The organism is Lactobacillus sp. wkB8, from assembly GCF_000761135.1.
GTDB lineage: Bacteria > Bacillota > Bacilli > Lactobacillales > Lactobacillaceae > Lactobacillus > Lactobacillus helsingborgensis.
On sequence record NZ_CP009531.1, the window covers coordinates 775,858 to 833,528 of the forward strand.

Annotated in this window: 15 protein-coding genes (2 of these 15 only partly in view); 13 read left to right on the plus strand and 2 right to left on the minus strand. The window is 36.9% G+C overall.

Features of this window, described 5'->3' with window-relative positions; translation table 11 throughout:
* From LACWKB8_RS03860 to LACWKB8_RS03895, 8 genes are all read left to right on the plus strand, one after another.
* Window positions 1-328, plus strand: partial view of a F0F1 ATP synthase subunit gamma gene (locus LACWKB8_RS03860; protein WP_038522236.1) — the final stretch only. The gene continues 635 nt to the left of window position 1, outside the view; 328 of the gene's 963 nt are visible here — the last part of the coding sequence; its start codon lies off the left edge, out of view; the stop codon is at window positions 326-328.
* A 22-nt stretch (window positions 329-350) separates the two neighbouring features.
* On the plus strand, window positions 351-1,790 hold the full coding sequence (gene atpD, locus LACWKB8_RS03865) for a F0F1 ATP synthase subunit beta (protein ID WP_038522239.1): 1,440 nt from the start codon (window positions 351-353) through the stop codon (window positions 1,788-1,790).
* 11 nt (window positions 1,791-1,801) lie between these two features.
* The gene (locus LACWKB8_RS03870) at window positions 1,802-2,239 is read left to right on the plus strand and encodes a F0F1 ATP synthase subunit epsilon (protein ID WP_038522241.1); all 438 of its coding nucleotides are present in this window, start codon (window positions 1,802-1,804) and stop codon (window positions 2,237-2,239) included.
* A gap of 73 nt (window positions 2,240-2,312) precedes the next feature.
* Window positions 2,313-2,543 (plus strand): DUF1146 family protein, encoded by a 231-nt coding sequence (locus LACWKB8_RS03875; protein WP_038522245.1) that lies wholly within the window; start codon window positions 2,313-2,315, stop codon window positions 2,541-2,543.
* An 81-nt stretch (window positions 2,544-2,624) separates the two neighbouring features.
* Window positions 2,625-3,614 (plus strand): rod shape-determining protein, encoded by a 990-nt coding sequence (locus tag LACWKB8_RS03880; RefSeq protein WP_038522248.1) that lies wholly within the window; start codon window positions 2,625-2,627, stop codon window positions 3,612-3,614.
* Between the two features lie 16 nt (window positions 3,615-3,630).
* Window positions 3,631-3,924, plus strand: coding sequence for a membrane protein insertion efficiency factor YidD (gene yidD / locus LACWKB8_RS03885; protein WP_038522250.1), 294 nt, complete (start codon window positions 3,631-3,633; stop codon window positions 3,922-3,924).
* A gap of 8 nt (window positions 3,925-3,932) precedes the next feature.
* Complete coding sequence (locus LACWKB8_RS03890) at window positions 3,933-4,160, plus strand: DUF2969 domain-containing protein (protein ID WP_038522253.1); 228 nt, start codon at window positions 3,933-3,935, stop codon at window positions 4,158-4,160.
* A 16-nt stretch (window positions 4,161-4,176) separates the two neighbouring features.
* On the plus strand, window positions 4,177-5,370 hold the full coding sequence (locus LACWKB8_RS03895) for an FtsW/RodA/SpoVE family cell cycle protein (RefSeq protein ID WP_038522256.1): 1,194 nt from the start codon (window positions 4,177-4,179) through the stop codon (window positions 5,368-5,370).
* 50 nt (window positions 5,371-5,420) lie between these two features.
* Here LACWKB8_RS03895 and LACWKB8_RS03900 read toward each other — a convergent pair whose 3' ends face one another.
* Complete coding sequence (locus LACWKB8_RS03900) at window positions 5,421-5,876, minus strand: universal stress protein (RefSeq protein WP_038522258.1); 456 nt, start codon at window positions 5,874-5,876, stop codon at window positions 5,421-5,423.
* A 44-nt stretch (window positions 5,877-5,920) separates the two neighbouring features.
* Window positions 5,921-6,202 carry a hypothetical protein gene (locus LACWKB8_RS03905; RefSeq protein ID WP_038524976.1) on the minus strand — a complete coding sequence of 94 codons (282 nt, stop codon included), beginning with the start codon at window positions 6,200-6,202 and terminating at the stop codon, window positions 5,921-5,923.
* A 958-nt stretch (window positions 6,203-7,160) separates the two neighbouring features.
* On the opposite strand from LACWKB8_RS03905, the gene LACWKB8_RS03910 reads away from it, so the two are divergent.
* From LACWKB8_RS03910 to LACWKB8_RS03930, 5 genes are all read left to right on the plus strand, one after another.
* Window positions 7,161-17,585 (plus strand): SLAP domain-containing protein, encoded by a 10,425-nt coding sequence (locus LACWKB8_RS03910; protein WP_038522261.1) that lies wholly within the window; start codon window positions 7,161-7,163, stop codon window positions 17,583-17,585.
* Between the two features lie 499 nt (window positions 17,586-18,084).
* Window positions 18,085-28,233 carry an SLAP domain-containing protein gene (locus LACWKB8_RS03915; RefSeq protein WP_038522264.1) on the plus strand — a complete coding sequence of 3,383 codons (10,149 nt, stop codon included), beginning with the start codon at window positions 18,085-18,087 and terminating at the stop codon, window positions 28,231-28,233.
* A gap of 493 nt (window positions 28,234-28,726) precedes the next feature.
* A complete protein-coding gene (locus LACWKB8_RS03920; RefSeq protein ID WP_038522267.1) occupies window positions 28,727-38,887 on the plus strand; it encodes an SLAP domain-containing protein in 10,161 nt (3,386 codons plus the stop codon).
* A gap of 551 nt (window positions 38,888-39,438) precedes the next feature.
* The gene (locus LACWKB8_RS03925; RefSeq protein WP_038522270.1) at window positions 39,439-49,611 is read left to right on the plus strand and encodes an SLAP domain-containing protein; all 10,173 of its coding nucleotides are present in this window, start codon (window positions 39,439-39,441) and stop codon (window positions 49,609-49,611) included.
* 933 nt (window positions 49,612-50,544) lie between these two features.
* Window positions 50,545-57,671, plus strand: partial view of an SLAP domain-containing protein gene (locus LACWKB8_RS03930; RefSeq protein ID WP_038522273.1) — the 5' portion only. Its footprint extends 6,847 nt past the window's final position; 7,127 of the gene's 13,974 nt are visible here — the first part of the coding sequence; it begins with the start codon at window positions 50,545-50,547; its stop codon lies off the right edge, out of view.

A 57,671-nucleotide genomic window follows, 5' to 3' on the forward strand; every position in this document is an offset into this window, starting at 1 on the left:
TCGGGTTGAAAAAATGTTGCCAATTGTCGATATTGATATTGGCGTCAAAGAAGCTGAAGCACATAAAGATTTAGAATACGATATCGAGCCAAACGTTAATGCTGTCTTAACCACATTAATTCCTCAATATGCCCGTTCAACTATTTACGGCGCAATTCTGGATGCCAAGACTGCTGAACACGCCAGTTCAATGACTGCGATGCAGAGTGCTACAGATAATGTTGACGATTTGGTTTCGAGTTTAACTACTAAATTAAACCGTGCAAGACAAGCAGAAATCACTACTGAAATTACTGAAATTGTCAGTGGTGCTAATGCTTTGAAATAATTAAGAAAAGGAGGTAGATGTTTTGAGTGAAGGTGAAGTTGTTCAAGTAATCGGCCCTGTTGTCGATGTTAAATTTCCGCTTGACAAAAATCTGCCTGATATCGACAATGCTTTGCGTGTTATCAAATCGGATGATGAATCTATTGTCCTTGAAGTTACGCTGGAGCTTGGCGACGGCGTTTTAAGAACAATAGCCATGGAATCTACCAATGGTCTTAAGCGCGGCATGAAGGTTGAAGATACCGGTGGTCCGATTTCTGTACCTGTAGGTAATGATACTTTGGGGCGTGTCTTTAATGTTTTAGGTGAACCAATTGATAACGGTCCTAAATTTGAAAAAGATCATGCGCGTGAAAGTATTCATAAAAATGCTCCAAAGTACGATGAACTGACTACTAGTCAGGAAATTTTGGAAACAGGTATTAAGGTTATTGACCTGCTTGAACCGTATGTTCGTGGTGGTAAAGTTGGATTATTCGGTGGTGCCGGTGTTGGTAAAACTACGATTATTCAAGAATTAATTCATAATATTGCCCAAGAACATGGTGGTATTTCAGTCTTTACCGGTGTTGGAGAAAGAACACGTGAAGGTAATGATCTTTACTTTGAAATGAAAGCATCTGGTGTTTTAAGTAAAACCGCCATGGTTTTCGGTCAAATGAATGAACCGCCTGGTGCCAGAATGCGTGTAGCTTTAACTGGCTTAACATTAGCTGAATACTTCAGAGATGTTGAAGGTCAAGACGTTTTACTCTTTATTGACAACATTTTCCGGTTTACTCAAGCTGGTTCCGAGGTGTCAGCCTTGCTGGGACGTATGCCTAGTGCCGTTGGTTATCAGCCAACATTGGCGACTGAAATGGGGCAATTACAAGAGCGTATCACTTCTACTAAGAAGGGCTCCATTACTTCAATTCAGGCGGTTTATGTGCCAGCCGATGACTATACTGACCCAGCTCCAGCTACTACTTTTGCTCACTTGGATGCTACGACCAACTTGGAACGTAGCCTAGTTGAACAAGGTATTTATCCAGCTGTTGATCCGTTGCAATCCACTTCTAGTGCTTTAGACCCTGAAATTGTTGGTCAAGAACACTATGAAGTTGCTACTCGGGTACAACATATTTTGCAACGTTATCATGAATTGCAAGATATCATTTCCGTTTTGGGAATGGATGAGTTGTCTGATGAGGAAAAGGTTATTGTTAGCCGTGCTCGTAAAATTCAATTCTTCTTATCACAAAACTTCTTTGTGGCAGAACAGTTTACTGGGGTTCCCGGTTCTTATGTTCCCATCAAAGAAACCATCAAAGGTTTTAAGATGATTTTGGAGGGACACTTAGATGATCTTCCAGAAGATGCTTTCCGTAGTGTCGGCCCAATTGAAGATGTCTTGAAGAAGGCTAAGCAAATGGGTGTAACTCCTAGCGATCCAGAAGCTAAAGCATTATTAGAAAAGTAAGGTGATGTCAAATGGCAGATCCAGAAAAGCTTTTTATGGTAAATATTGTAACTCCTGATGGTCTGATTTTTTCCCACCATTCCAGCATTGTCGAAATGCGAGCAATAGATGGTCAACGCTCGGTCATGTATAATCACTTGCCGATTTTGACCCCACTTGCAATTGGTGAGATTAAAGTTAAGAGAAGCCGTGAAATGAACAACGTGGTTAACCACATTGCAGTCAGTGGCGGTTACTTTGAATTTTCCAATAATGTAGCTACAATCATTGCTGATAGCGCAGAACGTGCCGGTAATATTGATGTGTCTCGAGCTAAGGCTGCTCGGGAACGTGCTCAAAATGCCTTGAAGAAGGCTCAAGCAGAGCATGACCAGAAGTCTCTTGAAAGGGCACAGGTTGCATTAAGAAGGGCAGTAAACAGAATAAGTGTTTACAACTCAGACAAATAGAATTAAAGTTTTAAGCGGATGCACTACTTTGTGTGTCCGCTTTTATTGTGACTTAAGAAAAGTGAGAAAAAATATGTTTCAACTTGGCGTTCATGCCTTAATTAGTATAATAATTTATTTAATTACGATTGGCTTGTCGTTTCAAATCATGAAAAGCGTACGTATTGAAAACATAATTCGTAAGAATAAAGTATTTGAAGCCCAGCTGTTTCTAATTTTTGCGGCTATTGCCTTAGGTTTTCTAGTGGGTAATTTCTTCATTACCTTAATTGACACTTCTATTCAACTGAGCAATTTCTTTTAAGACTTGGTAAAGCGGGTAAAGTCGCCCACAAACTTAAAATCTTTATGGTAAAATATACATTGAATATGATGGAGGATTATCGTGGCACGAGATATAGGAATAGATTTAGGAACAGCTAATGTGCTTATTAACGTTTCCGGTAAGGGAATCGTTTTAAATGAGCCTTCAGTTGTTGCTGTTAATACAAGTACAAATAAAGTGGTAGCTGTTGGAACAGAAGCTTATAAGATGGTAGGGCGGACCCCTGGTAACATCAGAGTAATTCGTCCTTTAAAAAATGGCGTGATAGCAGATTTTGATATCACAGAGGCAATGCTGTCCTACTTTATTGAAAAATTAAACGTTAAAGGCTTCATGTCCAAGCCAAATATTTTAATTTGTGCTCCTACAGGAGTAACATCAATTGAACAGAAAGCAATTATTCAGGCTGCTGAAAAGTCTGGTGGAGGCAAAGTCTACCTTGATTTTGAGCCTAAAGTTGCTGCTGTTGGTGCGGGCCTTGATATTTTCAAACCTCAAGGTAACATCGTAATTGATATTGGTGGTGGTACTACCGATATTGCTGTTTTATCAATGGGTGAGATAGTTACGAGTCAATCACTGCGCTATGCCGGTGATCATATGAACCAGGCAGTTGTTTCTTACATTAAGAACAAACATAATTTACTGATAGGTTCTCGCACAGCTGAACAAATTAAAATTGAAATTGGTAGTGCTTTTGAACCAGATAAAAACGAAACTATTACAGTACGTGGTCGTGATGTAGTTGATGGTTTGCCTAAACAAGCAACGGTGTCTGCTCCTGAAATTCAAGAGGCACTTCATGATGGCTTAATGACTATTATTGCAGCTACCAAAGAAGTTTTAGAAAAAACTCCGCCTGAGCTTTCTGCTGATATTATCGACAGAGGAATTATGCTGACCGGTGGTGGAGCATTGCTTAAGAATATTGATAAGCTAATTTCTTATTACCTCAAGGTGCCTGTGTTAACGGCTGATCATCCACTTGAAGCCGTAGCGCTGGGAACTGGAATTTTGCTCAAGAATATCGAAAAACATCAGCGCCACTAGTTTTTGGAGGCACGGTTTGCGAAAAATTTTAATTTATTTAGTTAAAATCTACCAAAAATTTATTTCTCCGGCTTTGCCAAAATCGTGCCGTTATTATCCGACTTGCTCGACCTATATGGTCGACGCTTTAACTAAATTTGGTCCTATTTTGGGACTAATTATGGGTATTGCTCGGATTTTACGGTGCAATCCTTTTGTGCACGGCGGTGTTGATCCGGTACCAAATAAATTTACTATATTTCGTAATCCTCATCCAGAAAGATATGAAGATGAAATTATTGCAAAGAAATTTCATCCAAATATGAAGTAGGAGAATTTATGTCAAAAAAACCTGAAAATATTAATGTTGAAATTAACGAAGTCAAAGGCAAGGAAAACCCAACATGGGAAGTAGTTATTCCCCAGAAAAAATCTATTGGTGTAATTGAAAAATTAAGCGGACGATACCGTGCAACGACTGGTAAAACCAATAGTGTCTTGTATGCTAAAAGTTTAGAAAGCATTATTAATGACTTGCTCTCATACTTTGCTTTACATGAAAAATAATAGGTTGTGATAGTTAATGGTCAAAGTACAAAATAAAACCAATCTTTTTGATCGCATCGCGTGGAATATTGTGGTCCCTGTGCTGCTTTTAGCAGCAGTGGGCCTATATTCCATTTATTTTGCGGCAATTGATGACCCCAGTCACATGGGCAGTCCAGTAAGGGCTGTGGCAATGCAGGCTCTCTGGTATATTATTTCATTTGCCATAGTGATTTTTGTCATTCAATTTGATGCTGAACAGCTCTACCGGATTGCACCTTATGTATACGGATTAGGAATAGTACTTTTGATTGCGGTTTTGTTCTTTTACAATCGTAGTATAGCTGCAGATGCCGGCGCCAAAAGCTGGTTTAAGCTAGGACCAATTTCTTTTCAGCCGTCAGAGGTCATGAAACCGGCGTTTATCTTGATGCTGGCGCGGGTTGTCCGTGAACATAATGACAAGTTTACTCATACCATTAAAAACGATTGGATTTTAATTGGGAAAATGCTTGCTTGGTTGCTACCAATTGCCGTACTTTTAAAATTACAAAATGATTTCGGCACGATGCTTGTCTTTTTCGCTATAGTTGGTGGGGTAATTATTGTTTCAGGAATATCTTGGAAGATAATAACACCAATGTTTATCATAGTTGCAATTATGGGTGCGATAGTGATTTTTATGGTCACTACACCAGGCGGTCAAGTTATTCTAAGTCATTCTTTTCAACCGTACCAATTTGCTCGTATCATGTCGTGGCTGAATCCATCTACTGATACTTCAAAAGCAGCCTATCAATTGTGGCAGAGTATGCAAGCGATTGGATCTGGACAGATTTTTGGTAATGGCTTTGGAAATCTAAGTGTTTACGTACCAGTTCGTGGCTCAGATATGGTTTATTCAGTAATTGGTGAGTCATTTGGTTTTGTCGGTAGTGTAGCAGTTATTTTGCTTTATTTATACTTGATAGTCCAAATGGTCCGGATAACATTTGATACTAAGAACGCATTTTATTCTTATGTGTCGACCGGCGTAATTATGATGATCCTTTTCCATGTTTTTGAAAATATCGGCATGAGTATTGACCTTTTGCCATTGACCGGTATCCCATTACCGTTTATTTCCCAGGGTGGATCAGCCTTAATTGGTAATATGATTGGTATTGGAATGATTTTGTCCATGAAGTTCCATAATAAAGACTACATGTTTAGCCGTGCAGGAGACTTTTAAAAATTTTAATAACATACAAAAAGAGCATTTCAGAGATGAAATGCTCTTTTTTACTTGGTTAAATTTTCATTTGAACGGCAAACCAAAACGTCACAATCTGCTGTTCTGGTTACATATTCAGTTACACTGCCGATCAATATTCGTTCAACGGCATTAAGTCCCGTTGCTCCTAACACAATTAAATCAATTTGGTGCTTTTGCGGAAACTGATGGGCAATAATTGCTTTGGGAGAGCCAAATTCAATTGAGTAATGAACTTCCTTAACCCCAGCTTCTGTAGCTTTATTGTAGTAGTTCTGCAGTTTTTCTTTAGCATCATTAGACACTTGTTCTACCATCTCGGAATCAAAACTAGACACGTTTTGAAAAGATCTAGTATCAATGACATGTAAAATTTCCAAAGCAGCTTCGTTTCGCTTAGCAGCAGCGATAGCTTTTTTGAAAGCTAAATCGGCTTCTTTTGAGCCATCAACTGCAACTTGAATACGGTGATATTGTTTCATCATTAAAAACACCTCTCTTACAACTATTTTACCAAATTTTAGTCCAATTAATCATCCTTTTGATTAAGTAAAAGGCTAAAAATTAAAATAGTAACTGTACTAAGTGCCAAGGTAATGAGGTTAAGATATTCGTTAGACTGGAAAGCCAGAAATATTCCTATCAAACTTTCGATAACCAATAGGATAGCAGTTCCAGTCATAATTGAACTGAAATTAGCAATATTCTTGCTGTTATATATTAGAAAGTGAGTCTTGCGATTATGCCAAAGATAATAGGCAGTTAAAAGCAACACAGCTAAATAAATTATGATAGCAACTTTGATAATCATAAAAACTCCAATAAAAAAAACGGTCAACAGACCGTTTCCTAAAATTCTCAAGAAATCCGAGTCGTCGAAACATAGCAAAACAATGCTTGTTGAACCCGCAGTGTTCAAAAAATGAGAAGTAGCGCAACGAATATGGATCCTATCGCAAAAGATAGTCTTCCGATTCGAAAGTTATTTACTATCTCGCATGTCTTATGTTTGACCGGTCAACCTTATACAATTAAGCTAGTCGATCAACTCAGATCAATTATTATACTACTAAGCATCACATCATTTGTCAAGACAGAGATTTCAAATATCTATGTTCCTTATGAGAAAAAATAATTTTTTCTATAAAACTATCGGTAATAATTTATTACTTTATAGTTTGTACTTATTTTTTAATAGTAAAATGGATTTTCAAAAAATCGGTATGAAGCCCGTTTTTTATTATAAATTTTTTTAAGAAAAACAATAAAAAATGTTATCAAAATCTTTATGAGTATAACAGTATAGATTTATTTTAATTTCTTTTGTTTGTTATGAAATCTGCTTAATTTTTATTCTTTAGAAACCCCTACTAATATCACTAAATAATTTTTAAAATAAAGCATTATTTAATATTTTATGTAATTAGAATACAAATAGTTTTAAAAATTATTATATTATTTTTAGCTGAAAATTATTCCGGATAAATATTTAAAAGTCAATTTTAATGCTCTTTATTATGTTATTTTTAGCAGAAAAATTAAGAGCTTAATAAAATATTTAGCAAATATATCATTTTTTCTTTTCTAAAATTTATCAACTTAAATTGTGTAGTTATTTATAAATACAACATTAGTTATAGATATTATATTGACATTAATATTTGACTATTCTAGAATAGTATTCGAACATACTAAACATACATACTTTTTTAGGAAGGATAAATATGCTAGGAAAAAATAATTATAATGAGAGACTAAGGAAGATGGAGATGCAGGATAAGCAGGACCATTTCTCAATTCGTAAATTGAGTATTGGTGCTGCTTCTGTTTTGCTAGGTTTTACTTTCTTTGGTTTGAATAGCCAAAGCGTAAAAGCTGATACTATAGATCCATCGCAAAATGTTACAGAGGAGTCGAACAGGGATAACTCTAATACTGAAATTAAGGAAACAAGTACTAAGAATACAACAAAGTCAGACGCTGCTGCGTCTAAAAAGAAGAACGAAACGGACTTGTCAACTTTTTCAGGATTAAGTTCATTCTTAAAAGACTCAAAGAGTGATGAGGTAAAAGATACTACAGCCAAGGACAAGGCTGATACTACTGCTAAAGATAAAACTGATAAGGATAAGCAGGAAACTACTACAGCTGATTCAACTGGCAATAGTGCAACTTCTCCTGCAACCGGCTCAGATGAAGGTAATCAAGATATCACTACTGATAAGACTCCAACTGACATAACTGGTTCAGATGATCACAACTCCGACACTGGTAAGTTGCCAACTGATGTAACTGGTGACACTACTAATTCAGGTAAAGATACTGATACTACACAAGATTCAAAAGCTAATGAAGCTAAGAAATTAGCTAATGATTTAGCTAATGATGATAAAACTGGTGACACCCCAACTGTCATCAATGGGGTAGCACATGTTTATAATTGGAATCAGCTTGTTTATGCTCTTGATAATAAAGAGTGTTTTGATAAAGATACACAAAACCCTGATGATACTAAACGTATTTCTGAAATAGATATCATGAATAATATCACAGCGGATAATAAAGGTGGTCAAAATGGGTTAGACGTATATGGTAGAACTTTATTGATAAAATCTTATGATGCCGATGGTAGTACGAATAAATACAAAATAGACTTTAACGGTTACCACCCTAGAATTAGAGGAAATAGTTCTGAAGTTACTAACTTAACGTATAGTAACCTTGAACTTTGGTGTGCCGATTATTGGGGCATTATTATGACTGACCGTAATAATAGTTCAAGTAAGCCTCATGACAATAGTGGAGAAAAAATAGGTGTCTCCAATCTAACATTTAATAATATTGACTTCCATGGTTCTCAAATGGTTCACTCTGCTTCGGACACTCATATTACATTTACAGGGACAAATACCGCTGAAACAATCTATACACCTTATAAAGATGGGGGAGCAAGCAGTGCCAATCACCAACAACTATTTGAATTTGGTGGTAGTAATAATAGTATCGACTTTAAAGAAGGAACCTTCACTGGTGCCACATTTGGTGGTAACGTTATCGAAATGAGGGGCAGTAACTGCAACGTTACAGTCGAAAAAGGAGTGACAGTCACCTTAAATCCAAGGCTTAATTCTGACGGGAAAACGTTAGGAAATAATCCAGCAGAAAATACTTCTGCAGTCCACGCAATCTATATTTCAGGTACTGGAAAAGTTGATGTTAAAGGTGAATTAAATATTAACGTCGGAATTAATTCTGGAGATAACGCATACCAAGGCAAACTTGATGCAAATAGGGCTACAGCCATCAGATTAAATGACAATGCATCTCAGTTTACTGTTGAAAGTGGTGGCTCGGTTAAAGTTACAACAAACGGTGATATTTCAGACTATAACAGTGGTAACAACCTAATTTATGATGGTGGTAATTTTACTGTTAAGCCTGATGGAAAATTAAGTATTATCGGTAAACATATGGGTGATTATAAGGGTACTTTGGTTCAAATTGCTGGAATAGCTAATGTCCAAAACGGTACATTCGAAATCAGACTTGAAGAAGACCCGAACCATCCTTATGATAAAAGCGATCCAACCAGTGATCAAAATAAGGATGCTCAAATCTTTGGTGCAGGAACTAACCCAATTGTGTTAGTAGACGTTACTGGTAGTGATAGTAAATTAATTGTGAACAACCCACAGTCACTTGTACTTGATTCACATTTAAACACAGCAACAGGCACAAGTATTATTGGTGATAGTAGTGCTGTCACGATTACCAATGTCCGCCAGAAATTAAACTTTTTAGGTAATAGTTTAACTTTGCCACCATTCCATACTTTACAAGTTAGCAAAGATAAAACTACTAAAAATATTGTAGTTGATAAACTGGTACTACTTAATGGACAAGGTGGTAAGAATGGCGAATATATGTTCACACCTGAGTTGTGGGAGAAAGTTAGTCAATTACCTTACTTTAAAATTCCAGAATTAAAGAACATTAAGACTTTATTAGATGGATTGGCTGAAGAGGGCAACCCAATAAACTATGATACAATTTTCTCAAAAATTATTGATGCTGCTTTCTCCAATCCAACTAACATTGGGTATAATGACATTGCCTTTGGTCCGGCTAATAGTTCTGGATTTTTAGATATCAAGCCTGAAAATGTCACTGCCACAGCAAATGTTGATGCTTCAGGTAAAAAAGATGGTTCTTGGACAATTTCTGGAACTGTTGATGGTTATAGTAGTGAAAAAGACGGACCTGACTCGGATCTTAAGAACCCATTTAGACAGTATTTGAAGTTGCCTCTTGGCACTAAAGCATATATCATGGCAGAGATAGATTATGGAAAAGGTACTCCTTTAAGCTTAAATAATGAGATTCCAGATCCGCCATATGAATATACGAATAAGGATGCTAAAGATTTGCCAACTGAGTTTGCTGGTGAAGTTACCAAATCTGAAAATGGTAATTATATATTTAAGGTAAATGTACCTGCTGAAGTTGTGGGCAATATTAGTTCCAATACTAAAATTAAACTAACACCTACTGCTAACTTTATTGACTACAATCCACTGGATAAAGACAGTAAAGAACGTCCAGTAATTGTAAGCATCTTAAAAATAGCACAGGATACTGCTGCTAAAAATATCAAATCAAAAATTGACGCAGCTAATGATTTAGATAGTCAATTCCCTAAGTCAGATCCTAAGTCTAAAGAACAAGTTGCTCTTGAAACTGCAATAAATAATGCAGCAGAAGTTGCAAAAACTGCATTGGATTCTGGTTACGAGTCTGGTAAATCTGTATATGGTGCGGGAAAAGTAGATGAAGTATCTCAGCGTGAAGACGCTGCATTAAAAGCTTTAGATGATGCTATGGAAACAGCCCAGAAAGTGGTTGAACAAATTCAAGCCGCTGAAAAGGCTAAAGACGATGCACAAAAAGCTATCACTACTGCAGCTAATAACGCGATTTCGCGTGTAAAGCAGCAATCAGCCTTAACTGATGCGGAAAAAGCACAATACATTGACACCATTAATAGCGCTGAAAAGACCGCTCTGGAAAACCCTTCGACTAACAAGAATTCAATTTATAATCCTGCGAATACGCCAAGTGACATTAAAAACATCCAAAATTCATTTAATGACCTAGTTAATAAAGAAGCAGCAAAAGCCGAAGTTGAAGGCTATACTGAAAACGGCAAGAAAACTTTAGGTGTTTCTTCAGATGAAATTGATAAAGCTTTGTCTGATCAACTTACCGCTATTGAGGGTGCCACTGATATAGATGCGACTGAACAGAATGCTAAGAAAGCTATATTAGATAAACTAAAGACTGCAGCTAAAGCTAAAGTTCAAAAAGACGCTACTGCTGCTGAAACCGGTCTTGGAGTTAAATCAGACACAAACATTGATCAAGCAGTTAGTGATGCTGCAAAAGCTATTGATGATCATACTGATTTTAATGATATCGAAAATGATGTGGCCACAGGTCAGACCAACGTCCTAACCGCATATAAGAAAGCTGCTAAGAATCAGCTTGCTGAAGTTGCTAAGTCCGATAAAAAGGCACTTGGTGTAGAATCTGACTCTAATATTGACCAAGCTGTTGATAACGCCAATACTTTAATTGGTCAGGCTAGCTCGGTTGAATTAGTTACTGAAGATTTAAATAGTGCTAAGTCCAATGTTGCTGACAAGTTCAAGGACTCTGCTAAGAAGCAAGTTCAAGATTATGCCGATGAAGCTAAGAGCAATCTCGGTGTTGACACAGATGCTGGTATTAATGCTGCTGCTAAGACGGCTGAAGATGATATAGATGGTCACACTGCAGCAGATGATATTAAACAAGATATTACTAAAGGTAAGAATGCTATTTTAACTGCCTACAAAGACTCGGCAAAGAAGCAACTTGATCAAGCTGAAAAGGATATTGAAAGCAAACTTGAAAACGTCAAGGGCTTGACTGCTAATGATATTGAAAACGCTAAGAAAGTAGCTAAAGATCTGCTAACTAATAGCGAGAAGACTGGTTACAAGGACAAAGTTGATGCTGCTGAAACTTTTGAAGATGTCAATACTGCCACTAAGGATGGTATTGCTGCTCTAAACAAATTATTGACGGACAAGTCCTCTCTTGGTAACAAGAACGATGCAATTGATGCTATTAATCAAGCAAGAGACAAAGCTATTAATGATATTAATGATAAAACTAAATATCCTAACTTATCTGATGAAGATAGAAATTCATTAATTAACACTATTAAAGATGATGCCACTGAAGGTGTTGACAATGTCAACAAAGATACTGATCCTGATAAAATCCGAACTGATAAACAGGCGGCAATAGACAAAATTAATAGTGTCACGGCCACTGCTTCAAGCAAAGATTTGGCAGATCTTAAGAATGAGCAAAAAACACAAACTGCAGCTTTACAAGATGCAGCTGCAAAAGCTAAGGAAACTATTGACCAGATTGATAACAAGTATCTCAGCCCAAGTGACAAGCAGTACTACAAAGATTTGATTGATAAGCATGCTGCTTCCGCAACTAACGCCATCAACTCAGCAAGTAACAAAGATGATATTGATACTGCTGAAAAAGACGGTGAAAGCAACATAAATAGTGATCTTGTTTCAGCCCAAGTTGCTGCCGCTAAATCACAAGCAATTGCGGAACTGAATCAGGCAAAGAGTGATGACAAGAAAGCTATTAATGATGCTCATAAGAATGGTTCACTTGGTGACGATGACTGGGAGAAAGCTCTTGATGCTATTGACAATGCCTATACCACTGCGATAACTGCTGTATCTAATGACCATACTCCAACCGATATTGTTACTGACAAGAACACTGGTATCAACGCTATGCAGACAGTTGTTGACAGCGTTTCTGGAAATGCAGAACAGGCTGAATTAGCAAAAACTAAGAATAAAGCGATTGCAGATCTGAAAGATCAAGCTCAAGAACTGCATGACCATATTCAAGCAGACCCTAATTTATCTAACACTGAAAAGAACGATTATCTTGACCAGATTGCTTCTGCTTTGAATAATGCAGAACAAGCTATTAGCGCAGCTGATAAGAACACTGTTAACTCAGCACACAATGCAGGTATTGAAGAATTAAATAACATTAGAAATAACGCTGACTTGCAATCTGCTAGAGACAAGGCTCTAACTGATTTACAAAACGAATTTAATGCTGATAGTGCTGCTATTGATGGCTTAACCAATATTAGTACTGCTGGTAAAACTGGTATTAAGACGGACCTGCAAAATGCGTATAATGAAGCCGTCAACAAAGTTAAAGATCCAACTTCTAATACTATTGCTTTGATTAATTCGGCAAGTGATGCTGGCATTACCAACATGGAGAATATTCTGGGTAAGGCCAAGGGCTTAGACCAGACAATATTAGATGATAAGAAAAAGCTGGAAGACTATGCTCAAAAAGCAGTTGATCGGATTAACAGCTCAACTATGTCAGATACTGATAAGGTAGCAGCCATTAAAGATATTCAAAAAGCTCGTGATGACGCTCAAGCGGAAGTTGGCAACAAACTTACCGTTGAAGATGCTAATCAGGCTGAAAAAGATGGTGAAACTAGCATCCAAAAAGCTGAGGCCACGGCAAATAAGAATGATATGGACAAGGCCAAGGATGCAGCCAAAGCTAGAATTAATGGTGCTAGAGACAAAGCTTTACAAAACTTAAAGGATGTTTATGACGGTTTAACTGTTGATGAACAGAAGCAAGCTCAGGATGCATACAATAAGGCTCTCAAAGATATTCCAGCACTTGCTGAACAAGCTGAGGCCGCAATTGATAAAGCCTTCGACAAAGGTGCTATCAGTGATTTAACTAACGATGCCATCAATTCAATTAACTCAACTGGTGACACAGCTAACGTAGCAATGACTAAGGTTGTCGCTGTACAAGCTGTTAAGGATGCCGCACAAGCCGCTAAGGATAAATTGACAAACGAAAGAGACAAGGCTGGCGTTGATGATGTTGCTAACTTAGGAATTGCTGATATTAATGCGGCAACTACCAGCTCGACAGTACTCGATATCAAAGATAATGCTCTTAACAGTATCAAAAATATTAAAGATTCTGGTACTGGTGATACAGATAAAGATAATGCTCTCTGGGATAAGAAGAATAAAGCTAATGCTGAACTTGCTCAAGAACTTGACGATACTACCGCTGCTATTGACAAACTAACTGATTTAACTGCCGACCAAAAGAAGCAATTTAAAGATCAGGCTCAGGCTGCTCACGATAGGGCACATATCAGAATTGAAGGTGCTACTGAGGATCAAATCGATTCTGAAAAAGGCCTTGGCAAGACTAATATTGATAAAGCACTAACAGATGCTAAACTGCAAGCTGTTAAGAATGTTGCTAAAGCAGATGTTGACAAGACCGCTGATGATGCCATTGATCAAGTTAATAAAGACGATACTATTAATAAAGATGATAAACAAAATATCATCGATAATATCAACAAAGACCGTGACAAGACTAAAGAAGACATTGATAATGCCGACACACCTGATAAAGTTAATAATGCTAAAAACGATGGTGAAGGAGAAATCAAAGGTCACGTTGATAATGGTACCTCATCAGCTAAAGAGAAACAGACTGCTAAAGATAAGCTTGCTGCTGCCGCTGATAAGATTTATGACCGTTTGAAGAATGACAGGGATAGTGGAAAGCTAGATTATAATCAATATCAAGACCTGAAAGACAAGGTAGATAATGCTGTTGATGCAGCTAACGGAGCCATTTCAAATGCTGATGGTACATCAAATATTAATGGTGCTGAAAGTGATGGTGAAAGTGCCTTAAGCGGAATTAATACCGATATTGATAAAGTCGAAGCAGTTAACACCGCTTTAGGTAAGTTGTCTGATGCGGTTAACAAAGCTAATGATGCTGCTGATGCAGTTGCTGAAGAAGTAGGTAAGACTCCTGAAGAACAGCAAAAACTTGCTAAACAAATGAAGGATGCTATTGAAAAACAGCGTGCTGATGCGGCTAAGAACATTAAAGATGCTCAAAATGCAGCAGATGATCCATTAAATGCCATTAAGACTGCTGGCCAAAAAGGTGTTGACTCCATTACTGGTCTGACTAATGATTACACCGATAAGGTTGACCAGATTAAGACTCTGAAACAAAAAGCCGAAGCAGCTAAGGATGATCTTAACCAACTTAAGACAGATGAAACAGATGAAAATGGTAACCCTGTACTTACTGCAAGTGATGTTGCACAAGGTGAAGCTGATATTGACGACGCTGTGCAAACTGGAATTAGCGATATTTACCAAGCATCTTCTGTAGATGATGCAAAAACAGCAGAACAAAAAGCTGAAGACGCGGTTGAGTTAGCGAAATTACCAACTGAACTTCTTGCAGAAAAGAACAAACAGATTGCTGCTATCAACCAGTATGCTACTGCTGCGGAAGGAGAAATTGATAAATTTACTCAATCCGATCAGAATAAGGATGGTCTACCAGCTGATACTATCACAGCACTTAAGAAACAAGTTGAAGCGGCCAAGAATAAGGCTATTTCTAAGATCAATGATGTTACTTTAGCAAAAGGTGCAAGCCAGGCTGACTTTGACAAAGCCAAAACTAGTGTTCAAAATGCCGAAAAAGGTGTTGCTGAAAATAACGAAACAGTTGATTTTGGTGAAGCTGGAATTGACAAAGTTAAGACGCTTGCCAAGCAAAAAGCCGATGTTGTTAAGGCTAAGAATGACAAAATTGCTGAACTTGAGCAGAAACAAGAAGAAGCAAATAATAAAATCAAAGATTCAGGTTTGTCTCCTGCTGATCAAGGGCCTTTAAAGGATCAAGTCCAAAAGCTCGTTGATAAAGCTAAGGATCAGATTATTAATATCTCTGACACAGATGATAAGGGTAATGTTAAGACTCCTGAGAAGGTAAAAGACGAAGCTGATACAATTATTAACAACACTGTTAATGGCTTTGAAGATCAAGACAATGGTGGTAATAAAGTACCTGGAATTAGCGATATTATTAACAATGCCCAACTTGATGGTGCTAAGACAACAGCTGAAAAAATTCTTAATAATAAACGTGCTCAAGCGCATGACGTTATTAACGGTTCACAATTAACTGCAGATCAAAAGCAAAAAGCTAATAAAGCTATCGACGATGCCTTTAATACCGAAAAGTCTGATATTGATGCTAAGACCAACATAAATGATGTTCCAAAAGATGAAGATCAGATTGGTCAAGCAATCGATGCTATCTGGACCAAACCTACTTCTTCTGATGAAAAGAATGAATGGTTCAATGACGAAGAAAATAATGCTTTGTCAGGTACAGATGGTGTAGCAGGTTTAGAAGCTGAAGCTGGTCTTGATAAATTAACCGACAAGCAAAAGGCTGATTACAAAGACTACATCGACGATATTACTAATGCTATTGCAGCAATTAAAGATGCTAAGAACATTAAAGACGCCAGTTCTGCTTACGACAAGGGCATGACTTCTCTTAACAAGTTGAATGCCCTTGAACAAGTTAGGGCTGATGCTGAAAAGGCTAAAAATAATATTGATAGTAGTGATTTAAATGAGACAGCTAAAAAACGTCTAGAAGGTGACGTTGATAAAGTTGTTGAAGACACTAAGGACAAGCTTAACCAGATCGATTCTTCTGTCGGTAACGCGTCAACTAACAAGGACAAGATTGATCAGATTACTCATGATGCTCAAAGCGATATTACCGCCATTGAAAACGACTTCGGTATTGAAGACCAGTCTAACGATGTTGTTAATGCCGACGAAGAAATTTCCCAGAATCATAGTGATGCGATTGATACCATTCACAATGAGTTTGGTGATGACAGCAAGACACCTAAGACAGATGATGCTTACGAAAAGAACAAACATGTTCATAGTACAACTGATGAAGGTATCAATTCTGATAAGACCAATGCTGATAAGGAAATTTCTAAAGGCGCAATTGACGATGCAGCTGATATTGCTAAAGATAAAGTCAACCATCTGAAACATGAGGATGGTAGTGATTACACTGATGCTGATAAGAATAAGATTAAGCAACAGATTGATAAGGACGCTACAGATGCCAAGAATAAGATTGATAAGGCTGACAATATAACTGATATTGATAATATTCGTGATAATGGTATCCACCAAATCCATCAAGATTGCTCTGACCCATCTACAATTGATAATATTTTGCATGGTAATAACAGCAATGGTAATAACGGTGGCGGCGGAGTAGTTGCTCCTATTCAACCAGCAACACCGGCTAAAAACCCAACTACTAACACTTCTGACAAGGATAAACCTAACGGAACCAATGTTGATTTGAGCAATGCTACAGATGTAACTTTGATGCACAATGCTTACCTCTATGATGAAAATGGTAAACGTGCTAATAAAGTAACGCTTGGAGTTGGCTCAGTCTTGACTACTTACGGCACTAAGACTATCAACGGCAAGGATTACTACCTTCTTGTAGATAAGGGAGCTAACAACAAGACTTACTATGTTGCAGCTGGTAATATTGTTGCGGCTACTCGCAAACTGAAGCATAACGCATATATTTACAATCAATTTGGCAAACGGGTAAAGAATACTGGCGTATTTAAGAAGGGCAAGTTAGTTAAGACCTTCGGTAATGCTGTCAAGATTCGTGGCAAAAAGTACTTCATCATTGACAAGAACCGCTTCATTAAAGCTGCCAACTTTGCTAAAGGAGTTGTTACTGTAAGCACAGCCAAAGTTGAAGTAGTTCCAACAAGTGCAGTTGCTGAAAAGCCACAAACTATTGTTGAAAAGACTTTGATGCATAATGCTTATCTGTATGATCAAAATGGTACTCGTGCTAATAAGTTGATCTTCCAGGCAGGTTCCAAAGTCGAAACTGTTGGTAAGAAGACAGTCAAAGGCAAGGTTTGTTACGAACTTCCAGATGGTATGTTTATTGCAGCCGGCAATATTGATGCTAAGAAGTTGAAGTTAAAGCACAATGCCTACGTTTACAACCAGTACGGTCGTCGTGCAAACAAGAAAGTACTGAAGAAACATAAGTCAGTTAAGACTTACGGTAATTCAGTCAAGATAAACGGCAAGAGATATTTCATTACTGCAAAAGGACGTTTTGTTAAAAAAGCTAACTTTTAAATTGAAATAACTTAAATAAAGTGTCACGAATTGTTAGAAATAACAATTCGTGGCACTTTTTTTGCACTTTTTTACATTTTCTTTAAACAAAGAGTATATAAATATCATTTTACATAGCATTTGTTAAAATGATAGATTTAATTTAATAAATCAAGCTATTAAAGGGCTTACAAAAATAGCTAAATATAGTAAATATTATTTAAAACCTTGTATAGTATATGTAAATATATGAAGATATAAAATAATAGAAATGTTTCTTATATAAATAAAAATATTTAAAATTTCGTTTTTTTATAAATTATTAATGTTATTTTATATAAGTATAAACCTATTATTTATAGTAAAGTTAAGATATTTTAAAGTTATTTTAAAAAAATAAAGTTTTATTTTTTATCTATATGTTATTTAAGATTAGTTTATAATAAATACTATATTGACAATTATAATGCCTAGCATTAAAATATTGCTATAAATAGTATTTTTGAGAAAGGATTATTTTATGCTAGGTAAAAATAATAAGAGAGAAAGAATACGTAAAATGGAAATGCAGGCAAAGCAAGACCACTTCTCGATTCGTAAATTGACAATTGGTGCTGCTTCCGTCTTGCTCGGTTTTACTTTCTTTGGCTTGAATAGTCAGACCGCTAAGGCTGATACTGTTGATCCTGCAAAGGAAGAAATTAATACTAAAACTAATGAGTCTCAGTCTGAGCTTGATCAAACAGCAGATAAAGCCCAAACTCCAAGTGAAGACAAGCAAAGTAACTCAACGAAAAAGGATGCAGACTTAACTACATTTTCTGGTCTGAGTTCTTTTTTAAAGAGTACCGATACTGAAAAACCAACCACTTCAGGAAAAGATTCTACAGATAAAACTGACGATTCCAAGACTGATGCTCCAAAAGATAAGGACAAGGATAATACTGTTGACGACAGTTCCAAAACTCCTGATCAGGATCAAAGTAATGCTAAGGATCCAGCTAAAACTGATGATGACACAAATCAGGGTACTTCAGAAACGAATGATCCTGAAAAAACTGATTCTCAGGATCCTGAATTAGTTGATAAAGATGCAAAAAGGGATGCTACTGGAGTTAAGCAAGTCACAAATTGGGACGAGTTTACAGGTGCTTTACTTAATGCAAATGTGAGCGAAATTCGTATCATGAATGATATTGCTCCCACAAAAGATGGTGGACATGTGTCTATTGGTAGAGTTCCCGGAAGAACGCTGCGCATCATATCCGATGGAGACACGCGACATTTAATTGATTTTAAAGGATATCACCCTGAAATTGTTACGAATAGTTCATTTGATGTAACTTTTGAAAATGTTGCAATGAAAAGTGCAGACTATTATGGCGTATTTGACACTGGTGGGCTAAATAGTAGACAAAATGCCAACATTACCTTTAAAAATACGAAATTTGAAGGTTCTCAGCTAATTTATTCTGGGCGGAACACTCATATCTTCTTTCGTGGTGATAATGAAATAAGAACGATTAAAACACCTTATTATGATGGTGGACCATCTGACAATAACAACCAGCAGTTATTTCAGTTTACTGGTCCAAATTGTAGTGTTGAATTTGTAGACGGTACATTCACAGGCTCTACTTTTGGCGGCAGCATGATTGAAATGGAAAGCGATAATGACGTTGTTACAGTTCGTCAAGGTGCCATTGTTAATCTGACGCCACTATTAAACTATGACAACTCTCACGGGTCAAATGGTGAATGGGGAAGACCATTTACTGTTATTGCTATTACCGGTAGTGGTACTGTAAACGTTGCGGGTACTTTGAATATTAATATGACTGATAACTCAAAGGTATATCCATATAAGGGAACTCGCAATAACAGCAAATGTAGAGCCATATATTTACGGAATTCTAATTCTAGTTTCAATATTGAAACCAATGGTACAGTAAATATTACTACTAATGGTAACATCAGTGACGCAAATGGTGGCGGCTACCTTATTTATGATGGTGGTAATTTTAACATTAAACCTAAGGGTACCTTAAATGTCACTGGTCAGGACATGGGTGACTATGGCGGAACTTTAGTCTTGATTAAGGGTAAAGCTGACATTGAAAACGGTGCTTTTAATATTGTTCTTGATGGTTCTCCCGCTTCCACTAGCATTGGTAATAAGACTGGTGCCGGTTCCGGTGATGTTACTTTAGTAGACGTTCAGGGTGGTACCTTAATTGTCAATAACCCAACCTCACTAGTTTTGAATGCGCAGGCTAACACGGGTAAAAACACAAGTATCGTTGGTCAGAATCAGATTACTATAACAAATGTACGGCAACAATTTGATCTTACCGATTTAAATATTGGACTAGGCAAACTTACTTTGCCTCCATTCCATGTTTTACAAGTTAGAAAAAATAGAGGCACCATTACTGTAGACAAACTTGAGCTATTGAATGGTAAAACGACGCTAACTAAAGATCTATTGGATCAATTAAAAGCCAAAATAGCATCTGCTGGTATTGATTTTGAAAGCTTACCAAAAGACGTGCAAGAATCTTTAGAAGAAACTGCAGGCAGCAATAGCAATAATACTTTTGACGATCTTTTTATTGATATTATTCAAAGAGCATTCAACAATAGCAAAAACTTTGGTTACAACAATATTGCCTTTATTCCTGCCAACCCAAGTGGTTTTATGGACATTGACACTAGCAAAGTCACTGTCACGAGAAATGACGATGGTTCAAACACTATTACGGGCGCTGCAGGTAGTGTAATAAATTATGACCCTAAAGTAGATGGTCTGGAAGACTCTCAAAATAAGTTCGGTTTGGTTATGCCGATAGCTACCAAGGCTTATATTGTTGCCAATATTGTTGATGATAAAAATAAGAAAACTATCTGGGCAGATGATTCTATAGCCAATCCATACCAAAATACGGTTGACAATGCCAAAAATGATAATCATAACCCTTCACTTAATCCTCTGCCAACCCAGTACGCTGCTGTGGTCAATGACGATGGTTCATTTACTATTAATATTCCGGCAGAAAAAACCATTAAATTTAATAAAAATTATAGTATTGAGTTGTCTCCGAGTGCTAACTTCATTGGATATGATCCGACTGATACCAGTAAGCCTGTCAGAGTAGGTTTGGATATTCTGACATTGAGTGATGCTCGCGATCAAGCGGCTAAGACTATTAATGATGCGATTAACAAGGCTAAAAATGATAAGCCTAATAATTTGACGGATGAGCAAAATAAAGCATTTAATGATGCGATGACCCAAGCTGCTGCTGCAGCTTCAAAGACCATCAATAGTGCTAACAAGGACACGTCTGTTTACTCGTCTGATGCAAATACAATTTCGATTGTAAACAAGCGTCGGGATGATGCTTTAAAGATTATTGATGATGCAATTAAAGCTGCTAATGGTTCAGCTCAAATTGAAACTAATAAAACTAATGCCATTAATGATTTGAATAATGAGGCAAGTAAACAATCTGGATATTATCCTTCACAAACTCAGGCAATTAATCAAGCGCGAGATAAGGCAATTGACCAGGTTAAGGCTGCACAAAATAACGATGATGTTGCTAGTGCTAGAGACGAAGGAATAAAGGCAATCGATAAGGTTGCTCTTGACTATAAGGCTTCTATCAAATCTGATCTTAATAAGCAGATTGAACAGGTAAAAACCGATATAGCAGAAACTGCAAAAGATTCTAACTTAAGCGACACTGAAAAAGCAGAGATTAATGGTTTAACTGATAGGCTTAAGCGTCCAGAAGCAATTGCTGCAGATCAAGGTGACATTGATAAGGATTCTGATGAAAATTCGGTTAAAAGTCATCAAAAAGAAGCTCAGGATACGATTGATGCTCTTAAGAATACTATCAGTGCAATTAAAAAATTACAAGATGCCGCTAAAGATGAAATTTCTAAGCACAGCGACAAAACGACTGATATTCAAAATTCTTTAAATGATGCTGTACATAAAGTCATCAATGGCGATGACCCTGACGGCTCAAAGGGTCTTGAAGCGATCAAACAGGTATATGCAGATCAAGAAGCTGCCAATATTAATAAGGCAGCTGAAGCAGCCAAAAAGAGAGTGCAGAAATCAGGACTTGCAGCAGCAGATCAAGCAGATTACTTAAATGCAATCGATAATGCTGCTAAAATTGCGACTGCAAAACCTGGTGACCCAAGCTATGATGCAAGCAAATCTATTTACGGTACTTCAGATGCTGCGGCTATAAAGCAAAGAGAAGCTATAGCACAGACAGCTTTTGATAAAGCTGCAGCAAAGGCTGAAGTTGCAGGTTTTGCTGTTACTAACCAAAATGATTTATCAGTTAACTCAAATAGCGATATTGCAAAAGCAATTAGTGATGGGTTGGCAAATATTGATAAAGCAGCTGACTCTAGCGCAGTAGCAACTGCAGAAGATACTGCCAAAAAGAATGTGCTTAAAGCAATTTCTAAACAGAAATTAGCTGATGTGGAAGCTGATGTCGAAAATCAAATCAGCAATATTTCCGGCTTGACCGCTCAAAATATTGACGATGCCAAGAAACAGGCCCAAAAGATTTTAAGCAATAATACCGATCCACTGGGATATACTCAAAGGGTTGATCAAGCTGACTCCCTTACAACAATTGATGGAGCCAGAAATGATGGTATCACTGCTCTGAACAATCTGTTGACTAAGCAGCAAGAGTTAGGTAAGCGTAACAATCAGGTGAGTGACGCTGTTGCACAAATTAGGCAAAAGCAACAAGAAGCAAATGATGCTATTGACAATACGCCAAACTTAAGTGACGAAGATAAAAAGACATACCATGATCAAATTAAGAAGGTTGCTGACGAAAGTATTAACGGTTTAAGCACTATTGATACTGCAAAGATTGATGATGCTGTGACAACAGCCAAAGGTAAAATTGACAGTATAGTTGCTGATGCGCAGAATAAGGGCGATAGTGTAATCAAAAAGGCTCGTCAAGAAGCTACTCAAGCAATTGACGAGGCGGCAAAGGCTGCCAAGCAAAAGATTGAAAGTATTCCTGACAGTCAACTTAGTCAATCAAACAAGAAACACTATGAAGATTTGATTGATCAAGATGCGCAAGCTGCCAAAGATAAGATTGCTGCTGCTCAAGATGAAGACACTGTCAAATCAGCTGCTCAAGATGGTGCAAACAATATTACCAGGGACTTAAACGACGCGCAGGTTTCTGCGGCACGTGCCAAAGCAATATCTGATTTGCAAACTGCTAAAAATGATGCCAGAAAGACCATTTCTGCAGCACATGATAGTGGCTCACTTAAAGACAAGGACTGGGAAGACAAATTAAACCAGATTGACAATGCCTATGACCAAGCTGTTCAAGCAGTAACAGGTGACCTTAATGTTTCAGATATTAATGATGATGCAGATGAAGGCAAAAAGAATATTCAAAGCATTGTTGACAGTATCTCGGATGACGAAGCAACAAAAGCTTTAGTAGCAAAGCGTGATGAGGCTATTAAGAAATTAAGACAGGCTCGCGATAATGCGAATACCCAAATAACTACTGATCCTAATTTAAGTGTTACGGAAAAGAACGATTACTATAACCAAATCTCAAATGCCTTCAATACTGCTCAATCGGCTATTCAGTCAGCAGGTAAAGAAGACGATATCAATGATGCCCTTACAAATGGTACGAGGAAACTGACTGAGATTCAGGAAGCTGCAAACTTGCAATCTGCCAAAGATCAAGCTCTAAATGACTTGCTTGCGGAAAGAAGCAAAATTAGAGAACAAATTGGCAATATGGATCAAGTTACGAGTGATAATAAGAATCAGTTACGTAATAAAGTTGAAGAACAATACAATCAAGCAGTCAAGAATATTAATTCTGCAAGTACATCTTCTATTCAACAAGTTACTCAAGCAGCTCAACAAGGCAAAGCAGCTATTGATGATGTAATCAGCGATACGAACATTAATAAAGTTATTAACAAACAAAAACTTGATGAGTATGCTCAAAAAGCTATAGATCGCATTAGCAATGCAACAGATATTGCTCAGACAGTAAAGGACTCCACTATTGCTGGAATCAAAACTGCTCGTGATGAAGCAAAGGCTAACGTCGATAATGCAGAAAATATCCCAGCTTCTAATCTTGCAGAACAAAATGGTGAACTAGCAATTGATGCGGCAGAAGCAAAAGGCAACGGTCTTCAAGGCTATAAGGAAAGTGCCATTGATCAAATTTCTACTGCTGCAAATGACGCTACTTCCCGTTTAACTGGAATTTATAATAGTCTTAGTGAAAGTGAGCAAAATACTGTTAAGGAAGCATTTGATAACGCTATTAATACTATTCAGCAAAGTTCAAACGATGCAATTGATAGTATTAGGAAGGCAACTAATAAAGACCAGGTAGAAAAAACTACTAAAGATGCATTAGCTGCTATTAACAAGGCAGAAACAAGTGCTGACCTCGCTGCTGCAAAAGCTACCGCAATAACTGCAATTAAAGAAGCGGGTGCTAACGCAAATTCCCAACTTACAAACCAAAAAGATAAGGATGCGGTAAAAGCTGTTACCGATCTTGGTGAGCAAGATATAAAGGCAGCCAGTGATATTGCAACAGTTAATAAGATTAAAGGCAACACTATCCAAAGCATACAAAATATCCTTGATATTGCTTCTGCTTCTAATGCAGATGAAATAAGAGATAACCGTAATAAAGCAATTGATGAACTTGACCAAGCGCTCAATGGCGGCGGAAATTATGTTGGAGTCAATAATCAAATTGATAGCCTAACTGATCTAAGTGAAGACGAAAAGGATAAGTTTAAGAACCAGGCTCAAGAAGCGCATGATCGTGCTGTAGCCAAGGTTGATGGTGCCGCTGCTGATCAGATAGATACAGAAAAGAATACTGGTTTAGTCAATATTAATCAGGCATTATCAGATGCGAAATTGCAAGCAGCTAAAAACAAGGCTAAGTCTGACTTGGACCAAGCAGCCATTGATGCTGGAAAAAATGATCCAACTGACCAAGATGCTATTAACAACGAACGTGATAAGGCTAAAGACAAAATAGATCAATCAGATACTATTGACAAAGTTAATAAAGCTAAAGAAGAAGGCCAAAGTGCTATTAAGGGTATAGAGCAGACAGGTAAGGATGCTCAACTTGCAAATGATAAAGCTGCAGCTAAAAATGATCTGAAAAACGCTGCAGACAAACTGCAACAACGGATTGATCAAGATTTAGCCGATAAGAAACTGGGTCAAGACCAATATGATAAGCTAAAACAAAAAATTGATCAGGCTCGTTCAGATGGTGAAACTAGAATAAACTCGGCCACTGATAAAGGTAGTTTGTCTAATGCCCAGAGCCAGAACAAAAATGATCTAAGTCAAATCGGCGCTGAAATTGGTAAAGAAGAATCACTGACAAATGCGTTAACTCAGTTGCAAGATGCCGTCAATAAGGCTTCTGCTGCAGCAGACGAGATCGCTAAGGATAATTCAGATCTGGCTGATCAAATGAGAGATCAGATCAAAGCTGAACGCGATAAAGCTGCGCAAAACATTCAAAGTGCTAAAAATGATGAAAATGATCCTAACAACGCTATGAATCAGGCAGCACAAAGTGGTGTTTCAGCAATTACTGGCTTAACTGATCGCTTTGAAGCTAAGAATGAAGCCATTAACAAGTTGAAGCAGCATGCTCAAACTGCAAAGAACGGCTTGCAGAGTGATCATCTTGATGCTAATGAAATTAGCCAAGGCGAAAAAGATATCAATAACGCTCTGCAAGGCGCTATCAGCAACATATATGGCGCTAAAGATAGTGACAATTTAGATAATATTGAGCAGGCTGGAGAAAATGCCATCGATCAGGCCAAGTTGCCAAGTGATTTGCTAGCTGAAAAGAACAAGCAGATTGCTGCTATTGATGATTATGTCAAAGGAAAAGGTGATATCAGTTCAGTTGCCTCTAGTTTAAGTGATGAGCAAAAGGCTGATTTGCAAAAGCAACTTGATGAAGTTGTGCAAAGTACCAAAGACAAAATTGGTAAAGTCACCTTACCTGAGAATGCAACTGCATCTGACTTGGAGACAGCAAAGAATAAGCTGTCTAATATCGAAAAAGGTGTGCCAGAAAATAATGAGCCAATTAACTTCGGCCAAGCCGGTGTAGATAAGATCTACGATATAGCTAAGAATAAACAGGATATCTACGAAGCTAAGCAAGATGCTATCAAAGAACTGCAAAATATTAAGGATGAAGCTGATAAAAAGATTGAAGATTCTGGTTTATCGGCAGCTGATCAAGATACGGAAAAGCAAAAAGTACAGGATATCTTTGACAAGAGTAAGACAGAAATAAATGATATTCCTGTCAAAGGAGAGGATGGTACTACCGATAGAACTGCTGATGAAGTCAAAAACGATGCTCAAGCTATAATTGATAAGGCCAAGAACGGCTATAAAGATCCTTCAACTGGAAAAGATGTTCCTGGCATTTCAAATATTATTGATCAAGCAGATCTTGCCGGAGCTAAAACCAAGGCAGAAGGTTATCTGAAAGACAAGCAAAATCAGGCTCATGATATTATTAATAAGTCGCAGTTAACTGATTCTGAAAAGAAGGACGCTATTAAGGCTATTGATGATGCTTATGATGCTGAAAAAGCAAAAATTGAAGCTATCAAAGATGTTGAGAATGTTCCAAAAGATAAAGATCACGTTGGTGCTAACATTGATCAGATTTGGCAAAATTCTTCTGAGTGGGTTGTTAAAGATAAGCATGATGCTGTAAATGGCACTAATGGTTTGCAAAATGAATATGACAAATTAACTAGTGAGCAAAAAGATAATCCAGATTATAAGGATCATATTAAAGATATAACTGATGCTTTAGCCAGCATCAGTAAGGCTGACAATATTCCGGATATCAGTTCTGCCTACGATAAAGGCATTACTGCTTTGAATAAACTTAAAGCTAAGGAAGAAATTAAAACTGCTGCTGACAAGGCAAAAACTGAGATTAACAATAATAAAGATTTAGATGATACAAAGAAGCAAGAACTTATTAATAATGTTGATAAGCACGTTACAGATAGCAACACAGCAGTTGATCAAGTTAATGCACCTAGTGATGATCCTGCTGGTAAGAAGACTAATATTGATAAGGTAGTTGACACAGCTAAAGACGATATCCAAGTTGAGATTAATAAGGCAAATCAAATCAGCAAAGACAAGGCTGATCAGGAAATTGCTGAAAAAGCAAAAGACGCTATCGATAAGATTCATAAAGAATTTGGTGAAGATGCTGATACTTCTTCAATCCAAAATGCTTTTGATAAAAACAAACACACTGAAGGCAATTCTTATGATGAGATTCAAAAGAATAAACTTGAGGCGGAAAAGGAAATTGCCAAAGGTGCCGTTGATGATGCTGCTAAGAACGCTAAAAAGGATGTTGACGATAATAAGGGCAAACACCAAGATGGTACTGACTTAACTGACGGTGAAAAGCAAAAGGTTAAGGATGAGATCGACCGTCAAAAAGATAATGCCAAAGATAAAATTGATCAATCAAATAGCAGTGATGATGTAGACAAGCACCGTGATGACGGGATAGATATTATTCATCAAGATAGTTCTGATCCGACAACAATCGATAAGGTTATTCAAAGCGGAAATAATAACGGTGGTGGTTCAGGTACTGGTGGTGGTTCTGCAGTAACTCCTGTAACTGATCCAAATAAGAAACCTGACGATAATGCCAACAACAATAAAGATGACGGTAAGAATAATGGTTCAGATGTTGATTTAAACAATTCTTCTGCAGTCGAATTGCTGCATAATGCCTACCTGTACGACGAAACCGGCAAACGGGCTAACCGGATTACTCTAGGTGTTGGTTCAATCCTGACTATCTATGGCACTAAGACGATAAATGGTAAAGAATACTACGTCTTAGTTGATCAAGGTGCCAAGAATAAGATGTACTATGTTGCTGTAGGTAATGCACAGGCTACTAAGCAAAAATTGACTCACAATGCGTATGTTTATAACCAGCTGGGCAAGCGGGTTAAGAAGGCAGGCGTTTACAAGAAGGGTCAGACGCTGAATACTTACGGCGATGCCGTTAAGATCCGCGGTAAGAGATACTTTACTATTGGCAAGAACCGTTTTGTCAAAGCAGCAAATGTTAAGTTGATAACTGCTTCCAAATCAGCAAGCGAAGAAGTTACGCCAACAAATGTCAATACTGTTGCGAAACCTGTTCAAACAGTTGCTAAGAGCTTAAAGCATAATGCTTACCTTTATAATGAAAGTGGCAGGCGTGCAAATAAGCTGATCTTTACTGCAGGTTCCGTAGTTGAGACTACTGGTAAGAAGTCAATCAATGGTCAGACATACTATGCTTTACCTGATGGACTATATATAGCAAGCGGCAATATTGATGCCAAGAAGTTAAAGCTGAAGCATAATGCATACACATACAACAAGTATGGTCATCGCGTAGGCAAGACAGTGCTGAAGAAACGTAAGTCAGTTAAAACTTATGGTAATTCAGTCAAAATCAATGGTAAGAGATATTTCATTACTACAAAAGGACGTTTTGTTAAAAAAGCCAACTTTTAAATTGAAATAGCTTGAATAAAGTACCACAAATTGTTGAAAAAACAATTTGTGGTATTTTTTTAGTTTAAAAGTTGATTTTTTACTTTTGTCATTATATATATACTAAAATAATATCATTTTTTATTATTAGAAAAATTGAAGTCACAAATCAAGTTGTTAAGCCAATCACAAAAATAGCTGGATATACAAAATATTCATTTTATATCTGTATAGTATATAAGATTATATGTTGATAATGAATATAAAAAATATTTAGTATATAACATAAGCTATAATAAAAATCAATATTTTTTAAAAATATTAATGTTATTTTTACTTCGATAAGTAGCTTATAATATGATTTTTAATATAAATTATTGTTATTTATAAAGATTATTCATCTAATTTTTATTTACAAGTTATTTATGAAATGTGTATAAACCATAATATATTGACAATAGATAGTGCTAGAACTAAAATTACCATGTAATTAGGTTTTTGAGAAAGGACTATCATGCTAGGTAAAAATAATATTAATGAAACAATTCGCAAGATAGAAATGCAATCAAAGCAGGACCATTTTTCAATTCGTAAATTGACAATTGGTGCTGCTTCTGTCTTGCTTGGATTTACTTTTTTAGGTTTAAATAATCAAACAGTTAAAGCTGATACAGTTGATCCAGCAAAAGAAGAAGTAAATTCCCAATCGAATGACAATCAAACAGCTAAGACAAAGCAAACACAAAGTGTTGCGAGTACAGTAAAGCAGTCAAGTCAACAGAAACAAGAACAGGATTTAAGTACTTTTGCAGGCTTAAGTTCGTTTTTAAAGGATAGTTCTAATACTAGCGTGACAAGCTCCACTGACTCAACTACAGCTGCTAACTCTGACTCTAAAGCTGAAGATAAGACTGATAATAAAACAAGTTCTAATTCGCAGGCTCCTGGCCAAGGAACTTCCAGTAATGATGGTCAGGATACTTCAGCAACGGGTGATAACGCTAAAACAGATGAATCCCAAAATAAAGTAGATCAGACTCCTGTTCTAAATGATCAGGATGCTAAAAGGGATGCTACTGCTAATGGCACTGTTCAAGTTGCTAACTGGAAAGATTTTGTCGCAGCTTATCAGAATCAAAATGTCACAGAAATAGATTTAACAGATAACATTACTGATGCTCCAAATGGCGATGATTGGTCTTTTGATAGCACTGACACACCAGGTAGAAAACTATTAATTAAATCCATAGGGGACACTAGGTATAAGATCGACTTTAAAGGTTATCATCCTTGGCACAAGCAAACTACTTCAGCTGATATTACATACGAGAATGTAAGTATGTGGAGTGGTGACTACTATGGCGTTTATGATACTGAATTTATACAAAGTAATCAAAGCGTTAATATTACATTTATAAATACAGATTTTCATGGATCTCAAATGATTTTTACCGGTGATAATACCCACATCTACTTTCACGGTGATAATACTGCAGAAACTATTAAAACACCATATTTCCCTGGTGGACCTTATGATGATAATAACCAGCAACTTTTCCAGTTTACTGGGCAAAACGATAGTATTGAGTTCGTTGATGGTACTTTTAATGGCTCTACATACGGTGGCAGTGTCATTGAAATGACCGGGACTAATGATACTATTACGATTGATAAAAAAGCAACGGTTAACTTAAAGCCGGTTAAAAACTATGATAATACTCACTTTGCAACTGGTGAATGGGGTAAACCATATAGTGCAGTATATATAGGTGGTAAATGTACTTTTGATGTGTATGGTTCACTTAACATCAGCTTGGGTGATAATTCGAGTGATTTTAAATATAAAGGTACTCTTAACAACAGTAAATCCAGAGCTATTTTTCTAGCAGATGGTAATGCGACTTTTAATATCCAAACTAATGGGACTGTTAATGTAACTACTAATGGCAATATTTCTGACGCTGATTCAGGCAACCTCATTTTCGATAATGGTAATTTTAATATTTTGCCACAAGGTGCATTAAATGTCACTGGTCAGGACATGGGTGATTATAAAGGTACTTTAGTACTAATCAAAGGCAAGGCAGACGTTGAGAATGGTGCTTTTAATATTAGTTTGAATGGTTCTGATAGCATTGGTAACGGCACTGGTGCTGGTAGCGGAGCAATAACTTTGGTAGACGTTCAAGGTGGTACTTTAATTGTTAATAACCCTACTTCTTTAGTTCTGAATGCTCAAGCAAATAAGAATCCAGCAACCAGTATTATTGGCACTATGCCAATTACCATTACTAATGTACGGCAGGAATTTGACCTGAGTAGTTTAAATGCTGGATTAGGTATAGTTGATTTGCCGCCTTTCCACGTTTTGAAAGTAAGAAAGAATAATGGCACTATTACAGTAGACAGCATAGAACTATTGAATGGTAAAACAAAATTAACTACGCAAACACTACAAGATATTGAAAATAAGGTTAAAGATGCCAAGATTGATCTGTCTAAGTTGCCGTCAGATGTGCTTGAAGCCTTGCAGACTGCAGCTACTAAAGGTGGTACTTTCGATTCACTGTTCACTGATATTATTCAAAGAGCATTTAATAATCAAAATAATTTTGGCTATAACAGCATTAAATTAATTCCAGCAAACCCGAGTGGTTTTATCGACATTGATAGTACTAAGGTTTCTGTTAAAAGAAATGATGATGGCTCAAATACTATCATAGGAGAAGCAGGCAGTGTACTAAATTATGACAAGGTTAAAGATGGTCCAGATGAAGATCTGCAGCATCCTAAGAATCCTTTTAGCTTGGTCATGCCAGTTGCTACTAAAGCCTATATTGTTGCCAATATTATTGATAATAAAGGTGCTAAGACAGTTTGGTCTGCTAAAGATAAGGATAACAAGCCTGTTATTGTAAGTCCGTATATAAACACAGATGACTCGCTGAGAGATACTACTAATCAAACCCCTTCTTTAAATCCTTTACCGACAGAGTTTGCGGCTGTTGTTAATGACGATGGTTCGTTTAGTTTCACTATTCCCGCGGATCAAACTGTCAAGTATAATAAAGGTTATTTCATAGAATTGTCGCCTAGTGCCAACTTTATTGGATATAACCCCAATGAACTTAATAAAAATGGTCGTCCTGTTAGAGTATCACTGGATATTCTAACTTTAAGTGAGGCCCGCGATTTGGCAGCACAGGCTATTAATGAGGCAATTAATAAAGCCAAAACTAATAAGCCAAATAATTTAACTGCTGAGCAAAATAAAGCTTTTACCGACGCAATGAATAAGGCAGCCGCTGCAGCATCTAAAACTATTAATAATGACAATAAGGCAACTTCAGTCTATGATTCTAGTGCTGACTCCATTACATCTGTAAACCAACGCCGGGATGCTGCTTTAAAGGTTATTGCTGATGCTGTTACAGCAGCAGAGGGCTCAGCTCAAATTGAAACTAATAGAACTAATGCCATTAATGATTTGAATAATGAGGCAAGTAAACAATCTGGATATTATCCTTCACAAACTCAGGCAATTAATACTGCCCGTGACAACGCAATTCAGCAAGTTAACTCAGCTCAAACTTCAGATGATGTGAATACTGCTAAAGGTCAGGGTATCACTGCGATTGATAAAGTAGGTCTAGACTATAAGTCCGGAATTAGAACAGATATTAATGAGCAGATTGCACAAGTTAAAGATGATATAGCAAGTACTGCCAAGGACTCTAATCTAAATGACACTGAAAAAGCAGAGGTTAACGGCTTAGTTGATAGACTTAAACGCCCAGAAGCAATTGCTGCTGATCAAGGTGATATTGATAAAGATTCTGACGAGTCTTCAGTCAAAGCTCATCAAAAAGAAGCCCAAGATGATATTGATGCAGTTAAAAACACTATCAGTGCAATTAAAAAATTGCAAGATGCTGCTAAAGATGAAATTTCTAAGCATAGTGACAAAACGACTGATATTCAAGACTCATTGAATAAGGCAGTTCACAGTGTTATTAATGGCGATGATCCAGATGGTTCAAAAGGTCTAGAAGCAATTAAACAAGTTTACGCTGATCAAGAAGCTACAAATATTAAAAATGCAGCTGCAGCAGCCAAAAAGAGAGTCCAAAATTCTGGACTGAGTTCTGATGAGCAGAATAAATATTTAACTGACATTGATAATGCTACTGAAATTGCCACAGCAAAGCCGGGTAGTGCAAATTATGATGCCAATAAATCTATTTACGGCACAACCGACGGAACAGTTATCAAACAAAGAGAGGCAATTGCGCAAACTGCTTTTGATAAAGCAGCAGCCAAAGCCGAGGTTTCTGGATATGCTATAACTGAGGAAAGTGCTTTTGGAATCAGTTCAACCACTGATATAGAAAAAGCTGTTAGTGACAGTATTGCAACTATTGATCAGGCTACTGATTCACAAACAGTAGCTACTGCGGAAGATACAGCTAAAAAGAAGGTTTTGAAAGAAACTTCCAAGAAGAAGCTAGCTGATGTTGAAGCTGATGTTGAAACTCAAATCAGCAACATTTCTGGTTTAACCGCACAAAATATTGACGATGCCAAGAAACAGGCACAAAAGATTTTAAGTAATACCACTAATCCTCTAGGTTATGAAGAAAGAGTAGATCAAGCTAACACGTTTGACACGATTGATGGAGCCAGAAATGACGGTATCACTGCTCTGAACAATCTGTTGACTAATCAGCAAGATTTGGGTAAGCGCAATAATCAGTTAAGTGATGCTGTTGCACAGATAAGACAAAAGCAACAGGATGCTGATGATGCTATTAACAAAACGCCAAACATAAGTGACGAAGATAAAAACACATACCTTGATCAAATTAAGAAGGTTGCTGACGACAGTATTAACGGTTTAAGCAATATTGACACTGCAAAGATTGATGATGCTGTGACAACAGCTAAAGGTAAAATTGACAGTATAGTTGCTGATGCTCAAAATAAAGGCGACACAGTAATCAAAAATGCTCGTCAAGAAGCTACTCAAGCAGTTGATGATGCTGCTAAGGATGCGAAAGCCAAGATTGAAAGCATACCTGACAGCCAACTCAGTCAATCAAACAAAAAGCATTTTGAAGATCAAATTGACCAGGATGCGCAAGCTGCTAAAGATAAAATTGCGGCTGCACAAGATCAAAATTCGATTCAATTGGCAGCTCAAGACGGTAAGAACGATATTACTAGAGACTTAAACGATGCACAGATTTCTGCAGCCCATGCCCAAGCAATTAGTGACTTACAAAATGCTAAGAATAATGCCAGAAAGACTATCTCTGACGCTCATGGTAGTGGTTCACTTGGCGATAATGATTGGCAAGATAAATTAGACCAAATAGATAAGGCTTATGACCAGGCAATTCAAGCTGTTTCCAGTGATCTAAATGCTTCAGACATTCAAAATGATGCTGAAAATGGTAAAAAAGTCATTCAAAGTGTTGTAGATAGTCTGAACCAAAATCAGGCAGACTTAGACCTAGCTAAACAGCGACAAGATGCTATTAAACAGCTGCAGACAGCACGTGATGCCGCCAATAAGCAAATAACTAATGATCCTAATTTGGGCGTAACTGAAAAGAATGATTACTACAACCAAATAAATAATGCTTTCAATTCTGCCCAATCTGCTATTCAATCAGCAGGTAAAGATGATGTTGATACTGCACTTACCAATGGTACCAGGAAGCTGACCCAAATTCAGGAGGCTGCAAGTCTCCAGTCTGCCAAAGATCAAGCTATCAATGACCTGCTTGCTGAAAGAAACAAGATTAAAGAGCAAATTGGCGACATGGATCAAGTGACAAGTGGTTACAAGAATGAATTAAGAAAACAAGCTGACGACCAATACAACCAAGCCGTTAACAATATTAATTCAGCAAGTACTTCTTCCACTCAACAAGTTAATCAAATTGCAAAAGACGGCAAAGCTGCAATTGATAATGTAATCAGTGATACGAACATTAATAAAGTCATTAACAAGCAAAAACTTGATGATTATGCTCAAAAAGCAGTTGACCGCATTAATAATGCAACTGATATCAGTCAAGATACTAAGAATAAAACTATTGCTGGAATAGAAGCAGCACGTGACCAAGCAAAGGCTGATGTTGACAGTAAAGATAAAGTAGCTGATGCTAATACAGCTGAGCATAATGGTGAACTTGCAATTGATGCGGCAGAAGCTAAAGGAAATGACTTTGACTCGTACCGTGATAGTGCTTTAAGCAAGGTAACTGAAGCTGCTAATAATGCTATTTCTCAATTAGGCAAAGATTATGATAAGCTAGCCGGTGATGAAAAAGATCAGGCTCAAAAAGCTTATAGTGATGCTGTTTCGGCAATTCAACAAGCAAATAGAGATGCAAGTACAAATATTAATAATGCAACCAATAAAGATCAAGTTGATAGAGCATATACTGATGCAATCACAGCTATCAATAATGCGCATGCAAATGCAGATCTGGCAAATGCCAAAGCCACTGCAAGTACTGCAATTAAAAATGCAGCTGGTAATGCCAAGAGTAAATTAAGTAACTCTAATGATCAAAATGCGGTTGATGCTGTTGGCCAATTGGGTCTTAGCGATGTTAGTGTTGCTAATGATATTGAAACAGTTGGCAAAATTAAAGATAATACTTTGCAAAGTATCCAAAATGTTGTTGATAATGCAAATTCTACTAATGCAGATGCAATAAGAGATCAACGTAATAAAGCGATTGATGAACTTGACAAAGCACTTAATGGTGGTGGAAATTATATTGGTGTCGATAACCAGATTGATAGTCTAACTGATTTAAGCACTGACGAAAAGAATAAGTTTAAGTCTGAAGCTCAAGAAGCGCATGACCGTGCTGTAGCTAAGGTTGATGGTGCCGCTGCTGACCAGATAGATACAGAAAAGGATACTGGTTTAGTCAATATTAATCAGGCATTATCAGATGCTAAATTACAAGCAGCTAAAAACAAGGCTAAGTCTGACTTGGACCAAGCAGCAGCGAATGCTGGGAAAAATGATCCAACTGACCAAGATGCTATTAACAACGAACGTGATAAGGCTAAAAATAAAATAGATCAATCAGATACTATTGACAAAGTTAATAAAGCTAAAGGCGACGGCGACAATGCCATTAAAGGTATCGAAAAGAATGCTTCTGATCAAATTCTAGCAAATGACAAAGCATCCGCTAAAAATGACTTTGACGGTGATGTTGATAAATTACAAAATCAGATTGATCAAGACTTAGCTGATAAGAAACTGGGTCAAGATCAATATAATGACCTGAAACACAAAATTAATCAGGCTCGTTCAGATGGAGAAACGAGAATCAATTCTGCCACAGATCAGACAGGCTTAAATAGTGCTAAGAGTCAAAATCAAACTGACTTGAATAAACTCGGTACTGAGATCGCTAAAGATGAATCTCAAACAAGTGCATTAAAGCAGTTACAAGATGCTGTCAATAAGGCTTCTGCTGCAGCAGACGAGATTGCCAAGGACAATCCTGATTTAGCTGCACAGATGAGAGATCGGATTAAGGCTGAACGCGATAAAGCTGCCCAAAATATTGAAAGTGCTAAGAGCAATACTCAAGATGCTAATAATGCCATGAGCACTGCCGCACAAAATGGGGTTGCAGCAATTACTGGCTTAACTGATCGCTTTGAAGAAAAGAATACTGCTATTAACAAACTAAAGGACTATGCTGAACAAGCTAAGAGCAGTTTACAAGGTAATAAACTTGACGCTAATGAAATCAGTCAAGGTGAAAAGGATATTACTGCAGCTCTGCAAAATGGTACCAGCAATATATACAGCGCCCAGGATAATGACAATTTAACCGAAATTGAAGCTGCTGGTGAAAAAGCAATTGACAAAGCTAAACTCCCAAGTGATTTGCTATCTGAAAAGAACAAGCAAATTGCCGCTATTGATGATTATGTCAAAGGTAAGGGCGATCTGAGTTCAGTAGCTAGTCACCTAACTCCTGATCAAAAAGCCGATTTGCAAAACCAACTTAATCAAGTTGTGCAAAATACTAAAGACAAGATTGGTCAAGTTAACTTGCCTGAGAATGCCCAGTCATCTGATTTGGCAAATGCTAAGCAGCAATTGGCAAATATTGAAAAAGGTACTGCGGCAGATAACACAGCCAATAACTCTGGTGAAAGTGGCGTAGACAAGATTTACGATGTAGCTAAGAACCAAGAGGGAATTTACGAGGCAAAGCAAGACGCAATTAAAGCGCTACAAGATGCCAAGGATCAGGCTAATAATAATATTGAACATTCAGGTTTATCGGCAGCTGATCAAGATACACAGAAGCAAAAAGTACAAGATATATTTGACAAGAGCAAAGCAGAAATCAATAATATCCCAGATAAAAAAGCTGATGGTAGCGATCGTGACGCTGATGATGTCAGACAAGATGCTAACCAAATAGTTGATAAGGCCAAGAACGGCTATCAAGATTCTGAATCTGGCAGTTCAATGCCTGGATTCAATGATATTACTGCACAAGCAGATTTAGCCGGTGCTAAAACCAAAGCTGAAAATCAACTCAAATCTAAGCAAAATCAAGCGCATGATATTATTAATAAGTCGCAATTAACGGATTCTGAAAAGCAAGATGCTAATAACGCAATAGATGACGCTTATAATAAAGAAAAAACATCGATTGATGCTGTTACTGATATTAATAAGGTCCCGCAAGATTCGACGATTGGAAAAGATATTGATAATATCTGGCAAAACTCCTCTGACTGGGTTGCTAAAGATAAGCAGGATGCTTTGAAGGGAACTAATGGCTTACAAGACGAGCTTAATGGTTTAACTGATAAGCAAAAAGAAAATCAAGATTACCAGGATTACATCAAAGATATTAACAATAGTATTGCTGCTATCAATCAGGCAACTAATATTAAAGACATTAGTTCCGCTTACAATACTGGTATTACAGCTTTGAATAAGCTTAAAGCTAAAGAAGATATTAATGCTGCAGCTGATAAGGCGATAACAGAAATCAACCATAACGCAGATATTGGTGATCAAACTAAGACTGAATTAATTAACAATGTTAATAATCACGTTAAAGATGGTAAAACAGCAGTTGATCAGGTTAATGCTCCTAGCGATGATCCTGCCGGTAAGAAAACTAATATAGATAAAGCGTCTGATACTGCCAAAAATGACATTCAGTCAGAGGTTAATAAAGCAATTGATCAAAGTAAGAAGAAAGCTGACGAGGAGGTTGCTGATAAGGCAAAAGATGCTATTGATCAGATTCACCAACAATTTGGTGACAAAGCAGATACTTCTTCAATCCAAGATGCTTTAGACAAACACCAACACACCGAAGGCAACTCTTATGATGAAATTCAGAAGAATAAACTTGAAGCTGAAAAAGATATCGCTAAAGGTGCAGTTGATGATGCTGCTAAGAATGCCAAAAAAGATGTTGATGATAATAAGGCTAAGCATCAAGATGGCAGTGACTTGACGGATGGCGAAAAGCAGAAGATTAAGGATGATATTGACCATAAGAAAGACGATACCAAAGATAAAATTGATCATTCAAATAGCGGTGATGATATTGATAAGAACCGTGATAACGGTATAAACGATATTCACCATGACAGTTCTGACCCGTCAACAATTGATAAGGTGATTAACGGCGGCGATAATAACGGCAGTGGTTCTAACACTGGCAATGGTGGGAACTCTGGTGGTGGTTCTACCGTTTCGACAGGTACACCTGAAAAGAAACCAGAAACTGGCTCAGGTGATGCAGATAAAGACAAGAATCAAAATACTGATGTTGATTTGTCTAATTCCACAGATGTCAAATTGATGCACAACTCTTATCTTTATGACGAAGATGGTAAACGCGCAAACAAGGTTACTTTAGGTGCTGGCTCTACACTTACCACTTATGGTACCAAGACAATTAATGGTAAAGAATACTACGTTCTAGTTGATCAAGGTGCCAACAATAAGAAATATTATGTTGCTGCAACTAATGGTCAAGCTACTACCCAAAAAGTTAAGCATAATTCTTATGTATATAATCAAGTGGGCAAGAGAGTTAAGAAGTCTGGAGTGTTCAAGAAAGGTAAAACAGTTAACACTTACGGCGCAGCAGTCAAAATTCGCGGTAAGAAATACTTTACTATTGGTAAAAACCGTTATATTAAAGCTGCTAATGTTACCAAAATAACGGCAGCGCAAACTGCTAAGGAAGAAGTGACTCCCACAAGTACCAATACTGCTACTCCAGCAACTACCACTGTAGTTAAAAAGTTAATGCACAATGCATATCTTTATGACGAAAACGGCAAACGTGCCAACAAGTTAATCATTAATTCTGGTTCAGAAGTAGAAACTACTGGCAAAAAGACGGTTAAGGGCAAAACCTATTATGCTTTAGCAGATGGTCTACTGATAGATAGTGGCAATGTTGACGCTAAGAAATTAAAGCTGAAACATAATGCTTATATCTATAGCAAGTATGGTCATCGTTTAGGTAAAAAAATTTTGAAGAAACATAAAGTTGTAAAAACTTATGGTAATCCTGTTAAAATTGGTCATAAAAAGTACTACACGTTAAGTAAAGGGAGGTTCGTTAAGAAAGCAAACTTTTAAATAACTAGAGTTTTAAAACATAAAGCTTAAATATCATGAAAGAAGTGTCACATTTGTGGCACTTCTTTTGTATTTGCGAATCAAAAATAATAAAAATCTTAATAAGGACTACAATTAGTTATTTTTAAAGAGACGTGGTTTCCTCTTTTTCTGTAAAATCTAGTTAAAAAGCGTATAAGTCAAACAGACAAAAATGATATGAACAAGTCAGACAAAATTATGTTTACATAATTAATCGTGTTAAATAAATCAAAAGCATATTCATGTATACACAGTAAAACAGTATTTTGTATATTATATATGAATATTGCTTTTAAACTAAATCGAATTTATAAATCATATATAAAGTGTGTATAATAAAATGTAATTATTGTTATTTTAATCAAAAATATTCTTACAAAACAGCATTAAATCATAAAATATAGTTATTTAATAAACCAAAACTTTAAATTTAATTACCTATTTGAGTGCATAATAATGTTACTAAATTGACAGTAAAAATAACAGGACTTACAATTAATATGTAATCATAATTTTGAGGAAGGATTATTATGCTAGGTAAAAATAACAATAAGGAAAGAATACGTAAAATGGAAATGCAGGCAAAGCAAGACCACTTCTCAATTCGTAAATTGACCATTGGTGCTGCTTCTGTCTTGCTTGGTTTTACTTTCTTTGGCTTAAGCAATCAAACAGTTAAAGCTGATACAGTTGATCCGGCAAATGAAGAAGTAAATTCTCAAAAAAATGAGAATGAAACAACTAAAACAGAACAAACAAAGGGTACCGCAAAAACTGCAAATACAAAAGAGCAGTCAAGTCAAAATGATGAAAAGCACGATTTAAGTACTTTTTCTGGCTTAAGTTCGTTTTTAAGAGATAGTGGCAGTGATTCAAAAGCTAGTCACAGTTTATCAACTGGTCAGGAAAAATCAGAAAAGACGCCCCCCGCGTCAAAAAATAATTCAGATCAAGGATCTGGCCAAAGTCAACAAACTAATGATGTTTCATCCGCTAAAGGAGATACAACAACAAAGCCTGCTGATTCAACTGCTGTAGTAGATGAAGATTCAAATGCTGCTGAAAACACAGAAATAAATACTAGGGATGCTGATGTAGCACAGGTCCATACCTTTAATGAACTTATAGCTGCATTTCAGAATGAATCTATTTCAGAAATTGACGTTATGAACGATATTACTGACGGACCAGAGAATGGATCACAAGCGTTCTACTTTTATGGCAGAAAAATGCTGATTAAATCCGCTGGCAATGGTAATACCAGATTTAAGGTGGATTTGAAAGGTAACCATCTCCAATTAAATAGTGGCAGTACGCAGGATTTAGATATAACGTACGAAAACCTTGATTTATGGAGTGCCGATATCTGGGGCGTCATCATGACTGATGATTACAACAAGGACGGGCATTTTTCAAAAGTAACGTTTAATAATGTTAATTTCCATGGTTCGCAGATGGTTCACTGTGGTAACAATACTAAAATTTACTTTACAGGAACTAACTATGGTGAAGTGACTCATACACCATATCCTGGCATTACAATCTCAAGTAGTGATGTTCAACAACTATTTGAATTTACAGGTTCAAACAACTCTATTGATTTTAGCGGTACTTTTACCGGTAAAACCGTCGGTGGTAACGTATTAGAAATGGCTGGGAGCAACAATGTTGTTAATATTGCCAAGGATGCCAAGGTAACACTTGCTCCTCGAATCTATGTTCCTAATAATAATTTAGGCTCTAACGCTGCTGAACATACTGGGCTTCCTTTGGCCATCGCCATGTTAGGTAATAATGAAGCCGTGAATGTTAATGGTGAATTAAACATCATAGTTGGCAGTGATCACTATAATGGTACAAATGACAACGATCAATCAAGTGCAATCCTGATTAATGATGGCAACTCTGTTTTTAATATTAATAGTGATGCGAAAGTAAATATTACTACTAACGGTGATATAGCTAATAACTGGGGCAATAGAAACCTGATTTATGATGGTGGTAATTTTAACATTTTGCCACGAGGATCGTTAAACATTAATGGCTCAAATATGGGCGACTATTCTGGTACTTTAGTCCTAATTAGGGGTACGGCCAATATTGAAAACGGTGGTTTTAACATCATTCTAGGAACGCCAGGTCCAAATGGTAGATACGTAGATGGCGGTAATGGCCAAATACTTTTGGTAGATGTGCAAGGCGGGAAGTTATTTGTTAATAATCCTACCTCATTAATTTTGAATGTCCAGGGCAATACCAATCCTGCTACGAGTATTATCGGTACAATGCCGATTACTTTAACAAATGTCCGGCAGCAGTTTGATTTGAGCTCAACACAAACTGGGGTTGGTAAAGTAACATTGCCACCATTTCACGTTTTAACTGTTAGGAAAACTGACAATACAATTGCAGTTGATAATATTGAGTTGCTTAATGGTCAAGAAAAGCTAACTGCAGATAAATTAGCAGAAATTAAAGCACAGGCAGCCAAAGCTCATATTTCACTTGATAAATTGCCGGCTGATGTTCAAAATTCGTTGGCTGATGGTATTAAGAACGGCTGGACTTACGATCAAATCTTTTCGGATATTATTCAAAAAGCATTCAACAATAGCAATAATTTTGGCTATAACAACATTAGTTTTATTCCAGCCAATCCGAGTGGTTTTTTGGATATTGATCCTGGTAAGGTACAGATAACCAGAAATTCTGATGGTTCACAAACAATTTCCGGTGAACCAGGCAGCGTAATTAATTATAATTCTACTGTTGATGGTCCGGATTCAGATCCAGAAAATTTGAAAAACCCATTTAGTTTGATTCTCCCAGTTGCGACTAAAGCATATATTATGGCTAATTTAATCGATAGTATGGGAGTAAAAACTGCGTGGACACCAAAGGATCAAAATGGCAAGAATTTAATTGACAACCCATATTCGCAAACAAAAGACACCATAAGAGATTCAAGCAACAGTTCTTTGAACCCTTTACCAACACAATTTGCAGCAATTGTAAATGATGATGGTTCATTTAGTTTTACTATTCCAGCCGATCAAACGATTAAGTTTGATAAAGGCTACTCTGTAGAATTAACTCCAAATGCAAACTTTGTTAGCTACGATCCGTCTAGTGTAGCTGCAGGACGTCGCCCAATAATTAAAAACTTGGATATTCTAACTTTATCATATGCTCAAGATCAAGCTGCAAAGGCAATTACTGATGCGATAAGTGATGCGAAAATTCATAGACCTAATAACCTATCTGAAGCTCAAGTTAAAGACTTTAATGAACAGTTAGATAAAGTTGCGTCTGCTACATCCAAAACAATTAATTCCGATAATGAAAAAACTTCGGTTTATGCTTCAAGTGCAAACACTTTAACAGAGGTTAATAATCGTAAGAATGCTGCCCTTGATGCAATTAAGAATATCGTAAGTCAGGCGCAAAATTCTTCCACTATCGAGGCGTCTCGCGATAGCGCAATAACTAATTTAAATAATGAAGCCACATTGCAGTCAAAGAGATTTCCTACAATGATAGATGCAATTAATGCTGCACGTGATAAAGCAATTAATACTATCAAAGGTATTCAAGCTGATAAAGATATTACTGAGGCAATGAAGAATGGTATTAATGCAATTGATCAGGCAGCTTATGGCTATAAAAAGAGTATTGAAACTGATCTTAAGCAAAAAATTGATCAAGTCTATGTTGATGCTTACAAGCTTGCAAATGATCCTAACTTAAATAAAGAAGAGAAGGATGAAGTAGTTAATTTACCGACTCGTCTGGCTCGTGCTCAGGCTATTGCTCAACCAGAAGGCGATATTGAAAAAGATCTTGACCAAGTATCAGTAGATGGGCACCAAAAAGAAGCTCAAGATATAATTGATAAAGTTAACAAAACAATTCAAGCACTAAAAGACTTACAGGCTGTTGCTCAAGATGAAATTAACAATCATGCCGATAAGACTGCAGAAATAAAGGATTCCTATAATAAAGCAGTTCACGACATTATCACTGGTGATGATCCCGATGGTTCCAAGGGTAAGGAGTCTATTAAGGATATAAATGCTGATCAAGAAGCAAGCAAAATTAATGCTGCAGCTGCTGCTGCCAAAAAGCGAGTACAAGATTCAGGTATTAGTTCTGATAAGCAGGTCCCTTTATTAGATGCAATTGATCAAGCAGCAGAAGTTGCAACAGCTAAACCAGGAAGTTCTATATATGATGAGCAAAAGTCAATTTACGGCACATCTGATAATACTGCGATCAATCAAAGAGAAGCAGCAACACAAACTATTTTTGATCAAAATGCTGCAAAAGCTGAAATCATGGGATATGCAAATGCTAATGAAAATTCGCTAGGCATTTCTTCAAACTCTGAAATAGAAAAAACAGTAAGTGATGGTTTGACTAATATTGATAAAGCAAGCGATTCTGCTGCTGTTTCGACAACTGAGGAGTCAACTAAGCGGTCAATTTTAAGACAGCTTTCTAAGATTAAACTTGCTAAAGTAGAAAGCGATATTGAAACCCAACTGCGTAGTTTGCCGGGCTTATCAGCAAATGATATTGACGATAGCGTGGCAAATGCACAGAAACTGCTCAATAATTCAAACACTCCTCTTGGTTATAACCAGCGCATTGATCAGGCAGAGAGCTTAACTGCAATTGATTCAGCGCGTAATGATGGTATTGATGCCTTAAACAACTTACTGGCTTCAGCTAAAGCTAATGGTGAGCGTAACAATTCTTTGGCTGATGCTATCAAGCAGATCAGACAAGCGCAAACAAACGCTAATAATCAAATCGATCAGACAAGCAATCTGACTGATGAACAAAAGAAAGCATATCATGATCAAATCAGCAAGGTAGTTAACGACAATATCGATACTTTAAACAAGGTCGATAGTTCTAAAATCGCTGAGACAGTCACTAACGCTAAAAACAGTATAGATAATATTGTAAGCGATGCACAGGGTACTGCCAATAAGGAGGTAGAAGAAGCTAGAACCAATGCAGCTCAAGACATTGATACAGCTGTTAATGATGCAAAAGCTAAAATTGAAAGCATTGATGATAGTCAACTCAGTCCTTCAAATAAGAAGTATTATGAAGACCAAATTGATCAAGATGCCCAGGCTGCAAAGGCTAAAATTGCTTCGTCTCAAAATGTTTCTGATATCACTTCGGCAAAGCAAGAAGGTCAAAACAATATTCTTAAAGATTTAGGTGCTGCTCAAATCACAGCCACTAAGGCGCAGGCAATTAGTAAATTGCAACAGGCCAAGGCTAATGCCAAAAATACTCTTGCAAATTCTCATCTTGATCCGGCAATAGTTCAAGCAAAACAGGACCAGATTGATGCGGGTTATGATCAAGCAATCCAGGCGATCACTAATGACCATAGAGTAACTGATATTAACACTGATGCTCAAACAGGAATTGATGCCATTAATTCTGTTATTAATTCTCTTTCTCCTGATCTCGAAGCTCAGGCCTTAGAACAACAGCGTCAAACTGCAATTGGAAAATTAAAAGATGCGCGTGATTCTGCAAGCAGTCAGATTACTAATGATCCTAATTTAGGAGTAACCGAAAAGAATGACTACTATAATCAGATTACAAATGCCTTCAATCAAGCTCAAACTGCTATTCAAGGTGCAGGTAAAGATGATATAGATGCAGCATTAACTAAAGGTAAAAGCGATTTAGCAAACATTCAAACTGCAGCAAACTTGCAGTCTGCAAAAGACCAGGCTTTAGCAGCTCTAATGGACGAGCGTAATAAAGTAAAAGAGCAGATTGGCAATATGGATCAGATTACCAGTGCCAACAAAGATGAATTGCGTTCAAAAGTAGATGCTACATATGATATTGGTGTTAATGGAATTAATGATAAAAACACCACTACCAATGAGCAACTTAATAAAATTGTCCAAAATGGTAAGTCTTCAATTGATGATGTGATTAGTGACGTAAATGTTAATAAGATCCTTAATAAGCAAAAGCTTGATGATTATGCTCAAAAGGCGATTGACCGAATTAATAATTCGTCAGATATTACCAATGATGTCAAGACAACAACTATTAATAACATTACATCTGCACGCGATAATGCAAAATCAATAATTGATTCTACAAATGCTGTCTCTGATGCTAATACAGCTGAGAAAAAGGGCGAATCAGATATTGACGCTGCAGAAGCTGCAGGTAATGGTTTTAATACATCTAAAACTGATACTAAAAATAGTATTGCCAATGCTGCAAGCAGTGCCAAGAATCGTTTAAGTGACATTTATAGCAAATTGTCTGATGACCAAAGAAATAAAGTAAAAAAGCAATTTGATGATGCAATTAGTCAGCTAGGGTCAATCCCAACGGATGCAAATAGTAAAATTGACGCAGCCACAAATAAAGAACAACTAGCTGGAATTTATCAAGATGCATTAAATAAAATTAATAACATTGAATCTGCTGCCAAGTTAGCTAGTGATAAAGTTGTTGCCACCGATTTGATTAAAAATACAGCATACGCGGCTCGAGCTAAACTAAATGATTCACGAGACCAAAATGCAGTTTTTGCAGTGGCTGATTTAGGCATTAATGATATTGGCGCGGCCAATGACAGCGCTACAGTTGAAAAAATCAAAAATAATACCTTACAGGGTATTAGTAATGTAGTTGCTAATGCAAGCAAGAGTGATGCAGATGATATCCGTAAGCAAAGAGATCAAGCAATTAAAGAACTTGATAAAGCTCTTGGAAAAGGCTCAAGTGATACCGGTGTTCTACCAGAAATAAATGGTTTAAGTGATTTAACCTCTGATCAGCTGGCTAAGTTTAAACAACAAGCACAAGATGCTTATAATCATGCTGTTGCAAACGTCAGTGGCGCTCTATCTGAAAATATTGATACAGAAAAGAATACCGGTCTAAGCAATATTTACCAGGCTTTGGCTGATGCTAAACTGCAGGCAGCTAAAAATAAGGCAAAATCTGCTTTAGATGATAAAGCTCAAACTTCAATTGCTAAAGACGCTAAAGACACATCTACAATTGAAAGCGAGCGGGATAAGGCAAAAGACAATATTGATAAAGCTCAAAATCAAGATGATGTGCAAAAGGCTCAAGATGAGGGTAATAAAGCAATTGAAGCAATTGTTAATACAGCTAATGATGAGAACATTACTAACGCTAAGACTTCTGCTAAAAATGATTTTGATAATTCAACTAATAAATTACAACAGCAAATTGATCAAGACTTGGCTGATAAAAAATTAGGTCAAGACCAATATAATGATTTGAAGAATAAAATTGATCAAATTCGTCAGTCAGGTGAAACTAGAATAAACTCTGCTACCAACCAGGATCAATTATCTGATGCTAAAGGTCAGAATAATGCTGATTTGAATAAAGTTAATAATGAAATCATCAAAGCAGAATCTGTCAATAATGCATTGACTAAGTTGCAAGATGCAGTTAACAAGGCAAACGAAGCTGCAGATAAGATTGCTAAAGATAATCCTAGTTTGGCAGATCAGATGAGAGATCGCATTAAGTCAGAACGTGATAAAGCTGCTCAAAATATTCAAGCTGCTCAAAACAATGCGACTGATGCAAATAGTGCAATGAATCAAGCAGCGCAAGCTGGTAATGATGCAATTACTGGCTTAACTCAGCGATTCGAAGAAAAGAACAAGCAAATTAATACTCTGAAAGAATATGCTGAAGCTGCTAAGGCAAAATTACCCAGTTCAGGACTTGATCCAACAGAAATAAGTCAAAATGAAGCTGCAATAAATAACGCAATGCAAAAAGGTGTTAGCGACTTATATGGTGCTGATGATAATGCAGACTTAGGTCAAGTTGAAAAAGCTGGTGAAGCCGCTATAGATCAAGCAGGTATTCCAGCCAATTTACTAAGTGAAAAGAATAAGCAAATTGCGGCTATTGATAAGTATGTCAAAGATAAGGGCAGTATTAGCCAAGTTGCCAGTGATTTAACTGATCAGCAAAAGGCGGATTTACAGGATCAACTTAATCAGCTGGTTCAAAAGACCAAGGATGAAATTAGTAAAGTTGCTTTACCAAGCAGTCCGACAACAACAGATCTCGAAAATGCTAAACAAAAATTGCAAAATATTGAAAAGGGGCTCGATAGCGAAGGACACCCAATCAATTTAGGTGAAACTGGAATTAACCAGCTTTACCAAACTGCCCAAGATAAAGAAAAAATATATCAAATTAAGCAAAATGCTATTAATAATCTTCTTGAGCAAAAAGCAGAAGCTGATAAAAAGCTTGAAGATTCTGGTTTAGTAAACTCTGATTTACAAAAACAAAAGCAGAAGATTCAGGATATTTACGATCAGAGCAAAGCAAAGATTAATGCAGTTCCAACAATAGATAAGAACGGAAATGAACGTTCTACAGATGACGTCAAAAAGGACGTTGATCAGATTGTCAACAATGCAACTCAAGGATATTCTGATAGCGATTCTGGCAGTCACGTCCCTGGATTTGCTGATGTCGAAAAAGATACTGATCTTGCTGCTGCGAAAGCAAAGGCAGAGGATATTTTACAAAGGAAATATTCAACAACTCACAACATTATTGGGTTATCTCAACTAACTGCTGCTCAAAAGAAAGCATTGAACAAGATAGTTGATGATTTATATGCAAATGAAAAAGCAAGCATAGAGCAGCAAACTGATATCAACAAAATCCCGACTGACGAAAATCAAATCGGTACTAAGCTAACTGATACTTATCAAAATACGTCTGAATGGTTTGATTATAATCAAGCTAATGCCTTAAAGGGTGCTGGAAATGAAATAACAGGTCTAGAAGCTGGATACAATGGTTTAACTGAAGAACAAAAAGCTAATTCTGCTTATCAAAGGAATATTCAAGCTATCCAGGATGCAATTGATGCAATTAAGCATTCAACAAATATTGGCTCCACTACTCAAGCGTATAGCAACGGAATCAATGCTTATAACGAACTAATGGGTAAAGAAACAGTTAATGATATGTTCAATAAAGCAAAGGATACGCTTAACGATATAGATAGTCTACTTCCTGAGGATAGAGATCATTTCAAAAATAGACTTGATGGCATACATGGAAGTATAGATACTGTGCTTACTCAAGATGCTCAAGCTGACACATCTTACGAGAATATTGCCAACCAGATGAACCATGATATTGACATGGCAAGGCAAGCAATTGATCAGTTAATGCAACAAGCGTTATATGCAGTTAAGAGTTCTGCCAATAGGGATATTGAGACAGAATACAAAGGTGCAGTTGCTCAGAACCAAAAATATTTTGGTGAGTCTGCATTGATTTATGCAACTAATAGTGAGCATGACAAATTTAAAGATATCTCTGGTAATTCTTATGATGCAGTTCTGAATAATAGAATAACTGGGATACGTGAAATTGCTAAAGCCGCTGTTTCTGATGCTGCTACTAATGCTAAAAAGAAAATTGATAATAACAGGGTCAAACATGAAAATGGTAACAACTATACTGACGATGAAAAAGCTGCCATTAAGAGTGAAATTGATCGTATTTTAGCTGATACCCAGAAAAAGATTAATCAAAATGATAATTTAACTGATATTGACGGCAAGCGTGACGATGGAATTGAAGCGATTAATAAGGCCTCATCAGATTCAACTGTCATTGATAAAATTATTAAAGATAGTGCCAACAACAATAATAACAGCAATAATGATAATTCCGATAATGGAGGAGACAATTCTAATTCCGATGGTAATGGCAGTGTTTCATCTATTCCTACTAACCCTGCTGCCCCAGCTAAGCAACCAACTACTGATAAAGAAAATGGAACAAATGGTGCGCCAAATGACTTAGGTGAAAGCACTAATGTGACTTTAATGCACAATGCCTATCTATATGACGAAGATGGTAAACGCGCAAACAAGGTTACTTTAGGTTCTGGCTCTACAATTACCACTTATGGTACCAAGACAATTAATGGTAAAGAATACTACGTTCTAGTTGATAAGGGTGCTAACAATAAGAAATATTATGTTGCTGCAACTAATGGTCAAGCTACTGCCCAAAAAGTTAAGCATAATTCTTATGTATATAATCAAGTGGGCAAGAGAGTTAAAAAGTCTGGAGTGTTCAAGAAAGGTAAAACAGTTAACACTTACGGCGCAGCAGTCAAAATTCGCGGTAAGAAATACTTTACTATTGGTAAAAACCGTTATATCAAAGCTGCTAACGTTGCACCAGTCACGGCAGCGCAAACTGCTAAGGAAGAAGTGACAGCAACAAGTACCAATACTGCTACTCCAGCAACTACCACTGTAGTTAAAAAGTTAATGCACAACGCTTATCTCTATGATGAAAACGGCAAACGTGCCAACAAGTTAATCATTAATTCTGGTTCAGAAATAGAAACTACTGGCAAAAAGACGGTTAATGGCAAAATATATTATGCCTTAGCAGATGGTCTACTGATAGATAGTGGCAATGTTGACGCTAAGAAATTAAAACTGAAACATAATGCTTATATCTATAGCAAGTATGGTCATCGTTTAGGTAAAAAAGTTTTGAAGAAACATAAAGTTGTGAAAACTTATGGTAATTCAGTCAAAATTGGTCATAAGAAATTCTATGTTGTAGCTAGTGGTAAATATGTGAAGAAGGCAAACTTTTAGGCAATTAATCTTTAAGATTGACTAGTTGCTAAAACCACAAAATACCCCAAATTTAAGGTAAATTTGGGGTATTTTTGCGTCTGGACTTTTTATTAAAACACTATTCTAGCTAATTACTGCTAAAAATAGGTTTGCAGCTTTAAGCTGATAGTTGCTTTAACATAAATGATTGGATATTACAGCGCTTTGCTTTCTGGCCATAAGTTCAGAGAAGTAATTTTAGTTTAATACTAGTAAACAAGTGGCCGCTGAAATTTTAAAAGAAAGTCTTATTTATTAAGCATGTGACTGTTGATTTGCTATAGTTTTAATGCCGACAAAATAATCATAACAAAAGAAGTTACATTTCCAGACTAAAGTTAGCACTTCAAGAGTTAGAATTAAGCGAAAATTATTTTGATGACCAGTCAGAGTAAAACTTAAACAGCCATCATTTCGTGTCTGTTAACGAAGTGATCAAGTCGCAAAATTACCTATTTAAAGAAGTTATTTCAGTTTATTTAAATGATATTACTCCCAAATTTTGGCTAGATTTGGGAGTATTTTTGTGTGCAAAATTTTACTACTAGTTTAAATAACATAGTTAAAATTAATTATTAAATAAGTTATAACTAAAAATAATTTGTATATGTTATTTAATATACAAAAACATACTAGATAAATTTGTATCACAAATGTAATAAAAAACATTTTTAAACTAATTTGCAAAATAGTTTTTCCTTTAATCACTTTTAGTTATTTTTATTTAATTGGCTTAAAATGCAGTAAAATAGTAATTCATAAAAATAATAAAGTTATTTTTAATCAGAATTAGTATTTTTTAAAAATAACGGTTATTTATAGCTTAACATCTATTGCTAAATACTATATTGACAATGAATAACGCTAGTTATAAAATTCAAAGTGTATTTTTAATTCAAGGAAGGACAACTTATGTTAGGGAAAAATAACTTTAAAGAACGACTAAGAAAAATGGAAATGCAACAAAAGCAAGACCGCTTTTCAATTCGCAAATTGACGATCGGTGCCGCTTCTGTTTTGTTAGGATTCACTTTTCTGGGTTTGGGTAGTCAAACGGTTAAAGCCGATACTGATCTATCAACCCAACAAGTCGATAGAAAAACTGAAACCAAGTCATCCGAGTCTGATTTGAGTAATGCTGCAACAGAAAATAATAAGGCTGCTTCTCAATCAACTCAGGATGATAGACAAACCAAAAAGACCGAAAAAGAGCCAAAATTATCTACTTTTTCAGGCTTATCTTCATTTTTGAAGAGTAGTGATGAAGACTCGAAATCTGTCAGCAAGACAAAAACCACAAAAGAGCAGACAAAGAAAGATAGTAAAGAATCCGATCAATCTACTGCTGTTAAGCAGCCAGATACTGAGGCAAATGATGCAAATGCAGTCACACCGGGAAAAACTGATTCAACTGGTAAAGACACTAACACTGATATTACCTCAGGAGACAACACAGCCAGTGATGGCAAATTGCCAGAAGATTCACAGGCAAATGTGATTAAGCCGGGTGATGATACTAGCAATAATGATGAGCAAAATAACAGCACGGATAAAATTGCGCCTGCTAAAAATAAAAATCCATTAGTCAAGGATGCTGGCGATGGTTTTTCTTATCAGGTTTATAACTGGAAAGATTTTCAAGATGCGCTTAACAATATAAATATCACTGAAATTATTTTAATGAATGATGTTAGCGCAGATCCTAATAATGGCAATAATAGATTTAATGTTCCTGGGCGTACTCTCTTAATTAGATCAAACGGAGATGCCAAATATAAACTTGATTTCACTGGCTATTCACCTAGACAAAGCCGTGGTACAAATGCAGATATTACTTATCAAAGTCTTAATATGCGCAGTGGGGACTATTACGGTGTTTGGGATACCGAATATGTAAGTGATAATTATCATGCCAACATTATGTTTAAGGACTGCTCGTTTGAAGGGTCGCAATTAATCTATGCTGGTAGCAATACTCATATCTTTTTTACCGGAAATAATGATGTTCATACCGCAAAATGGCCCAACCATAGTGATCAACAAATGTTTGAGTTTACTAATGGAAATGAAAATGACAGCATAGAATTCTTGGATGGTGAATTTGTCGGTTCAACGTACGGTGGCACTATAATCGAAATGAAGAGTAAGACTAACACTGTTAAAATTAACAGAGGTGCAACCGTAACACTTAATCCCGTGCAAGACTTTGATGAAAACAGAAGCACTGGTGAGGGGGGCAAACCTTTTAGCGCCATTTACATGGAAAGCGGCGGAATTGTTCAAGTTGGTGGCGTCTTGAATATTAATATTGGCCTAAATAAAGTGAGACCTTATAAGGGCACAAGAGATGCCGGTAAAGCCAGGGCTGTTTATTTAAAAGATTCTGGTTCAACATTTAACATTTTACAGAATGGCCAAGTCAATATTAATACGAATGGTAATATTACTGACGCTGCTTCAGGAAATCTATTTTATGATAACGGTAATTTGAACATTAGTCCTAATGGCGAATTAAATATTCTGGGTAGTAACATGGGTGATTACTCAGGCACACTAGTTTATGTTACTGGCTCTGCTGATGTTGAAAATGGTGCCTTTAATATCAGATTAGGCGATGATCCAGGCACAGGAGCAATTAAACTACTTGATGTTCAAGGTGGAACTTTAAAAATTAACAACCCGACATCATTTATTTTGGATTCTCATAATAATAAAAACACTGCAACCAGCATTATTGGCAATAACAAGATCACAATTACTAATGTTCGCCAGCAGCTGCAAACTAACTCTGGCAGCAGATTCACATTGCCACCTTTCCATGTTTTACAGCTGCAGAAATCAGCTAAGGGTATTTCTGTAAATACTCTTGAAATGCTTGATGGCAATAAGACGTTAACTCAAGAACAGTTAGATGAAATTAAGAACGATCCTGCCATTAAAGATATTATTAATGACAGAAAATTTGGTTCTTTCTTAACTGCTGCTGAAGCTGCTGTTAAGGATCCAGAATCTAATAGATTAGATGATATTATCAAAAATGCTTTAGAAAACGCTCTCAGCAGTTCAGATTCTGACAGCTATAATAACGTGACATTTGTTCCTGCTAACCCAAGTGGATTCTTGGATATTGATGATGATAATTTACAAGTTATCAAGAATAATGATGGTTCTAGAACTATCAAAGGCAAGGTCAAGAATTACACCGAAGCAGAAGATGGTCCAAGTAATGATAATGCCTTTTATAAGTACTTCCCTAAGGGTACAAAGGGTTATGTAATTATTAGATACGTTAGCAGCAATGCTAAATATAACAAGGTTATTCAGGAAGATAAAAATCTGAAGCCTTATGCCGATACTAATGACACATACCGTGGCAATATTATTGACCGGGTTTCAGAATTGCCAACTGTCTTTACCTCTGCAATTAATCCAGACGGTACTTTTGCAGTAACAATACCTGCTGATATTACCCTAAATATGAATAAGGGCGATAAGGTTGAAATAACACCTAACGCCAATTTCGTTGAATACAGTCCAGAAGTTGTCGCAGTAGGTTCTCGTCCGATAGTTAAGAGTATAGATATCCTTACTTTATCAGAAGCTCAAGACGACGCTGCTACTACGATCAGAAATGCGGTAAAAGACGCCGAAAGCAAGAAGCCAACTAATTTAAAAGAAAGTCAATCAAAGACTTTTGAAGATGAGTTGGCTAAAGCATTGGCAATGGCAGATTCAGTCACTGAATCTAATAAAGACACAACAGTTTATGGTGCAGATACAATTGCCGAAGTCAATAGACGTAAAGGAGCGGCTCTTGACCTTGTGAATAAAGCTTTGCAAATTGCTAATGAAGAATCAGCAGAGCAAGATAAATTAGCTTCAGCCAAAGAAGCTGCCAAACAAGCACTTGAGAATGAGCTTAATGGTAATGGTACTTCCGGGATGCCTGGTGTAGTTAACCAAATTGCTGATTTAGCAAACAGTGGTTTAACCCAGGACAACGTTAAGATATATCAAGATCAAGCTCAAAAAGCATACGATGCCGCAAAGAAAGCTATTGATGACTGTGAAAGTTTTGATGAAATCACTAAAGCGCAAGCTAAGGGTGTAGCAGACATTGATCAAGCTTTAACAGATGCTAAGGCACAACAACTTATTGATAAAGCTGTAAGTGACTTAAAGACTGCTAAAGAAGACGCTTTGAAAGAATTAGCAGCTGAAAAGGCAACTGTTGAAGATAACATCGCTAATTTAAAGAATATCAGTACTGAAGCTAAAACTGCATTTAATAAAGAAGTTGAAACTTACTATCAAGACGCTGTTGACAAAGTTAATAACCCGTCACCAGCAAGCCTTGAACAGGTAGATATTGAGAAGAACACTGGGATTAGAAACATTGACAGCGTATGGGACAAAGCTACAGCACTGGATAAAGAAATTGCTTTTGACCAGAAAAAACTTGATGATTACGCTCAAGCTGCAGCGGATCGCATCAATAAGACGGACATGTCTGAGGAAGACAAGCAAAAAGCAGTAACCGACATTAACAAGGCTCGTGATGAGGCCAAGATAAATGTGGGCAAACAATTAACGTCTGAAAGTGCAGATAAGGCTGAAGATGATGGCGAAAAGGCGATAAAAGCAGTTGAAGACAACGCAAATGCAGCCAATATTGAAGCTATTAAAACTTCTAACACTGCTAACCTTAACGCTGCTGCTGATAGCGCAATTGAGCGTGTGAATAAAGCTTATAATAGTTTAACAGAAGCTGGTCAGCAGGAAAAAGCTGCTGCTGATAAAACTGCTGCAATTTCAGCTATTAATCAGGCTAAAACAGCTGCCAACGAATCAATTAATGCTGCTACAACCAAAGATGCAATCGTTAATGCCTTTAACGTTGCTAAAGACAAGTTTGACAATGCGGCAACCACAGCTGAAGTTGCTTTTGCCAAAATAGCAGCTGTTGATGCCGTCAAAAAAGAAGCTGACAGTGTCAAGCCGAATTTAAGTGCAGCTGATCAACAGACAGTTGATGGTATCGTAGCAAAAGCTAATAGCGATTTCCAAAAAGCGACAACAGTCGACAAGGTCAACAGCATTAAAGATCAGGCAATTAAAGATATTGCCAATGTTAAAACTACTGCTGATGTAGTTAAGGAAGCCGAAATCAAGGCTAACAAGGATACTCAAACTGCTAATATTGATACGGCAGCCACAGCAGCCAAGAAACGGATAACTGATGCTTACAATAAATTGTCACAGGCTAACCAAACTAGTTACCAAGAATCGTTACAGAAAGCTTTAGATGATATTGACCAAGCTGCAAAAACTGCTAAAAATAATATTCAGAGTGCCCAAAATGTGGCAGACATTATAACTGCAGCAGAAAAAGGCACACAAGCAATTGCTGCTATTGAGACTAAGACAGAAGTAACATTTGCCCAAGCCGATGCAAAAGAGGCAATTGCAAATGAAGCTGCTAAGGTTAAGCCGAATTTAAGTGCAGCTGATCAACAAACAGTTGATGGCATTGTGACTACAGCTAATGGCAAAATTGATGTAGCTACCGATATTCCAACAATTAATAATATTAAAAATCAGGCTATCAAAGATATTGATCAGGTCAAAACCACCGCTGATTCAAATTCAAAGGAAAAAGTTGAAAAGGCAAAAGAGCTGAATAGGACTAGTATTGATGATGCAGCTAAAGCAGCGGTTGCTCGCGTTGAGGCGGCTTATAAGAACTTAACACCTGCTGAACAGTCAGCTAATAAAGCTGCTTTTGACCAAGCTGTTACCGCCATTAAGAATGCCCAAACTACAGCTGAAGCCAAGATTGCAGCTGCGACTACTGAAACTGAAGTTGCTGCCGCAGCTAGTGAAGGTACAACAAACATTAATAAGCTGGCTGATGCAGCTGAATTAAACTTTGTCAAGATTACTGCTAACGACGCAGTACAAGCTGAAGCTGGAAAGGTAAAACCTAATCTCAAAGAAACAGCTGATCAAAATAAAGTAGATGAAATTGTTGACCAAGCTAAAGCCGACATTGGTGCTGCTGAGACCGTTGATAACGTAAACAGAATAAAAGAGAATGCAATCAAGGCAATTGACAACGTCAAAAGTAATGCAGAGCAAACAATTCAAAAAGCACAAGAATTAAGCAGAGAAAGTGTTGATGCCCAAGCAGATGCCGCTAAGAAGCGGGTCAAAGATGCTTATGATAAGCTCACTTCTGATGAGCAAAAGACGACCGCAGTTCAAACTGCTTATAACGCAGCTAATAATGCCATTGATAAAGCTAAGACTGTAGCAGAGACTGCAATAGCTGCCGCACAAACTAATTCAGAAATTACGACAGCTGTTGATAATGCTAATAAAGCCTTTACACAAGCAGCTTCTGACGCCGAATTGGCCTTTGCCAAGGTGGCTGCGATAGATGCAGTTCAGAGTGAAGCGGACAAAGTCAAGAAAGGCTTAAAGCAAACTGTTGATCTTAATAAAGTAGATAGTATAGTAACCCAGGCTCAAACTGATTTGAACAATGCTGATAGTGTTACCAAAGTTGGCTTCATTAAAGACCAGGCAATTAAAGATATTGATAATGTTAAAGCTACAGCTGATGCAGCTGTTGACAATTCCCAAACAGTCAATAAAGCTAATATTGATAAAGCGGCAGCTGAAGCAATTCAACGGGTTCAGAATGCTTATAACGAGTTAAGTGCACCTGAAAAAGAGCAGGCTAAGTCAGAATACAATAAAGCTGTCAGTGATATTAATGAGGCAAAGAACTCTGCGGATGCGGCCATCCAAGCTGCAAAGACGGTAGATGATGCGACAAATGCTGCTACAGCAGGAATTTCTACAGTTAATGATATTGCCAACAAGGCAGAACTATCATTTGCAAAATTGGGAGCTAAAACTGCGGTTAAAGCAGCAGCAGATGCTGTTACTAACGGTCTTGATGATGAAAACCAGCAAAAGGTACAAGAGATAGTAACTACAGCAAATTCTAAAATTGATAAGGCTACTACTATCACTGACGTGGTTAGATTTAGGGATCAGGCTATCAATGATATTAATGGTGTCAAAGCTGTGGCAGACGCCGTTCAAGAAGCACAGCTAAATGAAAACAAGAAAAACAACACCGCTAATGTTAAGGAAGCTGCTGATGCTGCTAGAAAACGTGTCGATGATGCATATAGCAAGTTGAATGAATCTCAAAAGAATGCTAATCACCAGACTTACCAAAATGCCCATGATGCGATTGACAATGCTGCAAATAGTGCAAATAACCAAATTACACTGGCACAGTCAAGTGATCAAATATCAGAAATAGTTAAAACTGCTAAGACTCAGTTTGATAATGCAGCCACAAAAGCTGAAGTAGCTTTTGCTAAGATAACAGCTGTTGCAGATATTTCGAATGAAGCTAATAAGGTTAAACAAGACCTAAAGGCTGATTCTGATAAGAATCGGGTTGACAATATTGCTATCACTGCTACTACTAGTATTAATAGCACTAATACTGATACTGTAGCTAAAGTAACCAGTATTAGGGATCAGGCTATTAAAGATATCGACGCTGTTAGAGCTGAAGCTAATGGTGGCGAACAAGCCAGTCTGGAAGAAACTAAGGATAATCGGACTGGTGATGTCAACAAAGCAGCAGCAAACGCTAAAACACGGGTCGATACGGTTTACGCTCAGCTGACACCTGCTGAACAAGATGCAACAAAGCAGACCTACAATGATACTCTTGCTGCTATTGAAAATACGCGCCTTAAAGCAAATAGCGATATTGCCAGTGCTGAAACTAAGGATGCGGTAAGCAATATAGCAGCAACAGCTGAGCAGGAACTTGATCAAGAAGCTACAAAAGCAGAGGTGGCGTTTGCGAAAACAGCTGCTAAAGATGCGATTCAGGCTGAAGAACAGAGTGCTATTGCCGACCTTAAAGGTCAGGACGATAAGACTTCTGTGCAGAACATCGCTAACAATGCTATTAAAGAAATTGACCAAAATTCGACAGATACTGT

What these genes read in the sequence shown, in the direction of transcription:
- LACWKB8_RS03870 (WP_038522241.1), top strand. Translation starts at nt 1,802, where the DNA reads ATGGCAGATCCAGAAAAGCTTTTTATGGTAAATATTGTAACTCCTGAT.
- LACWKB8_RS03875 (WP_038522245.1), top strand. Translation starts at nt 2,313, where the DNA reads ATGTTTCAACTTGGCGTTCATGCCTTAATTAGTATAATAATTTATTTA.
- LACWKB8_RS03890 (WP_038522253.1), top strand. Translation starts at nt 3,933, where the DNA reads ATGTCAAAAAAACCTGAAAATATTAATGTTGAAATTAACGAAGTCAAA.
- LACWKB8_RS03895 (WP_038522256.1), top strand. Translation starts at nt 4,177, where the DNA reads ATGGTCAAAGTACAAAATAAAACCAATCTTTTTGATCGCATCGCGTGG.
- LACWKB8_RS03900 (WP_038522258.1), bottom strand. Translation starts at nt 5,876, where the DNA reads ATGATGAAACAATATCACCGTATTCAAGTTGCAGTTGATGGCTCAAAA.
- LACWKB8_RS03905 (WP_038524976.1), bottom strand. Translation starts at nt 6,202, where the DNA reads ATGATTATCAAAGTTGCTATCATAATTTATTTAGCTGTGTTGCTTTTA.
- LACWKB8_RS03910 (WP_038522261.1), top strand. Translation starts at nt 7,161, where the DNA reads ATGCAGGATAAGCAGGACCATTTCTCAATTCGTAAATTGAGTATTGGT.
- LACWKB8_RS03915 (WP_038522264.1), top strand. Translation starts at nt 18,085, where the DNA reads ATGCTAGGTAAAAATAATAAGAGAGAAAGAATACGTAAAATGGAAATG.
- LACWKB8_RS03920 (WP_038522267.1), top strand. Translation starts at nt 28,727, where the DNA reads ATGCTAGGTAAAAATAATATTAATGAAACAATTCGCAAGATAGAAATG.
- LACWKB8_RS03925 (WP_038522270.1), top strand. Translation starts at nt 39,439, where the DNA reads ATGCTAGGTAAAAATAACAATAAGGAAAGAATACGTAAAATGGAAATG.